A 57,671-nucleotide genomic window follows, 5' to 3' on the forward strand; every position below is an offset into this window, starting at 1 on the left:
GACGAAGCCAGAGCGGCGACCTACCAAGACTGGATCCATCACTACAATCACCACCGACCCCACACAGGCATCGGCGGCAAGTCACCCATCGAGCGACTGACCGTCCACAACGTCCCCGAGAAGAACAGCTAGGCGGTCTCCGGATCGCCTTTGGAGTCGCGATCGTGCTCGGCGGCTCGGCCGAGATCGGAGGTCTCCTGCCGCTCGAGGGCGATGTCGAATTCGAGATCGGCGTGCTGGTGCTTACGGAACAGGACGAGGAACACGATCCACCCGACGATGGCGACCAAGATGAAGCTGACCCCGCGATAGACCAAGGCCGACGCCACTGCCTGAGATGCGGTGATGGACGCGGCGCTGGTCAGGAACGCGATAAGGGTGGCGTCGACGACCACCAGGCCACCGGGTGCGAGCGGAACGGATCCGACGGCCTTACCCGCCGCGAATGCGATGAACAGCCCGGACAGTCGTGGATCTGCGCCGACGGCGAAGCACGCGAACGCCAGGCACGCGACGTCCGCGAGCCGGTGCACGGCCGACCAGGACAGTGTGAGCGCGCCGTCCCGCTTGCCGAGCTGTACGGATTGGATCTGGCCGATGACCTTGTCGATGGCCTCGGCTCCGGCGTCGAGATCGTGGTTGCGGAACGCGTTGTACTTGCGCAGACCCCAGCGGGCGAACTGTTTGATGGACTCCGGGTGGTTCGAGATGTATCGGACAGCGGCCACGATCGCGATGACGCCGATGATCGGGAGCACCACGGTGAAGGTATTGAACGAACTACCGACCACCAGTCCGCCGGCAACGCCGAGCACCGCCAACCCGGCCGCGGCGATGACGCCGGAGATGGCGAGCTGCCACGAGGCGACAACCGGACTCGCACCCCAGCGTCGGGTCTCGCGGTAGGTGAAGGCCGTCGAGAACACCTGGCCGGCGGGCAGAGTGAGCGACATTGCGGTGCTGCCGTAGATGACGGCCACGGACTTGCGTTGCCGCACCTGTACGCCGCCCGCGTCGAGCAGCTGCTTCTGGACTCGGCCGAACGCGCTGAGCGACACGGCTTGGGCAAATACGCACGCAGCCAGCCAGCCCCAATGGATTTCTCGTACTGCTGTCCAGGATTCGTGCAGCCGTGGCCACAGGTAGATTGCCTCGCCCACCAGCAGAGCGACCAGGGCAATTGCGGCGATCCACTTGACCCATCTCAGCCGGTTTCGCGGGCGCCGCGCTGCGGGTCCGCTGGTCGAGCTGGGGTCGGGCATCCTGTCAGACTAACCGTCACTCGAGGAGGAGTCGGGATACTCCACCGGCCAGGCCAGGTGGGTTGCCCGTCGTCGGCCACGCAGTTGCACCTGGTCGCCCAACTCCCACTGTTCCTGCTCCTCGTCGTCGGCGAAGTACAGGGCCGAGGTGGATGCCAGAACGCGTCCGGGCCGCAGTTTCGCCAGTTCGGTGAGCCGCGACGCCTCGTTGACCGGGTCTCCGATGACCGTGTACTCGAAGCGCTCGGACGCGCCGATGTTGCCGGCGACGGCCAGGCCCGCGGACACCCCGATGCCGATGTCGAGTCCGGTGATCTCGTCCAGAGCGAAACGCAGTTCACGCGCCGCGGCCAAGGCCGCGGTGGGAGCGTCGGGACGGTCGAGCGGCGCCCCAAAGATCGCCAGCGCCGCGTCGCCCATGAATTTGTTGACGAAGCCGTGGTGGCGTCCGACGACGTCGACGACCACCCGGAAGAACTCGTTGAGCAACACCACGACCTCACTCGGCGGGCGTTCCGACGCGGTGGCGGTGGATCCGACCATGTCGACGAACAGCACGGCGACGAATCGTGTCTCGCCGCCCAGCTCGGTACCGAACTGCAGTGCTCGACGCGCCACGTCCTCGCCGACGTGCTGGCCGAACAGCTGACGCAGCACGCGTCGCTCGGCGGATTCCTCCATCATGCGGTTGAAGCCGACCTGGAGGCGACCGATCTCGCTGCCGTCGAACACGTCGACCTCGACGTCGGTCTCGCCGCGTTGCACGCGTTCGATGGCGTTGTGCAGTTGGCTGATCGGGTCGGAGATCTGGCTCGCCGTGAGCATCGACAGGACGAAGGCCTGCACGATGGCCAGCACACTGAGCAGGATGATGGCCACGGCCAGTGCGTTCGGCGAGAACACCAGGTCGGTCGTCAGCTGGGTGGCACACAGCAAGATGATGCCGATGACGGGCATCAACGTGCCCAGTCCCCACGTCATGGCCATGCGGGTACCGACGCCGGGCGTCATCGTGCGATCGAAGCGGCCTTCGCTCAGTGCCAATGCGGCGACCGGGCGTAGGATGCGTTCGCCGAGCATGTAGGTGAAACCGAAGGTGACGGTGGCGGCCATACCGACGGTGACGATGACGGCGATGGACAGCGACGGCATCTCCGCGATGGTCAGCAGCACGAAGATGATGCCGCCGATGATCCACAGAATCAGGTGCACGATGGCTTGACGCAGCGGCGCGTGCAGCGTCGTCATCTGTTCCTTGCGGGTGGGCGGGCCGCCGCGAAGCTGCCACCTGATGACCGAGCGCAGCAGTGTGTACGCGTAGATCAGGCTGACCACCAGGGCAACACCCAGATACGCACCGAAGATGTACACGTTGCGGACGCGATCGGCGACGATCGATTGCGACTCCGGAATGGGCAGACCGTAGCGAACGAAGGCGAAGACCAGAACTGCGCCGAAGACGTTGGCGATGAGCATCGAGAGCATATAGAGCGGCCAGCGACTCTTCAGGGTGAGCGAGACCGCTCGGAAAGATGCCAGCACAGGTTAAATTTAGCGGGTGAGCACCGACGAGTTGCGGGCGCAAGGTACGGGGGCGTCCCCGCGCCTCACTTCGGCCGCAGATTCGGTGCACCCGCTGGTACGGGTTGGGGCGGAATGGACGTGGCGACTGCTGGTCCTGTTTGCCGGATTCATCACTTTTGCCTATGTGATTGCGAAATTGAGCACGGTGGTCATCCCGCTGGGTCTGGCGCTGCTGGCGGCCGCTCTCCTGGTGCCGATCGTCGACTGGATGCAGCGCCGGGGAGTGCCGCGTGTCGCTGCGGTGATCATCGTGATCATCGCCAGCATCGGCGTCGTCGCCGGAATCATGACGTTCATCGTCGAGCAGTTCATCGAGGGGCTGCCGCAGGTGGGCGATCAGTTCACTCAATCGATCAACAGCGTCGAGGAGTGGCTCAGCAACGGGCCGCTGCACATCAGCGAAGACCAGATTCGGCAAGCGACCGACAATCTGGTCAAGGTCATCCAGGACAACCAGGAGGCCGTCACCAGTGGGGCATTGACCACGGCGACGGTGATCGGCGAAATTCTGACCGGGGCGCTGCTGACGCTGTTCACGCTGATCTTCTTCCTGTACGGCGGTGATCAGATCTGGCAGTTCGTCACCCGGCTGGCACCGACGAAGGCGCGCAAGAAGATTCGCACAGCCGGCATCCAAGGTTTCGGGTCGCTCGTGGGATACGTCCGCGCGACGGTGGCCGTCGCCGCAGCCGACGCGGTGGGCATCGGAGCCGGGCTCGCCATTCTCGGTGTACCGCTGGCACTTCCGTTGGCCTCGCTGGTGTTCATCGGCGCATTCATACCGATCATCGGTGCCGTGCTGACCGGATTCGTCGCAGTGTTCATCGCGCTGGTGACGAAGGGGCTCATCACCGCCGTCATCACCCTGGGCATCGTGATAGCGGTCATGCAGCTCGAAGGCCATGTGTTGCAGCCACTTCTGCTCGGCCGCGCCGTTCGGCTGCACCCACTGGCCGTCGTGCTGTCCATCACCGTCGGCATTCTGCTCGCGGGCATCGTCGGCGGCTTGCTGGCGGTCCCGATCGTTGCGGTGCTCAACACCGCCGTCCGGTCGCTGCTCGCCGACGACCCCGACGAGGTGTACGAAGAACTCGATGTCAGCGACACGCTGTACTCCGCCGAACCCAGCGACCCGGACACTCCTCCCGGTTCGTCCGAGCCCGATCGACTTGCCAAGGGGGAGCTGAACACTGCAGACCCGAAGACCGATGCGGACGACTGACCGAGTGCGGCCGACGCTGAACTCGGCCGATCCCGACAGCCCGCTGTGGCGGGCCTCGCAGGCCTTCCGCCTGGTCACTCTCGTGTACGCCGTCAGCTATCAGGCCGCGACCGTCGACAACTACACCAACCCGCGGCTGAGTTGGGCGTTGGTCGCCCTGATGGCCGTATGGTCCGGAGCTTCGGCACTCCTGCTCTCGAGGGCCACCCTGCCGCGCTGGCAGGTGGTGCTCGCAGATCAGATCATCGTGATCGCCCTGATGGCGTCGACGCGGTTGGTGGCCGACTACGACTGGTACAGCACCCGCCAGACCCTGCCCACCACCCTGTGGGCCACCAACGCCGTCATCTCCGCCGCAATTCTGTTGGGGCCCAAGGGCGGTATCGCCTCGGGTGTGGTGATGTCGTTGGTCAGTGCCCTGGTACGAGACCGGTTCGACACCGACCTGTGGTCGGACGCCACCGCCCCGGTACTGCTGTCGGCCGGGCTCGCGTTGGGATTGGCGTCGAACACAGCCCGGCGCGCCCACGAGGAATTGCGCAGTGCGGCACGGTTGGCCGCGATCACCGAGGAGCGTGAGCGGCTGGCCCGACAGGTGCACGACGGGGTTCTGCAGGTGCTGGCCCTCGTTCGCCGTCGAGGTCTCGAAATAGGCGGGCCGGCAGCCGAACTCGCCGAGCTCGCCGGTGAGCAGGAAGTCGCTCTGCGCGTGCTGATCTCCGAACAGTCGGCTCCGGTCGACGATCACACCGGATCGATCGTCGACGTGCGCGCCCTGCTGCGTACTCAGGCCGGCACGTCGATCTCGGTGTCGACTCCCGCCGACCCGGTGCTCGTCGAATCCGACGTCGCCGAGGAACTCGCTGCCGTCGTGACCACTGCCCTGTCCAACGTCGAGCTTCACGCAGGTGCCGATGCGAAGGCCTACGTACTGCTCGAAGACGTCGACGGAGAGCTGATCCTGAGCATTCGCGACGACGGCCGCGGAATACCCGCCGGACGGCTCGCCGCCGCCGAGGCCGAGGGCCGGATGGGCGTCTCGAAGTCCATCCTCGGCCGCGTCGAATCTCTCGGTGGTACTGCGATACTCGACACCGGAGAGGGCGAGGGCACCGAATGGGAAATTCGGGTTCCGCGAACGAGAGGAGCGAGATGACCGGCGACGAGAATCCGAACGCCGAGATCGCGGTGATGGTCGTCGACGATCACCCCATGTGGCGAGACGGCGTCGCCCGGGATCTCGAGGCCGCCGGATTTCGGGTGGTCGCCACCGCGGACGGAGTAGCCGCGGCCGGACGCCGCGCCCGAGCGACCACTCCCGACGTCGTCCTCATGGATATGCATCTGCCCGACGGGAACGGTGCCGATGCCACCGTCGCAGTGCTGGACGCGTCCCCGAAATCCACGATTCTGGTGCTCTCGGCGTCGGCGGAACGCAGCGACGTGCTCGACGCGATCAAAGCTGGTGCGACGGGTTACCTGGTCAAGAGCGCATCGGCGGAGGAGCTGTTCGACGCCGTCCGCGCCACCGCAGCTGGACAAGCGGTGTTCACCCCGGGTCTGGCCGGTTTGGTTCTCGGCGAATTCCGGCGGATGTCGTCGTCACCGGAGTCGGAGTCCGATACCCGCCCCACGTTGACCGAGCGCGAGACCGAGGTGCTCAGGCTGGTCGCAAAGGGGCTCAGCGCCAAGCAAATTGCGACCCGTTTGACGCTCAGCCACCGGACGGTCGAGAACCACGTGCAGGCGACACTGCGAAAACTGCAGCTGGCCAACCGCGTCGAATTGACGCGGTACGCCATCGAAAAGGGTCTGTAGGGGTTTGCGACCCGGCCCGACGGGCACTCTTGACCCCATGACCGACAACGAAGCAGTGGACACGACAGTCGATCCGGCCGAGCACACGAAGGGCGTCGACGCCGACCAGGATCAGACCGGTGACGAGCGCGCCGAGGCCATCGACGAATTCGACGGCCATCTGGACGGGTCGGGCGAGGAGTCCGAGCTGCCGACGCCCGAGCCGACCGAGGTGGCCGACAAGAGCGACGAGAAGACCGTCACCCGGTCCGAGTAGCCCCTACTGGGCACACAGCCTGCCGAGCGCGAACTTGGCGATCGGCAGGTAGGGCAGCACCAGCGGCAGCGGGCCGTCGATGGTGATCCACGCCCGGGTTCCGCTGGGTCGTGAGACGACTCCGTGTGTCAGATCCACGCCGATGGCCCTGTTCTGGAACCATGCCGACCACGCCCACGTCCACGAGTGTTCGTCCACCGAGTGCACCTCGAAGTCGATCGGCACCCCCAACGGCCCCAGCACTCGGCCGGAGGTATCGGAGTCGAGGCGTTCACCGCGGTATTCGACGCCCATGATCTGCGGAGCCCAGGTCTTCCAGACCGTCGGGTCCATGTAACGCTCCCAGACCTCGGGTGCCGGGGCGTCTCCGGTGGATTGCAGTGTCACTCGCATAGCCCTCACCTACCCGCTGGTAGCCGTCTCCACACGGATATTCGCCGAACGTTCGGTCACCATCCACCGCCGGGGCATCGGGTGGACGTCGGGCTGGAGAGACTGAGCAGGTGCGCATCGTTCAACTGGCGAACTTCTACGGGCCGCGGTCCGGCGGTCTGCGGACGGCCGTCGATCAGCTGGGATCGGGCTACGTGGCCGCTGGTCACGACGTCACGTTGATCGTGCCGGGTGCCCGGTGGAGTGAGACGACGCTGCCGTCGGGAGTGACGCGCGTCGAGGTGCCGGCACCGAAAGTTCCGTTCACCGGCGGCTACCGTGTGGCCGACCCGCGACGAGTGGCCTCGATCGCGTCGGGTCTACGTCCGGACGTGATCGAAGTGTCGGATCGGTTGACCCTGCGCGGAATGGGCAGGTGGGCGTCGCGTCGCGACATCCGCAGCGTGATGATCTCCCACGAGCGCCTCGACCGGCTGCTGGCTCAGACGATGCCGATGCGGTACGCCCGGCCCCTCGCCGACGCGGCCAACCGACGCACTGCCGAGTCGTACGACGCCGTCGTCTGCACCACCGAGTTCGCCCAGCAGGAATTCGATCGAATCGGGACACCCAACGTCCATCGAGTCCCGCTCGGCGTCGATCTCGAGCTGTTCCATCCCCGACGTCGCCGAGCCGGCGCGCGCTCGGCATGGTTGGGTAGCGCCGACCGGCTGCTGGTCCACTGTGGCCGGCTGTCGGTGGAAAAGCATGTCGAGACCAGTATCGATTCGCTTGCCGCGCTCTGCGATTCGGGTATGCGGGCTCGGTTGGTCATCGCCGGCGACGGCCCCCGACGAGCGGGCCTCGAACGACGCGCCCGCGGGCTGCCCGTCGACTTCCTCGGCTTCGTCGACGGCAGGTCGGCCGTCGCCGAGCTGCTCGCCTCGGCAGACATCGCTCTCGCGCCGGGGCCGCACGAGACATTCGGCCTCGCGGCATTGGAATCGCTCGCCGCGGGCACGCCCGTCGTCGTCTCCGAAACCTCGGCACTGGCCCAGATCGTCACCCCGCAATGCGGTGGATCCTCGATCAACACCGCCGACGGCTTCGCAGCGGAAATTCAACGGCTGCTTCGACTTCCGGCCGACGGCCGCCGGATCGCGGCGAGGGTACGCGCCGAAGAGTTCGGCTGGCCCGCATCGGTACACGGAATGTTGTCGGTTCTCCGCGGGCACGCCGCCTGAGAACTTCGCTACCCTGGGCCCATGGAGGCAAGGGATCTGCGAGTGTCCGATGCCGAACGCGAGCACGTCGGGCAGCTGCTGCAACGAGCAGTCGGCCAAGGCATGTTGTCGCTCGGTGAGTTCACCGAAAGAATGGACACCGCTCTGGCGTCGAAGACCCGGGGCGAGCTGAACTCGGTACTCGCCGATCTACCGGGCATGCAGATCGCCGGCGAGCACCTCCCGTCGCCGAAACCCTTCGCCGATCCCACCCCACAACCGACGCCGCGCCGCGTCGTGCAGGAGCACTGGGGACACGGCGGCGGTACCCCGGACACGGTGCGCGGCAGCATGTCCACCATCACCCGTAAAGGCCCGTGGAACGTACCGCGCCGGTTGAACGTGGTGACGCGGCTGTCGTCTGTGACACTCGACTTCACGCAGGCCGTCATGGTCAGCCAGGTCGTCGACATCCACGTCGACGACTACTGCAGCTCGGTCACGTTGATCCTCCCGACCGAAGCCACCGCCGACGTCAACGGTGCCGAGGCCGTCGCAGGTACCGTCACCAACAAGGTGCGCACCGGCCCGCCGTACGGACCGCTGCACGTGGTGCTCACCGGGAAAGTCCGCTTCGGTTCCCTCACCGTCAAGCACCCCTTCGGCAGCTCGTTCCGTAAAATTTTCGGATAGTCGGGCTGGACTACTCGAGGGATCCGAGTAGCACTACTCAGGCTATCGAGCCGCGCGGCCCGCAGGATCTATCCCATGACTTCTTCCCAGAACTCCGGGCTGGACCCGCAACTCGTCGCGCGCCTGTCCAGCCGCTTCGATTCCCTGGGCGACCACATGCGTCAGGTGGCCGTCGACCTGCATACATTGCAGTCGCAGCTCGGTACTGCACCCACTTCCGTGCCCGTTTCGGCTCCCGCCAGGCCACAGCCGGTGCCGCGGTCGTCTGCGCCGACCGTCCCTCCGCAGACGTTCTCGCCGCCCCAGATGCCTGCACCGCAGCAGCCCTATGCCGCGCACGGCCCGGTGTCGGCACCTCCGGTCACGCCGCCTCCTGCGGTCGGCCGGTCCATGGCAGCCCCGCCGTTGCGAGGGCCGGTGGTCGCGCCGCGGCCACCCGCTCCGCCCCGTGAGCCGTGGTGGCAACGAGACGGCGTCATCAGTCGCCTGCTCGCCGTCGCGGGCGCGGGTGTCACGCTCGTCGGCGTCGTGATGCTGCTGGTTCTGGCCGCACAGGCCGGCTGGTTCGGGCCGCCTCTGCGCGTCGCCGCAGGCGGGGTGTTCTCCCTCGTACTGATCGGTGCCGGGGTGCGAGTGTTCGGTCGCTCCGGAGGACGCGTCGGCGGAATTGCTCTGGCCGCTACGGGTATTGCGGGTCTGTACCTCGACGTTCTGGCGACGTCCGTCCTGTACGGCTGGCTCGATCCGGTGATCGGCCTGATCGCTGCATTCGGAATCGCCGCTGCGGGAACAGCTCTCGCAGTGCAGTGGAAGTCGCAGCCGATGGCGGCATTGATTCTCGCCGGAGTCGCCGCGTGCGGGCCCATCCTGACCGACGGTCCGACCCTGGCCCTGATCGCGTTCTTCATCGCCACCTACGTTGCGAGCTTCCCGGCCCAGATCGGCCGTGATTGGCCGCTGCTGCAGATCGTCCGAACCCTTCCCCTCATCGGCACGGTCCTGATAGCGCTGGTCGGCACCGACCTGTCCGAACCGACCGACTATCGACTGCTTCTCGTCGTCCTGCTGGTGGCCGCGTCCGGTATGGGCATGTCTCTGGAACTGCTGCGCCGCAACGTCTCCGACGTGGTGGCCACCGTCATGACAGCTCTGGCCGCGCTGCCGCTGTTGATCTCGGCGAGCGTGTTCGATCGGTGGACCACCGTGACCGTGCAGTTGGTTCTGGCGGCCGCGGCACTGGCGATCGTGGTGCTGGTGCACTGGCTGCCGGCGCATGCCCGCATCACCGTCTCGATCATCGGTGCCGTGGCCATGCTGCAGGCCGCAGTCGGATCGACGACGGTCGACGTGCGTCCGGTCGTGCTGTTCGCGGTTGCCCTGGCGCTGTTCGCCGCGGCCCACCGCACCCGCTCGTCGTTGGCGTACCTGATCGGAAGCGCGTTCGGTGTGATCGGCGCGTTGACCTTCGTCTCGATCTCCCCGCCGGAGGCTCTCCTGGACTCCGATCACGCCGCCGGGAACGCGGGCATCATCATCGGCGGAATATTGCTCGCTGCAACAGCATTCGCGTTCGCCTATGTCCTGACCGAACTGAAACTCATCGACGACGGAATGCAGACCCTGGCCATCGTCTCCGGAATGCTCGCCCTGTACGGCCTCACCTCGGCCACCGTGAGCTTGGGAACCTCGATCGGCGGCAACACCACCGGATTCACCGCCGGGCACACCGCCGCCACGATCGAGTGGATGATCGCAGCATTCGCCCTGCTGGCCTTCGGGTTACGGAGTGTCGCCCACGCTCACCTGGCACTGCTGGCCGGACTGTCTCTGACCGCCGCCTCCATCGCCAAATTGTTCCTGTTCGACCTCGTCGCCCTGGACGGCCTCTTCCGCGTCATCGCCTTCATCGCAGTCGGCTTGTTGCTGCTGATCGCGGGGACCCGATACGCCAAGGTATTCGCGGACCGAGAGGGCGCGGTCACCTCCTGACCCCCGCTGCCTCCTGACCCCCGCTGCCTCCTGACCCTTTAGCGTGAATGGACCACTGCACACACGTCTCGACGGTGCAGTGGTCCATTCACGCGTTGCGGGGGAGGGTGCCTCCCGGCTGTGACGACTCGCGTCAGCGTGAGCGGTTGCGCTCCCGAGCCAACAGTTCGCTGACACTGAGCACCTGGCCGTTGTCGCCGCCGCGATGGCGGCCACTGTCGCCGCCTTCGGTGGACGGAGCGGCACGACGACCGGACGGCTTCTCCTCGCGATCCGATTCCGAACTCGCCCCGACACCGTTGCCGTTGCTTTCGGTGTCATGTCGTTCCGAGGTGCGGTGGTCGGAACCACTGCTGACGGAGCCACTGCTGTCCGAACCGTTGCGGTCGATGCCGTTTCCGTTCGAGCCGCGGCGTTCGGACCCGTTGTCGGCGTTGCCGTTTCGCCCGGAACCGTTGCGTCCGGCAGCAGTGCCGCCGTGGGTGCCGGTGCTCGAGCCGTTGGTGCCGTGCTCGTCGGCCCCGTTCGAAGCTGCCCCGTTCGTGGCGGCCCCGTTGGTAGCGGCTCCGTCGGTAGCAGCCCCGTTGATGGTCGAGCCGTGGGACGACGACCCGTTGGCACCGGTGCTGTGACCGTTCGAGCCGAGACCATTCGAAGTGTGGCTGTCAGAACCGCGGGAGCCGTTGGTGAGCGACTCGCTTCGCGGAGTGCTCGGCCGTGGTGCCTGCGATGCGCTCGGGGCTCGCAGATCGGCCAGCCAACTTTCGATGGATCGCGAATCCGGCTCCTCGACCCGTCCCGCTCGCGTGCTGCGGGTACGGCTCGGGGGTGCACTCGGCGGTTGAGGCGACTGTTCCGGTGCCGGTGCGGGTGCGTCACTCGGGGGAGCGGGTCGAACGACGTCCGCTGCCTGAGTCGGTTCGGGTTCGACGTGCGGACGCGGCGGAACTTGCGGAGCCCGAGTCGGCCCGGATACGGGTGGGCGCGGTTCGGCAGGACGCGGCGGAGTGGGACGCGCCGCGGGCGCCTGCGGCGAGTAAGCCTGCGACGAGCGAGCCTGGGGCGAGTAGGCCTGCGACGAGTACGGCTGCGCCGAATCAGGCTGGGGCTCGGCCTGCTTCGGGGGAGTGGTCGGTGCCGCGCGGGTCGGCTCGGGTGGCGTCGCCGGCCGGCCGGTCACGCTTCGACGCGACTCTTCCTTCGCGGCGTGCGTGGCACGGATCGGTCCGCCTCCGTGCGGTGCCACCACCGGGATGGGTTCGGTGAGGGGCTCACCGCGGCGCGGTGTCGGACGCATCGGGGGTGCGACGGTCGACGAGGGTGCGCCGCCCGCGAGGGCGAGTTCGGGCACGTCTCCGGTGGGCAGCAGCTCGTCTTCGAGGATGGTCTCGCCGAGGCCGAGCTTGCGCTGAATGCGCTTCATCCACTGCGGAGCCCACCAGCAGTCGTCGCCGAGCAGCTTCATCGTGGCGGGCACGAGGAACATGCGAATCAGCGTCGCGTCGATGATGAGGGCGGCGATCATGCCGTAGGCGATGTACTTCATCATCACCAGATCGGAGAACGCGAACGCGCCGGTGACGACGATGAGGATCAGTGCCGCCGCGGTTATGATGCGTCCGGTATGCGAGGTTCCGATGCGGATGGCTTCGCTTGTGCTGGCACCCTTTTCGCGTGCCTCGACCATTCTGGAGAGTAGGAACACCTCGTAGTCCGTGGACAGGCCGAACACAATCGAGATGATCAGCACCAGCACCGGAGCCATGATCGGCCCCGGGGTGAAGTTCATCAGCCCCGCCCCGTGACCTTCGATGAAGATCCACGTCAGGATGCCCATGGTGGCACCGAGGCCGAGAACGGTCATGAGCACCGCCTTGATCGGCAGCACCAGCGATCCGAACGTCAGGAACATCAGCATCGTCACGATGAACACCACCAGCACGGCCATCAGTGGCAGCTTGTCGATGAGTGCGCTGATCGAGTCCTGCTCGATTGCCGGGGTACCTCCGATCATGACCGTCGCGCCGTCCGGCACGTCGATGCTGCGGAGGAAGTCGATGGCCGGTTTCGAGTCGTTGCGATCGGTCAACCCGGCCTTGAAGACGATGACGCCGTCCTTGCTGGCACCGACGGGGGTGAACTTCTCGATCAATCCGGGAGCGTTGTTCGCCTGCGTGGTGATCGCGCCGAGCGTCGGGCCCTGCGCGCCCTCGATGACCATCTTGATGGGTTCGGTGCGCTGGCCGGGGAACAGGCTGTCGAACTCTCCCTGCGCGACGCGGGTGACGTTGTCCGGCGGTAGGTAGGTCTCGTTGATGCCACCGAATTTGATGTTGCCGACGGGCAGCGTCAGAAGGACCAATCCGAGCACGATGGGCACGGTGACCTTGACGGGGTTGCGCATCACCCAGCGGGTGAGCTTGCCCCACATGCCGTTCTCGATCTCTTCGCTCGACTTGGTCTTGCGCATGAACTTCAGACCGAGGGCGTCGACGCGTGGGCCGAGGATGGCGAGCATCGCGGGCAGGATCGTGATGGCCGTCAGCGCTGCGAGCGCGACGGTGGCGATGGATCCGTATGCGACCGATTTCAGGAAGCCCTGCGGAAACAGCAGCAGGCCACCGAGAGAAGCGACGATCATCGTCGCGGAGAACACCACGGTGCGACCCGCCGTCATGACGGTACGGCGCACGGCCTGTGGCGTCGTATGTCCGTCACCGAGTTCCTCGCGGAATCTCGAGACGATGAAGAGTCCGTAGTCGATGGCCAACCCGAGTCCGACGAGCGAGACCACGGGCGCGACGAACGAGTTGACCTCGGTGAAGTTGGTGAACACCTTGACGATGCCGTTGGCTCCGACGACCGTCAGACCGCCGATGATCAGCGGGAGTGCCGCGGCGACGACGCCGCCGAAGATGAAGAACAGCAGGACCGCGACGGCGGGAATCGCCAGCAGTTCCATGCGGTGAATGTCGCCGGCCATCGTCGACTGCAGTGCGCCGGCCACGGCCTGAAGACCGGTCACCTGCACGTCGACGCCGTCGATGTAGAAGGCGTCCTTGACGGCCTGGAAGTTGTTGGTCAGTTCGGTGTCGTCGGCACCCTTCATCGCGATGCTGGCGATGGCATGTTGCTTGTCGTTGGTACCGAGAGCCGCGAGGTTGGGTGCGCCGGGCACCTTGAAGTAGGTGCCGTTGACCTTCTCGATCTGGTCGGGATGGTCGACGGGGAGCGATTCGAGGCTCGAGACGACCTTCGACTGGAATTCCGGATCGTCGATCGACGACCCTTCGGGCGCGGTGTAGAGGACGATGACGTCACCCTGCTTGTCGCGTCCGAACGTCGTGTCCGCCAGACGGGCAGCCTGGGCCGATTCCGAGGTCGGATCGTCCCAACCGCTCTGACTGAGATGGCTGTTGAGATCGAGACCGTAGGCAGCGAAGCCCAACAGCCCGGCCACCATGACACCGATAACGGTGTACCGCAGGCGGTAGACGATGTCTCCCCATCTGGCGAACACTTAAGAAACTCCTTGGCGCCCGACGAGCAGGGCGGACAGCGGTCGGAAGGGCTGCAGCCACGCGCCCTCGTCGGGGAGCGAATCGAGACTCACCCGAGGCAGTGGCTCACGGAAGACGCCGGGAATGTCCTCGAGGTCGAGGAATTCCAGGATGTCCGACGTGACAGCCCAGCTTGCGTGCTCCCGGAATCCCAGTACCTGAACGGGTACTCCGGTTGCTGCGATGGCCTCCAACGGCCCTTTGAACGCCTGACCGTCGGCGGACGCCACCATGACACCGGCGAGGCCGCCGTCACGGTTGCGGAAGTCGATGTGGTCGAGCATGTCGGCGTCGACATCACTGTCTTCGTCGACCTTGGGCTTGGCGAACACCGCGAAGCCCACGTTACGCAATGCTTCGACCCAGGGGCGGACGACGTCGGCGCTGCCGGGTGCAATGTTGGTGAACACCGTTGCCTCGGGCTCGAGCGTCGCGGTGCCCGAGGTGGACAGTTCGGCGGTGCGGCTGAGCAGCCATCGGCCCAGCGCATCGAATCGTGGGCGGTAGGCAGCGGTGGGCCGGCCACCCAGGATCGCGCCGAGACCCATGTCCAGGTTGGGTGCATCCCACACGAGCAGGACTCGCTTGCTGTGGCGGGACTCACCGATCGCCCCGAGCTCGGCGGGATCGATCACGGTGTCGGGCATGTCCGTACTGACGCTCATGCTGTCTTCCTTCCCCAGATCAATTCCGTCACCGAGCTGCCCACCTGCTGGGCCTTGCCCTCGAACTTGGTCACCGGCCGCTCGTGCGTCATGGGCGACTCCCAATCGAGAACGGTCAGGCCGGGCTCGGCGTTCCCGGCCTCGGCAATCCACTCAGCGTATTCGGCGTGATCGGTGGCCACGTGCAGAACGCCGCCCGGCTTCAGGCGATCCGCGATCATCGCGAACGTGGGGCCCTGCAGGAGACGACGCTTGTGGTGGCGCACCTTGGGCCACGGGTCGGGGAAGAAGACGCGAACGCCGGTCAAGGACTCCGAGGTCAGCATGTTCTCGAGGACGTCCATCGCGTCGCCGCGGAACAACCTGACGTTCTCGATGTTCTCGCGCTCGATCTGCTGCAGAGTCTGCGCGAGCCCGGGTCGGTAGACCTCGACGGCCATGAGGTTGACGTGCGGCTCGGCCATCGCCATCGCCGTGGTGGCCGTGCCCGTGCCCGACCCGATCTCGAGAATCGCCGGACCGCTGCGCCCGAACCAGGCGTCGATGTCGATCTGCTCGTCGGCGACATCGCGGCCGATGCGTGGCCACAGGTTGTCCCAGGTGCTCTGCTGAGCGTCGGTCAGCGCTCCGCGGCGGGAGCGGAAACTGGTCACTCTGGGGTACAGCCGCGAGCCCCGTTCCTGGGTCTGCACCGAGTTGTCTCCGGTGTCGGCAGAGGTGTCCTGTGGCTCGTTCACCGGTCCATTGTCGCGCATCGGCGGAGTGTGTGACAGGTGGGTCTCGAGTTGAAGTTGAGACTTGCTGTTCCATCGCTGATCAGCGGTAGGGCCACGTCCTATAACTACAACGGTGTAATTCTCGACGGCCCGTCCGGAACGGCCGTCGTGTGCCAGAATCGGTGCCGCAGCAGGGGGCTGCGGGCCACGTGGCCGATCGTGCTCGACGAGCCGATCGCACATCTCGATGTGGCCGTTCGGTGGGTCGTTTCCGGGGGGATCGATGATGGACGGTGCCGAGGCAGGTCTGGGTCGATTGCGTGTGCGCTCGGAAGAGGTGGACGCGGCCGGGGCCGGCGCAGGCCGGAAGGCTGTCGAGAATGCTGTCGAGCGGCGTCTGCGGCCGCTGGAGGTGCACGTTTCCGGCCGCGTCGGAGTCGGGAAGTCGGTGATTGTCTCGGTGCTCGATGCCGCGCGACTGCATACCGACGGGTTCGAGGTCCGGTTGCACGAGAGCGGATGGGCCGATATCCCGCGTGCCGCGGAGGTGCAGCAGAGGCGCACCGCATCCGATGTCGACGTGCTCGTCCACGTGCTGGCCGGTGCCGTGTCCCCGGACGACATCACCTTCCTCTCCGCTCGACCCGGCGGACCGCCGGCACACACCGTGATCCTGCTGAACAAGGCCGACACTCTCGACGAACCTGCGGCGACGGCCGCAGCGGCATCCGAGCAACTGGGGCGACGAGTGCTGCCGGTGATGGGATCTGTTGCAGCGGGCCTGGGCGGCGCGGCCCGAGGCTTCGCTGTGGACATGGCCGATGTGCGGGCCGTGGCGGCCGGTGCGCTGCGTACTGGGGATCTGATGACGGTCGATCGGTTTCGGAGTGCTGATATTCCGCTCTCGACGCCGCGCCGAGAGGCACTGCTGGACCGGGTGGAATTACGCGGTCTCGCCCTACTCGTCGATGCGCTCCGGCGGCGTAGCGAAGTGTCCGACGCGGATGTACTGCGTGAGCTGTGGGAGGCCACCGGCGTCGACGCCGTGACGACGGTGGTGTCCGACACTGTCTCGGCTGCTGCGACGGCCCGCGACGACGACCTGCACGAACAACTGCTGCAGATATCCGCCCGTCACCGTGACGTTCGAGGGGCCGTCGAATCCTATCTGGCTTCGGACGAGGCGGTGGCTGCCGATATGCGCTGTGCTGCAGCGCGATTGGCGGTGCCGATCGAGACGGGCTCGGAGCAGGCCCTGCTGGAGCAGGCATTGGTGTGGAAGCGGTGTGCCGCCACCTCGGAGGACGACGACGTCCGGCGCTCCGCCCTGGCCCTGTGCCGCGGCTATGTGCGGATGCTCCGACCGTGACCGATCCGAACCGGTTCCCGCTGCCGGACGATCTGAAAGGTGTTCTGCGTCGACGGAACTCGGAATCCCTCGTACGCATCGACCGTGCACGCAGCAGCCGACCTGCAGGCATTCACGTCACCGGCACCGCAGCATCCGGCAAGACCGAGATATGCCATCTGCTCACCCGGCGCGACGGCGCGGAGATCGGGTTCGCCGACTCGGTCGAGGAGGCCGCGGTGGTCGTGATCGTCGTCGACGCGTCGGCTCCGGTCGGCCGTGCCGACGTCGAGCGCTGGCGTCCTGCCTTCGAGTCGACACCGGTTGTGTTGGTGGTCAACAAGATCGATGTGCATCGCCGGTGGCGCGAGGTGGTCGACGCCGATATCGAGATCGTCGCCGAGCGTGTGCCGCGTGCGGTGGAACACTCCGTTCATCCGGTCTCGGCACGGTTGGCACGAGCCGGTAGGGAGATTGGCGATGCTGCCGTGTTCGCGGAGTCGGGTTTCGGGGCGGTCGCCGACAGAATCGACGCGTTGCTGATGCAGGCCGCGGCGGTAGGGGCACAGCGCAAATACGTTGCTGCAGTGCAGGAATCTGTCGCAGAGGCGAAGGCCGCCATCGTGGCCGAAGCTCGCGCAGTGACCGGAGGTGGTGACACCGCCCCTCTGCGTGCCAGGCGGGCGCGGCTGCTCGATGAACGAGAACGTCTCGGTGGTGACCGACGAGCATTGCTGCACAACCGTATTCAACGGGTTCGGGTCGACTGTATTCACGCTGCGGTCGAGGACGTTCGGATGCTCGGCGCGCAGGTACGGCAGACGATAGAGGGATCGCGGCGGGCCGAACTCGGCCATCTGCCCGGGCACCTCGCCGAATCCGTACAGGCAGTTCGAGCACGCGCCGACGCTGCCTTGTCCACCGGTCTCCGCGCCGTGGAAGTCGAACTCGGGCTCGTCGACACGGTGCCCGAATCCGGTACCGCAGGCGGTGAGATCGACATCGGCGAACCGACCAGGCGACGCGGGATCGAGGACGTCCTGATGGTCGCACTGGGGGCCTCGGCAGGGGTGGGACTGGGTCGGCTCGTCGTTTCGCCCCTGGCTCTGATTCCTACCTTGGCCGTCGCCAACACGATCGTCTCACTGGCCATCGGTGCCGCGATCGCGTGGTGGTCGACCCGCTCACGCGCACTCGTCGCCGACCGTGCGCACCTTCGCGGCTGGACCCAGGAAAGTCTGGCTCGCGTGAAATCGGACGTGGAACAGCGGCTGCTCTCTCGCATTCTCGACGCCGAGTCCGCGCTCGCGTCGGCATTGACCTCGGCGGACCGGGAGGCGGCGGCACGTATCGATCTGTCGCTGGCCGAGATCGACGCCGAACTTCGCACGCTCGCCGATCACAGATCGGCGCTGCTCTCGGCCTGCGATCGGGATCTGGCTGCACTCGAGCGCGGGCTGGAGCGATTTCGCGGGTCCGGGCGCGACTCGGTCGTGCCGTCGAAGCCCGTGGAATTCTCTCCCGGCGATCCGGAACCGATCGGCGCACCGATGCGTCGAAGCGGGTAGGTGCACGTCCGAACATGTTCGCAGGCGGCGAACAGGGACCCGACAGTGAGGAGCGTCGATGATCGCGGTGGATGGCTTCGCAGTGGGCGGTTTCGAGACGAACGAGCCGGCCGAGGACGCGTCGGACGACGGTGGCGGATACGTCTCGACGGACTGGTTCGATCTCGACGGCGACGGTCGTCACGAGACTTCCGTTCGGACGACGGAGGCCGGAACGACGGTGGTAACGGATGTCGATGGAGACGGTGTGACAGACAAGTTCACCGCCTTCGACCGTGACGGGCACTACGAATCCTGGGAGATTTTTCGGGAAGCGAACGGTTTCGGGCAGGGCAGATCGTCCGAATCCGGCCGACTGTAGGCCATTCGGTCTGATTTGCATCGGCGCTGGTGGATGGCTTCTTGCGTCGGTCTTTCCCTATCTGAATCGGTCTTGTGACCAATCGGACAACACCCTGTTTCTGGAATCACGTCGCTCGGCGTTAACCTGATGAACAGGACATCCGGCGCTCGGTCCTCGGCTTGCTGTATCCAGTAACATGGTGTACTGCAGCTCGAACGGCCGAGCAGCGCCCCGCCGAGAGGGGAAAACCGAGATCTACTCGTGCGTGCTTGCCCACAGCGATCGTGCGAATTCTTCCCGGTTCCGGCTAACCCCAGGAGAGTTAGATGACCTCAGCGACCATTCCCGGTTTGAGCGGCACCGACAGCGTGCCGACTCGACACAAAGAACTGCTTGCCTGGGTTGCTCAGGTAGCCGAACTGACCGAACCGGACTCCGTGGTGTTCGCTGACGGATCCGACGCCGAATGGGAGCGCCTGACCGACAAGCTGGTCGAGGCAGGCACCTTCACCCGTCTCAACGACGAGAAGAAGCCCAACTCGTTCCTCGGCAATTCCGATCCGTCGGACGTGGCCCGCGTCGAGTCGCGCACGTACATCTGTTCCAAGGACGAGATCGACGCCGGTCCCACCAACAATTGGATGGACCCGTCGGAGATGCGGTCGTTGATGACCGAGCTGTACCGCGGTTGCATGCGCGGACGGACCATGTACGTCGTTCCGTTCTGCATGGGACCGTTGGACGCTGCCGATCCCAAGTTGGGCGTCGAGCTCACCGATTCGGAGTACGTCGTCATCTCCATGCGTGTGATGACCCGCATGGGTCAGGCCGCTCTGGACAAGATCGGCGACGACGGGTTCTACGTGAAGGCGCTGCACTCGCTCGGTGCTCCGCTGGCCGAGGGCCAGGCCGACGTGCCGTGGCCGTGCAACGACACCAAATACATCACGCACTTCCCCGAGGACCGCGAGATCTGGAGCTACGGATCCGGTTACGGCGGCAACGCTCTGCTGGGCAAGAAGTGCTACTCGCTGCGTATCGCGTCGGCCATGGCCCACGACGAGGGCTGGCTCGCCGAGCACATGCTGATCCTCAAGCTGATCTCCCCCGAGGACAAGGCGTACTACATCGCCGCGGCGTTCCCGTCCGCGTGCGGTAAGACCAACCTCGCGATGATTCAGCCGACCATTCCGGGCTGGCGTGCCGAGACCATCGGTGACGACATCGCGTGGATGCGCTTCGGTGAGGACGGTCGTCTCTACGCCGTCAACCCGGAGTTCGGTTTCTTCGGTGTCGCTCCGGGCACCAACTGGGACTCGAACCCGAACGCGATGAAGACCATCGATCAGGGCAACTCGGTGTTCACCAACGTCGGCCTTACCGACGACGGCGACGTGTGGTGGGAAGGCCTCGAAGGCAAGCCCGATCACCTGATCGACTGGAAGGGCAACGACTGGACGCCCGAGTCCGGAACCGATGCTGCACATCCGAACTCGCGGTACTGCGTGCCGATGGCTCAGTGCCCGTCGATGGCTCCCGAGTGGGATGACCCGCAGGGTGTGCCGATCTCGGCGATCCTGTTCGGTGGACGACGCAAGACCACCGTTCCGTTGGTGACCGAGGCTCGCGACTGGCAGCACGGAGTGTTCATGGGAGCCACCGTCGGCTCCGAGCAGACCGCCGCCGCCGAGGGCACCGTCGGTACCGTCCGACGCGACCCGATGGCCATGCTGCCGTTCCTCGGCTACAACGTGGGCGATTACTTCCAGCACTGGATCGACCTCGGCAAGAACGCCGACGAGTCGAAGCTGCCGAAGGTGTTCTACGTCAACTGGTTCCGTCGCGGCGACGACAAGCGCTTCCTGTGGCCCGGATTCGGTGAGAACTCGCGCGTGCTCAAGTGGATCGTCGAGCGCATCGAGCACAAGGCCGCGGGCGTCGAGACCCCGATCGGTGTCGTCCCCACGGCCGAGGCACTCGACATCGACGGCCTCGACACCACCGTCGACGACGTCGCCGAGGCACTCGCGGTGAACACCGACGAGTGGAAGGCCGAGATTCCGCTGATCCAGGAGTGGTTCGACTTCGTCGGCGAGAAACTGCCCACCGGAATTCAGGACGAATTCGACGCCCTCAAGCAGCGCCTGGGCGCGTAGTATTCACGAGACAGAACGGGGCTCACCGAGGGGTGGGCCCCGTTCTGGCTTTCGAAGTATGCGAGATCAGGCGGTGAGAGCGGCCGCGCCGTGCAGGGTGCCGAGTCCGCCCAACGCAGCCGGCACCACCTGCAGGCCGTCGAGGAACTTCAGGCGCGCGTGCAAGGCAATCGACTCCCGGATCGGATCCCACAGCGGGGGGCCGGCCTGAGCGAAGCCGCCGCCGATCACCACCACCCGGACGTCCACCAGTGCGACCGCCGATGCGATGGCCTGACCGAGAGCCACTCCGGCCCGTTGCAATGCGGTGACGGCAAGCGGTTCGCCCGCGGCGGCATCCGCAGCCAGTTCGACACCGGTGTTCCCCGGCCAGCCCTGCTCCCGAGCCCACCGCACCGCCGAGGGGCCGCTGGAGACGGTCTCGACGCACCCGATTCCGCCGCACGCGCAGGGCGTCGTCGAACCGGGGACGACGACGTGGCCGATGTGCCCGGCATTGCCACTGGCTCCGGCGACGATCTTCCCGCCCAGCACCAGACCTCCGCCGATCCCGGTGGACACCACGAGGCTCAGCACGTCCGGCACCCCGACAGCGGCACCGAATCGATGCTCACCCAACGCCGCCGCGCTACCGTCCATGGCCAGAAGTACCTCGGCGTCGGGCAGTGCGGCGGCGATGTGCTCGCGCAGGCCGAATCCGTTCTTCCACTCGTCGACATTGATCGGCGCGACCGACCCGGTGACGAGGTCGACCGGACCGGAGCACGCGACCCCGACCCGCGTCACGTCGACGCCTCCGACGACCCCGTGCAGCAGTTCGGCACAGGCCTCCCACACGCCGGTGGCCGGTGTCGGAACTGTCTCCGGGTGCTGCGGACGTCCGTCGTCGCCGACGAGTGCCGCTGTCATCTTGGTGCCGCCGATGTCGAGCGCGAGTGCCGTCATCGATCCAGGTTATGCGGGAGTGGAGCCTGCGGAATGACCCATTGGGTATGCGTTCGGTTTCAGGACCAGGACGAGGTTGCTGCCGAGGAACTCGCGGAGTATCGGTACACGCATCATCCACCATGCCCAGCGCGGGTGATAGCGCGGAAACGCGGCCAGTAGCGTTGCGTTGGGAGTGCTTCGCGCCCAACGCAATCCGTCTGCCGCGCTGATGTCGAACAGGGATTCGCCGAATCGGTTCTTGGGTTCGTGTCCGGTGGTGCGGGCGTAGCGTCGGGCCGCGTATTCGCCGCCGAGATAGTGCCACGGCCGGGTCTCGTGGCCGCCGAACGGGCCGAACCAGATGGTGTACGAGAGCACCGTGAGGCCGCCGGGTTTGGTGACGCGCAACATCTCCTCGGCCATGGTCCACGGCTCGCGGACGTGCTCGGCGACGTTCGACGAGAAGCAGATGTCGACGCTGTCGTCGCGGAAGGGCAACGCCATGCCGGAGCCGAGCACCGAACCGGGGATCTGCAGTCCGGCGGCGTGCATTTCCGAGGCGTCGGGTTCGACGGGCAGATAGCGGGCGCAACTCGCGCCGAAGACGTCGGCGAAGTATCCCGGTCCGCCGCCGACGTCGAGCACGGTCGCCGCCGACATGTCGGTGCCGGTCAGGCCGCGGTAGAGGTCTCCGATCAGTTCGACCGAATCACGGGCCAGGGCACCGTAGAAGATGTCCGGAGAACTCTGCTCGTGCCCGAAGTCCTTCAGGAGTTTCACCGAGCGACGCAGTGTCGCGCGAGAGGCGAACAGTCGTGTCACGGCGGAAGTCACGAAAACGAACCCTAGCGGTTAGTGTGGCAGCGGTATTCGACGACGGTCGAGAAGCGAGCACGGTGGATGGGGTGAAGCGAGCGGTGCGCGAGGTTCTGTTGCTGTGCTGGCGCGATACCGGGCATCCGCAGGGCGGCGGCAGCGAGCGCTACCTCGAGCAAGTAGGCGCGGGCCTGGCTCGACGCGGTGTCCGCGTCACGCTGCGGACGGCCTCCTATCCCGGTGCTCCGGCCGAGGAGATCGTCGACGGCATCCGGATCAGTCGCGGTGGTGGTCGCCTGTCGGTGTATCCCCGCGCTCTGGCCGCCATCGCCGCCGGTCGGCTCGGTTTCGGGCCGCTCAAAGGGATCTCCCCGGATGCCGTGATCGACACCCAGAACGGCATTCCGTTCTTCTCCCGCGCAGTACTCGGTGTGCCGGTGACGCTGCTGGTGCATCACTGTCACCGCGAGCAGTGGCCGGTGGCGGGCCCGATGATGGCAAAGCTCGGCTGGTGGCTCGAGTCGACGATCTCACCGAAGGTGCACCGCCGCAATCAGTACCTGACGGTGTCGTTGCCTTCTGCGGACGAGCTGATCGCTCTCGGTGTCGACCGGGAGCGCATCGCCGTGGTCCGCAACGGTGCCGACGACATCCCACTGTCGGTGCCGGAAGGCGGCGAGGACACCCGCACGCCACACCCGTCCTTGTCCGTGCTGTCGAGGCTGGTTCCACACAAGCAGATCGAGGACGCGATCGACGTCGTGGCTGCACTGCGCGGCAGCATTCCCGACATCCATCTCGACGTCATCGGCGGCGGATGGTGGGAACGGAATCTTCGCGAGTACGTCACGAGCCTGGGCGTCGATCGATACGTCACCTTCCACGGTCATGTCGACGAGGAGCGCAAGCATGCACTGCTCGGTCGGTCGTGGGTGCATGTGATGCCCTCCCGAAAAGAGGGCTGGGGCCTCGCCGTCGTCGAAGCTGCCCAGCACGGTGTTCCCACGGTGGGCTATCGCAGCTCCAAGGGGCTCACCGATTCGATCATCGACGGCGTCACCGGTGTTCTCGTGGGTGGTTCGACGTCCGGAGCCGAGGACCGCGATGTGTCCGCGCTGACCGGTGCCGTTGCCGAACTGCTGCAGGACGCAGAGGCCCGCACCCGCCTCGGTGAGAAGGCACGAGTCCGCGCGGGTGAGTTCTCCTGGGGCCAGTGCGCAGACGGCGTGTTCTCGGTGCTCGACGGGACGACGCGCGGCACCTGGTCGTCAGGCCTGGTGGGGGCGGCCGACGCGCACACGCCTGCCGAATCGGCTCAGGAGTCCTACCGCTAGTCCGCCGAGCAACAGCAGTGCCCACGCCAGATGTGCGAGCACAACGGTTGTCGCCGAACGACTTTCGAGCATCGCCGGATCCGGCACCCGATAGAGGCTCAGTTCCTCGTCGGAGTACACGGCGTCGAGTCGGTCCAACGTCTGCTGCGCATTGCCGAGCTCGCCCGGAGTAGTGTTCTCCACCAGTACCCAGCCGACACCCAGGGCCGCGAGAGTGTCCGCGGAGTCGCCTGCGAGCAGAGCGTTCTGCACGTCCGTCGCCCGTTTCCCTTCCCCGCGGACCGTGCCGCCTGCGACGAGGAGCTCACCGGTCTGCAGTACGTCGAGCGGCAGCATGCGGGGTGCGGGATCGAGAACGGGTGCTGAGCCGCTGTAGGGAAAGCGGCGGAACATTCCGGCGGGAAGGACGGCCACGTCGCCGTCCTGGTCGGCGAGTTCCGCCGAGACGGCCCGCCACGACTGTGGGTATGTCACCGGTTTCAGTGCGCTGCCGACGCCCCAGCCGAGGTCGGGGAGCGCAACGAGCAACGCCAGCACGGCAACGCCCCCCGGCAGCCATGCATTGCCGAATCGGGTGCGCCGGGACGCCAACCAGCTGATACCGGCCGCAGCGGCGAGAGCGTACATCGGCATGGCCAGCGCAACCCACTTCTGCGAATCGCGGAGCAGACCGGCCCCGGGGACGGTGTCGCCCAGTACACGAGCCGCCGCCAACCCCGGTCCGGTTGCTGCCAGCGCAGGAAGCGCGATGGCAGCGAGCGCAACGACACTCAGGCCCACGATCACCGGATTGCGTCGACGCAGATACAGCGGCCGTATCCCGAGAGCGACGACGGTCAGTAACAGGACCGTCCCCACGACAGCGAATAGTCCTGTCCGAGAACCGGGTACGGCATCGGAGTTCCAGATTCCGCCGAGACCGGCCAGGCTACCCACCGTGCCCAGACCCGGTTCGGCGCGTGCTGCGAACGCAGCCCAACCCGCCGGATCCGCCGGTTCGACGCCACCGCCCGACACCATCGTCGCCGTCAACCACGGCGCCGACGCGACGGCGGCGATCGCGAGGGTGGCGACCACGCGCAGGCCGCGTCGGGCACCCCCGGGGAGGGCGACGACGAGTAGCGCGACGGTTGCCGCCAGCAACGCACCGGTGGGAGTGAGCCCGGCCGCGGCCAGGCAGACGGCGAGGGCCCACCAGGAGCGACCGGACCTGACCGCGAGTGCGGCGACCACCGTCCACGGGAGGGCGGCGTAGCCGACGAGCAGACTCCAATGTCCTTGCAGCAGGCGTTCGGCGACGTAGGGGTTCCACACGGCCACCGTCGACGCGACGAGCAGCGCAGGCAGTGGTGCGGTGGGCAGCATCCTCTGCGCCATCACCGCCGCGCCCCAGCCGGCCGTCCACAACGCCACCAGCAGAACGGCCTTGACCACAAGGCCACCGTCGAACACCGTGGTCAGGGCCGCGATCGTGGCATCCTGCGGCACTGCCCGCGCGGCCGCGTCGGCGATTCCCCAGGCGGAGTCGGTGAAGTAGGAACGGGGGGTGCTGACGGCGTCGCGAAGCAGGAGATACCCAGGGCCGAGCAGTGGCCCGAGAACGACGAGCGAGAGCAGCAGGCTGTAGAGCGGCGGCGTCCACCTCGACCTCGACCACGCCATGATCGGCACCCTATACCGTGGACGCATGTCGTTTCGCGCCTCGTCCGAGGCAGACCACCCGGCGGGTGCGTCCGTCGCCGGGATGGGGATGGTGACGGCCGGCTCGATGTTCGCCAATGTCGTGGCGTATCTGCTACAGGTGCTCGCGAGTCGCATGCTCGGCGTCGAGGGTTACGGCGAGTTCGCGAGTCTTCTTGCGGTGCAATTGGTTCTGGCGGTCCCGGCGTTGGCGTTGCAGTCCGTCGTCGCGCGCGAGGTGGTGCGCGGCCGCAGTTCGCGCGAGCTGCGTGGCGTCGGCTACCGCTGTGCGGCGGTCGTGGGTGTGCTGGCTCTCGCTGTGTCCCCGGCGTTGTCGGCGGCCATGGACGTCTCGGCAGCGGCGACGGTGTCGGCCGTGATCGCTGCGCCGGTGCTGGTGTTGTTGGCCGCGGAGCAGGGGCTGCTGCAAGGACGCGGCCGGTTCGGTGCACTGAGCGTGGTGTTGGCGGCGGCCGGTTTCGGCAAGGTGGCGCCGGCGGTGGTCGTGTTGCTGCTCGGCGGCGGCCCGGGTTCGGTGCTGCTGGCCACGGCGGCCGGTATCGGCGTGGTGGCCGTCGGCGCGCGGTCGGCCGCCGGAGTGCCGGTGAACGCGGTGTCGGAAACCAGGGTGACCGTTCTGACGGTGTTGCAGGCCTCGCAGGTGCAGTTGGTGCTGATCGCGATGTCCGCGTTGGATCTGGTGCTGGCTCGTTCGTTGCTCAGCAGTACCGAGGCCGGGCTGTACGCGGTCGGTGCTGTCGCGTCCAAAGCAGCGTTCTGGCTGCCGCAGGCGGTCGGGGTGGTGTTGTATCCGCGCATGGCGAACCCGTTGCACTCGGCTGCCGCAGTGCGCTCGGCGCTGACCGTCGTCGCCGGACTCGGCACGGTACTGGTATTGGGGGGCGCGCTGGCGTCGCCGCTACTTCCTTTGGTTGTCGGTGACACGTATTCCGGTGTGCAGCAATACGTGTGGCTCTTCGTGCTGCAGGGGGCGTGCCTGGCGGTACTGCAGAGCGCGCTGCTGTGGGCAATCGCGGGGGAGCGCACCCGCCTGGCCCTCGTCGCCTGGTTCGCCCTCGCGGTCGAGGTGCTGCTGTTGCTGTTCGTGGCGTCCACCCTGGCCCAGTTCGTCACCGTCGCAGCCGTTACCGCCGCAGTCACGATGGTCGTCGTGTGCGCAGTCGTTCTGTTCGGAGACAGGATCAGTCGCCGGCAGGTCTGATCTCGCCGATGATCTCGAAGTCGACAGCACCCGCCAACGCCAGATAGATCGGTTGCGAAACGTGGCCGTCGGACAGAAACAGGTGCCCACGGGCACCGGTGAACGACACCGAATCGGATACGGATTCGATGATGCGAACATCTGCTGTGCCTGCCCTGTTCACCAGCGCGCCCAGCAGTTTGATGCCCTCGTAGCACGACTGTCCCAGTGCGCCGACGATCGGCGCATCGACCCCGAATGAACGAGCGAAACGAGCGGAGAATCCCAAACTTGCTTCGGTGGCGAGGGTTTCGAAATAGCCGGACGCGACGTACAGCCCGTGGGTGTTCTCGCCGCCGGCCGCCAGCAACATGTTCTCGTCCATCAGTGGACTGAGGCGGATGCAGTGCGCGTCCAGCCCGGCACCGGCGAATTGCTGATGGAAATGGACTGCGTCGTCGCCGATGAGGAGGACCACGGTCGCGTCGGCACCCGACCGCTCGATCGCGGTGACGGTCCTTGCGAAGTCGCTCGTGCCGACCGGTGCGAACTCCGCGTGCACCACCGATGCGCCCAGCGCACGGAGCCGAGTTGCGGTGATGGAAGCGCTCTTTCGGGGCCAGACGTAGTCGTTTCCGACGATTGCCCAGCGGCGTCGTCCGAATTCGCGAACGAGGAACTCCAGCGCCGGCACCAGCTGGTTGGCAGGGGTCTCACCGGTGATGAACAGTCCCGGGTAGCGGTCGCCGCCCTCGTACATGGAGGTGTACACGTACGGAATCCGTCCGAGCGTCACCGGAATGACGGCTCGCCGTACCGCCGAGGTGTGCATCCCCGCCACCGCATCGAGGGCACCGGCATCGAGCAGCGTCGCGACCTCGTGGGCCACCGTCACCGGATCGCGGCCGCCGTCGATGGACATCAACTCGACGCGGCGGCCCAACACACCGGCCGAGGCGTTGAGTTCGTCCCTGGCCAGCTGGGCCGACAGCTCGCTCGACGGTCCGATGATGCCGAACGGTCCGGACATCGGAAAGATCAGGCCGACGCGAAACGTGTCGAACCGATCGCTGTTCATCGTGCCGTCCGTCCGCTCGGTGTCTCTTCGCGGTTCGCTTCACCATAGAATCGCTGAGAGAGACTGTAGCGCCGACGCAGGAACCGAGCAGGGGGACGATCACGTGGATCACCAGGATGCTGCGTCGGCAGCGCGTTTGCTCACCGTGGTCGAGCGGGCCGTGTCGGATCGATTGCGCGCCACCCTCGTGCCGTGGGAATTGGACCTCGAAGAATGGCGAGTGCTGTCGTTGTTGTCCGACGGTGAGGGACACACGATGGCCGAGACAGCGGAGTTCGCATTGCTCTCCCCGCCGACGTTGACCAAGGCGGTCAACCGGCTGGTCTCCAACAATCTGGTGCACCGCCGTACCGGCACCGTCGATCGTCGCCAGGTGCTGATCCGCTTGACGGCCCGTGGGAAGGCGAAGCACGACGCGGCCGCCCCGATGATGAACGACGCCGCGGCGATGGTCTTCCCGTCGGAGTCGGATCGTGAGCTGTTGCAGTCTCTGCTCCGGGCCCTCGAGACCAACGCGAAGACGGCCTCGATCACCCACTGACCTTTCTCGGCGTCCGGTCTCGGACGCGGTCTCCGCCGTAACCTGCCAGGTCGGCCGCTTTCGTGATCTCTTTTTAACATGTTTCACATTGCAATAGTGTCCACGGAAAGTATTGTTCCGATGCAGCGCAGCCAGCGCTCTCGCCGCGAACCGAAGTGGACACCCGTTCATGAACATGAAGAAATACTTCGAGGGGCCAGCGACCAGCCTCGACGATCAGATCGAAAGCTACGCAACCTCCCGAGTGCCCGACGACCAACGCTGGCGGCGGCCGGCGATCCTGCTGGTCCTCACCGGCAACGTGACCGCGATGTTCTGGTTCGCCCTCGGCGGCCAGATCGGGTTTCTGGTGGGATGGCCGATGTTCCTGATCCCCGTGGCGTACATGGTGATCGGTGCGACGCTCGTCGGCAGCCTCATCATGCGTATCGCCAGCCAGGAGGGTCTGTCGCTGCCACTGCTCACCCGCGGGCTCGGATTCGGAACCAAGGGTTCTGCCGTCGCCTCGCTCGTCTACGCGGTCAACTACGTGTTCTACTTCATTTTCGAGGGCAGCATCGTCTCGCACGGGCTCAGTGAGCTCGCGGGGATCGATATCGACTCCGCGTGGGCCACAGTGGTATTCGCGCTGGTCGCACTCGTGGCGCTGTTCTTCTCCTGGCGCGGTATGCACTCGATGAACATTCTGCAGCGATTCGGGATGCCGATCTTCCTGATCCTGTTCGCCGTCGGTATGTACATGCTCGCCAGCGGTTACGTACTCGTCGGGCCCGGCGAATGGGAAGCGACCGGAGGATTCACCGCCACCGCACTGTGGCAGGCGTTCAGCCTCGCGAACGGGCAGGTCGTGTTCCAAGCACTCATCGCCACCGACTACGGACGGTTCGTCAAGAAGAGCGTCAGCTATGTCGGAACGGCCGGACTGATGCTGGCAGAACTGCTGATGATCGTCGTCGTGATGATTCTCGGTGTGTTCCTCGGTTTCACGATGCTGCGTCATTTCACCGGAACCACTGCAACACCGGAACTCTCGGCCACCGACCCGGGATTGTACTTCGCCATCGTCATGGGTCTGCTCGGCGTGATCTTCGCGGTGGTCACCCAGGTTCGCATCAACGTCATGAACCTGTATTCAGGATCCCTCGCCCTGTCCAACGCGTGGGATGTGCTCTCGCCCAGGAAGGTCGGGCGTCAATGGTGGATGGTGGCGCTACTGGTGGTGGGCGTGCTGTGCTACCCCGTCAACATTCTGCAGTACACCGACAAGTTCCTGGCCGTCACCGGCATCATGACCAACACCTGGATCTTCATTCTGCTCGCGGACTACTTCGTGTGCAGAAGACTGCTCGGCCTGGCTCCACGCGACAACATCGAGTTCCGCGAAGGGCGAGTGCGCAATTGGAACCCCTGCGGCATCATCGCCATGGCAGCGGGCGTCGCGGTGGGCGGACTCGGCGTGTTCGGCCTCTACCCGTCGTATTACGCGTCGTTCATCGCCATGCTTCTCGGTCCTCTTCTCTACGTTCCGCTCACGATGGCAACCCGCGGACAGTTCTACGAACCACCGAAATCGAACGATCCCCTCATCGCCGAAAGGATTGTGGCGTCATGACATTCACTGCAGCGGCCGTCCAATTCGAGCCCACTCTGTTCGCCAAGGAATCGAACGTCGCCGCTCTGAGCGACCTCGTGGAGAAGGCGGCGTCGGACGGAGCGCGCCTGATCACGACACCCGAAATGGCAACCACCGGCTACTGCTTCCACGACACCGAGGAAGCGGCAACCGTCGTCGAACAGATCCCCGGCCCCACCACCGAGACGTTCGCCGAGATCGCCTCGCGTCGTAACTGCTACATCGTCGTGGGCATGCCCGAAGTCGATGCGACGAGCGGATTGTTCTACAACAGTGCAGTTCTCATCGGTCCCGAGGGAATCGTCGGCACACATCGCAAGACGCATCCGTACATCGCCGAACCCAAATGGGCGGCCCCGGGCGATCTCGGGCACCAGGTGTTCGAGACCCCGCTCGGTCGCATCGCACTGCTCATCTGCATGGATCTGCACTTCCTGGAGACGGCGCGAGTGGCTGCGCTTCAGGGTGCCGACGTGATCTGCCACATCAGCAACTGGCTCGCCGAACGCACTCCTGCCCCCTACTGGATCAGTCGGGCCTTCGAGAACAACTGCTACGTCATCGAGAGCAATCGCTGGGGTCTCGAACGAACCGTTCAGTTCAGCGGCGGCACCTGCATCATCGAACCCGACGGAAACGTGGCCGGCCGCCTCGACGTCGGTGACGGTATCGTTCTCGGCGACATCGACATTCGTCGCACACGTGAGGCCGGTCCCGTGCGCAGGCCGAATCTGTACCGTGAACTGCAGACCAACACGTATGCGTGGAACCCGCTCGATTTCTTCACCCTCTACGGCCACTCGCCCTTACCGGCCGGGCGGACTTCGTCGGTGAGCGTCGTGCAATGCACTCCGGGGACGTCGATCGACGGCAATCTCGACGACATCGAACAGTGGGCCGCCGGCCTTGCAGGCGCGAGCGATCTCATCGTGTTTCCCGAACTGTCCGTCACCGGGCCGGTCTCCGCGGATCGCCCGCCGCGCGAGGTCGGGGAGTCGATCGACGGGACGTCGCTTTCACGCGTCGTCGATATCGCTGCCCGACAGGGTGTTTCGATGGTCGTCGGTGTCGCCGAGCGTGAGAACGGGACCGATCGGGTGTACAACTCCGCAGTGCTGGTTCAGCCGAACGGAACCTGCACGGCGTACCGCCAGATCCATCTGTCCGTCGAACACGCCTCGCTGTTCGATGCGGGCGACCGCTGGACCGTCGTCGACCTTCCCGTCGGGAGAGTGGGAATGCTCGTCGGTCACGATGCACTGTTGCCGGAGGCCGGCCGAATTCTGGCGCTACGTGGCTGTGATCTGATCGTTTGCCCGGCCGCACTCGCCGGCACCTTCGTCGGCTCCCACCCGGGGACCGACATCCCTCATGCAGCAGAGATTCCCACCGGAGCCGATCCCACGCACTGGCATCACATGCGCGTCCGGGCAGGCGAGAACAACGTGTACTTCGCCTTCGCCAACACGATCGACGCCGACCGCGGAATTGCCGGACACAGCGGAGTATTCGGGCCCGACACCTTTGCCTTCCCCCGAACCGAAGCCCTCGTGGAGAGCGACGCACCGGGCCACGCGACCTGCGTCGTGGACACCACGAGCCTGGGCGGGGCGTACCCCACCAACGTCGTGCGCCGCAAAGACCTCGTGCTGATGCGGCAACCACACCAGTACGGAATCCTCTCGACTGCCTGAGTGGCCGAAAACGCCAGTGGCGTGGTCATGTGCCCGCTGGGGCACACAACCACGCCACTGGCTATCTGGTCGTTCCGCAGGCTCCACTCCTGCATAGGCACTTACTCCTTGGAGAGGTTCGTCCTCGGAATCTCTTCCGTGCGATCGGTCGTCCAGTCGCGGTTCGGTGCGGTGCCGCCACTGGGGGTCGGGCGGGGACCGGTGTCGGTGCGGGCCGGCTGACGGTGTCCACCGTTGCCGCCGCCGCGCAGCAGCAGAACGACTCCGGCGATCAGCGAGATGACACCGAGGATGCCGGCGACGATCGGAACGGTGCGGCCGAAGAGCGACAGCTTGTCCTGTCCGTCCTTGGCCTGCTGGATCTGGTACTCGACGGTGTTCTCGTCGAACGTGATCGGGGCCTTCAGCACGTCGACCTCGGGACGGCCTGCCTCACGGCCGTAGTACTGGTGGATCTGCTCTTCGCCCTTGACGACGACGCCGGTCTCGGGCTCGACCCACAGGGTGCGGGTGTTCTCGTACCAGCGGGTCATCGTCACCGGTGCGGTCCCACCTTCGACGCCCCAGGTGTCGGCGGGCAGCGTGACCTTGTTGGTCGGCAGGTTCACCACGGTCGACAGGTCGACCGGTCCGACGGTCTGCTGGTACTGGTACACCGGCGTGCCGTTGATCTCGGTTTCCTCGACGAAGTCGATGTCCTTCGAGGCGCGCGCGTTGACGTCGAAGTACGGGTAGCTCTTCTGCTCGGCATTGAACGGGAACTTGTACTGCAGACCGGTGTGGGCCACTTCCTCGGCCGGCTTGTCGCCTGCCACCTGAATGGTGCCGATCGGGCTCTCGACGGGCATCGAGGTCTTGCGGTCGATGCTCACGCGGTCGACCGTGGCGGTCAGCAGTCCGGTGTCGGCCTGCTTGTCGGTGCGGCGCAACGTCTGTCCGGCCTGAAGAGTCATGATGTCGGCGTCGGAGGGATCCTCGACGGTGACGAATCGCTGTGAGGTCAGCGGAACGTTCTGATCGACCACGGCGCGACCGGCTGCCAGCGACCGCGCGTCGAGGACGCTTCCGGTGCCGGTGGAGACTGTGGTGACCTCCAGGTCGAGTGGAGTCTTCTCGAGCGCCGAGACGGTGTAGGTGGGGATGAGGATGGCGGCAACCACCAGAAATGCGCCCAAGCCGATGAGGAAAAGGGCCAATATCCGGCTCGGCCCTGAGCGCTCCGCCATGCTGAATCTCCTTAGTCGACCGCTTCACTGGAAGACACCGCAGGCGGGATCGTACGAATTCCCCGATGCGCTGCCCGATTTCTTACGACACGTCGCAGGTGACAGTAACAGTCGACAGTGGCACCGGTCTCGTCCATGCCGGTTCGACACGGCACACTTGAGCCACCATGAGCACTCGAGTCCACTCGGCGTCCGTCGTACCGTTGCGTGCCTTCGTGCCCGCTCTGGAGGGGATGCGGGCAGTTGCAGCGCTCGGCATCGTCGTCACCCACGTCGCATTCCAGACCGGGGCCGCCAATTCCCCGCTGATGGGCCGAGTCTGGGGCCGGTTCGATCTCACGGTGGCGATCTTCTTCGCGCTGTCGGGATTTCTGCTGTGGCGCCCGCATGCCGCGCAGGCCCGCGGACTCACGCAGGCGCAGCCCACTCGCCGCTACTTCTGGTCACGCGCAGTGCGCATCCTGCCCGCCTACTGGGTGGTCACGGTGCTCGTCCTGCTGTTTCTGCCGCACGCAGGCGGGGACTATCGGGTGTGGCTGGCCAACCTGTCGCTGACCCAGGTGTTCGTACCGTTGACACTGACCGAGGGCATGACGCAGATGTGGTCGTTGTCGGTCGAAGTGGCGTTCTATCTGTTGCTGCCGCTGTTCGCCTGGCTGATGATCCGGCTTCGGGGATCGTCGGCGAGGTACCGGGTGTGGGTTCTGCTCGCTGCGTCCGCGGTGACGCTCTCCTGGGCGTTCATTCCGATCGCGACACCGGAAGCCATCCATCACGACAACTGGTTGCCCGGCTACTTCCCGTGGTTCGCCGCCGGCATGGTGCTTGCCGAAGTATCGGTCGGTCCGCAGATGTGGGTGCATCGTTGGGCGCGTCGCACATGGGTGATGCCCGCGATCGCGGTGACGGCATTCGTTCTGTCGGCGACGCCGCTGGCGGGCCCACAGGGATTGGTGCGGCCCGAGCCGTGGCAGTTCGAGCTCAAGATCGTCTTCGGTGCCGTGCTGGCGTTCGCGATGCTCTCGCCGTTGGTGCTGGCCGATTCCGGCCGCAGGCATCGGGTGTTCGAGAATCCGGTGATGCTGACCCTCGGCCGCTGGTCGTACGGGATCTTCATCTGGCACCTGGCCGTGCTCGCCGTCGTGTTCCCGGTGTTCGGCATCGTCCCCTTCTCCGGCGGCATGTGGTTCGTGCTGACGGTGACCCTGGCGCTCTCGATTCCGGTCGCTGCCGCGAGCTATGCGCTGGTGGAAGAGCCGGCCCGGCGCAGGTTCGCGCCGAAGAAGGCGGTCACGGCTTCCGCATCGCGCTGACGGCCAACGCGACGATGCCGATCAACGATGCCAGCTGCACCGCGTAGGACCCGCCCACATATCCGTCGGCCGACCGCCACGGTCCGAGTGAGAGCAGCGCTGCCCCCAGCAGGGCGAATCCTCCTGCTGCGCACACCGATACGCGAGACGTGAGCTCCGACCCGTAACGGCGGTTCAACAGCGCCGAGCCGGCACCGAGAACCAGCACCGAGATCGCTCCGACGACGCCTGCCAGCACGATCGCCGCGCCGAGCAGCGCCGCGAACGCCACCGGGGTGCTACGCCAGGGTCTGGGCGCGGGGCCTGGATCGACGACGCCGCGAGGCCGCCGCAGCGCGAAGATCAGCAGCGGAATCAACAGCAGTAGTCCGCCGAAGATCCCGAGTCGGTACCAGCGGTCGGTGGTGAAATCCAACGACACCGTGCCCGACGCCCCGGCCGGGACGATCCAGGCCTGCTGCCAGCCGTCGACGACCACCGGGATCAGTTCGGCCCCTCCGGGTGTCGTTGCCCGCCAGCCACTGTTGTTGCTTTCGGGGATGACGAGCAGGCGATCCGAGGTGCTCGAGGTGAGGGTCACTTCGCGGTGATCGGGACTCCATGCTGTGGTGCGCGCCGCCTGCGGTGCAGACGTGTCCGGCCACAACGCCGGAATGGGCATGGTGCGCAGCCGAAGCCCGTCGACGAAGAACGACGCTCCGGGTTCGACGACGATGTCCTGGCGTCCCTCGGGGAGCGACACGGGATTGACGAAATTCTCGTTCACCGGGATGTCCGCGTCGCAGACCGATGCGGGTAGAGCTGCGCCGGAACGGAATTGGTCTGCGGTGGCCGTCACCGAGGTGCGCACCGTCTGCCCCGCGATGGACACCAGGGGCCCGTCGAAGCAGTCGACCGTGATCTGCCGGTCACCGTCGTACGGCGGCCCGATCGGCTCACCGGCGGACAACGGTGTGACCTCGGCAAATCCGGGCGGTTGAGATTGGATGAAGCCCAACGAGTTTCGGTCGAGTACGCCGTCCCAGTCCACGATGGACAGCACGATCCTGTCGGTCACGTACGGTGCCAACGCGAGTGTCGTCGAACCGTCGGTATCCACATCGCGCACCATCGGACCGTTGCCCAGGTTCACTGCCACCCGCGTGGGGTGGGCAGGCAATGCGCCGAGGCTGGGGCTGAGCTCGAGGCCGTCCACCAGTGTCGGAGCGGGCAATTGGATGGTGAGAGTGGGGTCGGTGCCGGCTCGATCGGTGATCGACTTCTCCGGTGCCGTCCACGACGTACGCGGGTCGCCGTCGGTGGCGGCGAAGGCCGAACCGTCGAGGTCCGCGACGTCGGACGCCCCGCTCGCCAACGGCCGGCCGGGCTGGGCCAGCAGGGCCTCGAGCTCGGGGGACTGCCGCGTGCGCACCGTCAGCTCGGGGATCACCGCGGTACCCATCGGGACGTCGATCGTGCGCGAGAAGCGGCCCAGTTCCTCCGGCGACTTGGACAGTCCACTGCTGCACCGGATTCGATCGTCGGTGTCCAGGCAACCGGAGCGGCCCGGAAATTCTTGGCCCAGCTCCCACGCGTCGATGCTCGCGCCCGCGGGAGTGGGTGGCAGTACCGCGCGATGCACGATGGAGACCGGCTTGGGGTTGTCTCGATCGGAGTAGTCGTCCACCGACACCTCGCTGATGCCGAACTGACTGCCCCGGGTGCCGTCGACCGTCGACTTCGCGGTGATGCGCAGCCACGGAGTTTCCCCACCGGGCAGCGACACCGTCATCGGGTCTCCCGGCTTGTCCACCCGGGCCGCCGTCGAGCCGTTCGGAGTGGTGACCTCGACCCACTTGACCGGGTCTCCGATCGTTCCCGGGCTGGTTCGCATGTGCAGCAACCCGCCGCGCACCGGAGTATCGAAATCGAGTTGAAGCCATTGCCCCACAGCGCGTTCGATGCCGTTGCTGATCCAACCGGTGGCCAGGTCACCGTCCACTGCGGCCGCGACCCCGCTGCCGGGCACACTGCCCCCGACCTGAGTCGCGTCCGACGCCGAACTCGATGCGGTCAACGTCGCGCCCTCCCACTCCGCGTCCACGGTCTGCGCCCCGTACACCGGATAATCGGGCACCTCGTTGAGCGAACGACGGGGCTCGTCGGCGGCCCGCAACGCGGAGTTGTGATTGTCCACCTGACCGAAGTCGGTCTCGCGATTCATCGGTGTATCGGTCACCGTCACCGAATCGACGGGCAGACCCGCAGCAGCTGCATCCGACGCCAGCAGCGTCGGCCCGGCCGGAACGGGTAGCCGAACACCGTTGTTGTGCAACTCGTTCGATCGCAGAATCGACTCGGGACCGCCCTGCACCACCGGCACCCGATCCACGTCGACCGTGTACGGACCGGAGGCAGGTACGTCCGCTGCGGCATCGACCGCGTAGATCTCGACGGCCGGATACGGAGGCCGTAGATCGCCGTCCAGAACCACCCCGTCCACCTGACCGGGTGCCACGTCCTCGCCGAACTCTGCCACCTTCTCGAGCCCCGGCGAACCGTCGAGCACGCGGTGGACGGACGCCGGTCGGGTGGACCGCGAGTCCTCCGGATCCAGGTCGTTGCGCACGACGACGTAGCTGATGCCCTGTCCCACAAGGGTGTCGGCCAAGCCGGTCGACGGCCTGCCGTCGGCGAAGAGTCGTTGCACCGAGTCGAGGGCGCGAATGGCACCGGGCGGCGTGAGCGGCACCGCATCTCGGACGGCCCAGGGCGTGGTCGCGAGAGCCTGCAACGGCTCGTCGCGCGTCAGGCCCCAGGTCTGCAGAGCGAACGGTGCGCCGGGCACGATCAGTGCACGCTGCGCGTCGGAACCGTCGGGACTCGAGCCGGAGGCGTGGTCGGTGAGCCAGTCGGCGGCGTCGTGCCAGTACTGCGGCACGGCCTCGTACGCACCGCGCGGCGCGAGCTTGCCCGTCCATGCCAGCGCCGTCGAGAGCGTCAGCGCCACCAGGATCAGCGCGGTCACCGCCATCATCGGGTGCTTCTCGGGATGCGCGACGGCCGCTCGCCACGTCGGCCGTGGAACCGAACCCGGCAGTGGAACCCGGGCCAGCAGATGAGCGAGGCCGAGTACCAACGGGATTCGGATGACCGGCTCTAGTTTGTGAATGTTGCGCAGAGGTGCGCCCGCGGAATCGAGGAACACTCGCACGGTTGCCGCGAACGGACCGTCGAGATCGCCGACGAACCCCGCGCCCAGGCCGACGAGGCCGACGAACAACATGACCGTCAATCGGCCGCGGGCCGGCATCGAGCGCATCGCCAGACCCGCAATGCCTGCGGCCGCGATGAAGCCGGTCGCGATCACGGCAGCAGGCTGAGTCACCAGCACGGCGCCCGCCACCCGCTCGGGAGAGACGAACGGGGTCCAGCTGCCGGTACCGCGCAGCACCTCGGTCAGCGACGTCCACTGGGTCGTCGTGCCGGACGATTCGATGTAGTCGAGAAACGGCGGAGAGACCTTGCCCAGCAACAGCAGTGGGACGATCCACCACAGTGTCGCCAGCACCAGAAAGCCGGTCCACCAGGCCGCGAACACCAGCCAGCGGCGGTTCGGTCGATGGCACAGCAGCCAGATGACGGCAACCAGAACGGCGGCGGCCGTCGCGACGGCATTGACCGCGCCCATCAACGCCACGGCCAGCGCCGATTGTGCCGCCGCGCGCCGAACCGTGTTCGTTGCGGACCGGCTGTTCAGGCAACGAACGATGGGAACGAGCACCCACGGCGCGAGCATCATCGGCATCGTCTCCGAGGAGATCGACGCCAGAGTGGTGATCACTCTGGGGGACAGCACGAATGCTGTCGCTGCGATCAGACGGGAAGTGCGACTGCCGACACCGAGTGCCTCGGCGAGCCGGACGATTCCCCAGAAGCCGGCGACGAGCAGCAGTGCCCACCAGATGCGCTGGGTGATCCACGGTGGAATCGACAGCAGATCACCGCCGGCGAAGAACGCTCCGTGCGGGAAGAAGTAGCCGTAGGCCTGATTCTGCACCTGGCCCAGCGGTGCGGCGCTGTTCCACTGATGCGAGGCGCGTTCGAGAAATCCGAGAGGGTTCTGCGCCAGGTCGTACTTGGTATCGGCGACGGTGAAGCCCGGGACCTGCAGAAACGTGAGCAGGAATGCGAGAGCGGAGACTCCGAAGAGCCAAATCCGACCGAGCGGCTCGGCCGAGATCAACGATCCACGTGAGCGACCAGCGTCAGCGGCTGCCGTACTCAACCTGGTTCAGCAAGGACGAGTCGGCGTTTCCGGTGCGATCGATGTCCGGCCGAGAGTTGTCTGCTGCACCGGCGGTGACTCCGAATACGACGCCGGCACCCAGTACGGCTCCGACGACGGCGGCAATGACACCCGGGACAGCGAACTTCATCTCGGTTCTCCAGTCAGTCGGCTCAGTGAAGCAGTGGGCGAGGTTGTCCCCCACGCGGGCATCACGGTATCACCTGCACCCCGTGAACCGGCCGGTGGACGCGTTACTTTCCGGGAGGAACGATCAGCACGGGTCGATGGCTGTGCCGCAGCACGTGCTCGGCCACCGAGCTCTGCAGTAGGGCCCGCAGCCCCGTGGTGCCCCTGGTGCCGGTGACGATGATGTCGACGTTCATCTCGTCGGCCTTCTCCACGATCGCGCTCCAGATGGCGGTGGTGCATTCGGTGCACTGGCCTTCCACCTTCAGGCCCGCGGCCTCGGCCAGGGCGACGCCCTCGCTGTTGGTCACCTTCGCATCGGTGAGAGCAACGTCCTCGGCCTCGTCGTCCGGCACCCACTCGGGCTGCATGACACCCGACAGACCGGACATCCGCGCTGCTTGACGCACCATCGGTTCCCAGGCCGTGACGACGATCGCGCGAGAGGTGGTGAGAAACCGTCCCGCATAGTCGATGGCTCGTTTGGCGTTGTCGGAACCGTCGTAGGCAATGAGTATGAGGTCAGCAGTCATGGTGGTGATTCTCCTCATGTCGCTTTCGTCCAGATTACCCCGCCCCCACCCCGGATCGATGTGGGTTTCGGTCGCTCGGAGTGCAACAAAGTCGCATTGATCCCAACCGGAGGGCGGTCAGCAACACGCAACTTCTCGGCTACCGTCGTATTCCATGCGACTTCGGTTTTCTGTTCGGTCCGCTGCAGCACTGACGGTCGGGGTGGGGTTGCTCGTCTCGTGTTCCAGTGAATCGTCGCAGGTGGCCTCGACGCAATCGGCCCCGTCCTCGACGACGACCGCACCGCAGACGACGGTCCCGCAGTCGACGCCTCCGCCGGCCGACGCGTGTGTCACTTTCGTCGACGGTCTGACCGAGCGGCAACGTCTTGCGCAGTTGCTCACCGTGGGCGTCACCGGAACGCAGGACGCGATTCGGATCATGTCCACCGAGCAGGTGGGCGGGATCTTCGTCGGCAGCTGGACCGACGAGTCGATGCTCGGTAACCGTGAGGTTCCGCAGGTGCTCGACGCGTCCGCGGTGGCACCGATGGTGACGATCGACGAAGAAGGCGGACGCGTGTCGCGGGTTGCCGATCTCTTGGGTGCGGCACCGTCGGCGCGGGAACTGGCGCAGACGATGTCGGTGGACGAGGCGTATCAGGAGGCCTTGACGCGAGGCCGGGGACTGAAGGATCTCGGCGTCACCGTCGACTTCGCGCCGGTTGTCGACGTCAGTGCTCAGCCCGATGATTCGGTCATCGGCGACCGCTCGTTCTCCGACGATCCGCAGGTCGTCATCGAGTATGCGGGTGCGTACGCGAAGGGGTTGAAGGATGCGGGTGTCGAGCCGGTCATCAAGCACTTTCCCGGGCACGGCTCGGGTTCGGGCGATTCGCACACCGGGGCCGTCACCACGCCGCCGCTCGACGAGCTGAAAGGCAAGGATCTGCTGCCGTTCGCCGCGCTCGACACCACCGGAGTTGGCGTCATGGTCGGCCACCTCGACGTGCCAGGACTGACCGACCCCGGTGTTCCCGCCAGCATCAGCCCTGCGGCCATGGCGTTGCTGCGCGACGGCGTCGGATACGGAGCGAAGCCCTTCGACGGTCCGATCTTCACCGACGACCTCAGTGGCATGGCGGCGATCACGGCCCGGCTCGGGATCGTCGACGCGGTCGAGTCGGCGTTGGTTGCCGGAGCCGACGTGGCGTTGTGGCTGACCACCGATCAGGTGCCGGCGGTGTTGGACAATCTGGAGGACGCAGTGGCGACGGGACGCCTTCCCGCAGCCCAGGTGGACGAGGCGGCGGCGACGGTTGCTCGGTTCAAAGGGGCGTGCGGAGCCTGATCGGTCGTCGCTCGACCTTACTGTGGAGTAACGTCTAGTGCTTCGTACGTATTGGAGGATCCATGGCTGGCGGCACCAAGAGACTGCCCCGCGCCGTCCGTGAGCAGCAGATGCTCGACGCGGCAGTGGATGTGTTCTCCGACAACGGGTTTCACGAGACTTCGATGGATTCGATCGCCAAGAAGGCGGCCATCTCCAAGCCGATGCTCTATCTGTACTACGGCTCGAAGGACGAGCTGTTCGCTGCGTGCATCCATCGTGAGGGCCTCAAGTTCGTCGAGGCCCTGACGCCCGCTGCAGACCCGACCCTGACGCCGCGCGAACAACTGCGCCGCGCGCTGGTCGGTTTCCTCGGCTTCGTCGGCGAGAACCGGAAGTCGTGGATGGTGCTCTACCGCCAGGCGATCGGTCAGCAGGCTTTCGCCTCGCAGGTGCAGAGCAGCCGAGACCGGTTGATCGAGCTGACCGCAGGTCTTCTGGCGATGAGTACCCGAGACCCGGAACAGTCACAGAACTTCGGGCTGATGGCCGTGGCGCTGGTCGGGGCCGGTGAGGCCGTGGCCGACCGAGTGGCAGGCGGCGAAATCGAGGTCGACGCCGCAGCGGACCTCCTGGAAAATCTGGCGTGGCGCGGACTCGCCGGCAAGAAAACTGCCACTACCTAGCTGGCCGCCACCTACACAGCCGAACTCGAAGTTATGGACGGAAATCCGAGGAAATCCGTCCATAACTTCGAGTTCGAGCTAACTCAGCGCAGGGTGCCCGTCAGATGCGGGTAGCCCTTCTTCGGGTTCTTCAGTGACAGGTCCCAGCCGGTACCGACGGCATCGGCGTAGGCGTTGATCGTCGCGGGCAGGATGATCGGCTTGCCGAATCGGATGCTGTACTTCACGGCCTCCGGGATGCGGCCTTCGACCGTTTGCAGTACCGCTGCAGCACTCCACATTCCGTGTGCGATGGTCTTCGGGAAGCCGAAAGCCTTTGCGCCGAGCGAGGATACGTGGATCGGGTTGCGGTCTCCGGAGATGGCCGCGTACCGGCTGATGATCCGCTGATCGACGCGCAGGGTGCGGGTCGGGGGCGGCGGTACCTCGTCTGCAGGCGGTGTTTCACGGGGTCCACCCGAGAGCGAGGTCTTCTGCAGGCTCAGGAAGCTCGAGGTCTGCTTCCAGACCAGTTCGCGTCCCACCTTGACCTCGCTGATCAGGTCGACCAGCAAGCCCTTGCGGTGCTCGCGCAGATTCTCCGCGTGCACTCGGATATCCAGCGGCTCCGATGCCGAGATGCCGCGGAACTGCTCGATGACGTTCTCGGCGTGCACCGAACCGATGGCGGCGAACGGAAAGCCCTTGGACACCATCAGTTTCATGACGGTCGGGAACACGAGCGTGAACGGGTAGGTGATCGGGAGCTGATCGCCGAATCGTAGCCCCGTCGCGCGGCAGTAGCCGGCCAGGTTGTCCTGGTCCACTCGCAGGCCCTTGAGCTCGAACACGGTGCTGGGCACCGTCTTCGACTTGGATCCGAGGAAGGGCAAGGCACCCAGTGCAGCCGAGGTGTAGATCTGCGATGTTTTCGGCTGCTCGGTGAGCGTGACGGTGCTCATGCGCCGAGGAGGCTCTGGCCGCACACGCGCACGACCTGCCCGGTGACGGCGTTGGATGCGGGAGAAGCGAAGTAGGAGACCAACTCCGCGACGTCGACGGTCTCGCCGCCCTGCAGCAGCGAGCTCATGCGCCGTCCGGCCTCGCGGGTGGCGAACGGGATGGCCGCCGTCATCGCGGTCTCGATGAAGCCGGGAGCAACGGCGTTGATGGTGATGTTCTTCTTCGCGAGCACCGGTGCGGATGCGTGCACCAGGCCGATGACGCCGGCCTTGGAGGTGCCGTAGTTGGTCTGGCCGCGGTTGCCCGCGATACCGGCGATGGAGGAGACGTCGACGACGCGTCCGCCGTCCTTGAGCGCACCCGAGGCCACCAGTTCGTCGGTGATGCGTTGCGGCGCAGCAAGATTGACGCCGATGACGGAGTTCCAGCGGGCGTCGTCCATGTTCGCGAGGGTCTTGTCGCGGGTGATGCCTGCGTTGTGCACGATGATGTCGGCACCGCCGTGGCGCTCGAGCAGGTGCTTCGAGAGGACCTGGCCGGCGTCGGGCGAGGTGACGTCGAGGGCCAGCGAGGTACCGCCGACCTTGTTGGCCGTCTGCGAGAGTGCTTCTCCCGCTGCGGGAATGTCTGCGGCGATGACGGTGGCTCCGTCACGGGCAAGAACCTCGGCGATGGTGGCACCGATGCCGCGGGCAGCGCCGGTGACGACGGCGACCTTGCCGGCGAGCGGCTTGTCCCACGAGGCCGGTGCCTGCGAGTCGGCGTCGCCGACGACGATGACCTGGCCGTCGACGAAGGCGGACTTGGCCGACAGCAGGAAGCGCAGGGTGGATTCGAGGCCGGAGAGTCCGGTCGACGCGTTGGGGGAGATGTAGACGAGCTGAGCCGTCGCGCCGCGCTTGACCTCTTTGCCTACGCTGCGGGTGAACCCTTCGAGGGCGCGCTGCGCGATGTGCTCGTCGACGCTCGACGTTTCTTCGGGGGTGGTGCCGATGACGACGACGCGAGCCGAGGGTGCCAGGTTGCGGATGACCGGCTGGAAGAACTTGAAGAGCTGCTCGAGCTCGGCGACGTTACCGATGCCGGTGGCGTCGAACACCAGTCCGCCGTGCTTGTCGTCGTGCGGCTGCGACTGCGGGTAGTCCGAGAGCAGCTCACGCAGCGGCTCGACGAGGCGGCCGTTGCCGCCGATCAGGACCGGTCCGGCCAGTGGCGGCTCGCCTGCCTTGTAGCGGCGCAGCTTCTCGGGCTGCGGCAGGCCGGCCTGCTTGGCGATGAAGGCTCCCGGCGCGGACGCGAGGAACGTTGAGTAGAGATCTGGGGCTCCCTTGGAGGCTGCCACTGTCGTACCTTTCATTCAGCGCTGCTCGCTCTGAGGGCGAGGCGCACGACCGGGTGTCGACAACCAACTTACTCGCCAGTAAGATGAAACTCCACCAGGGCCATTCCCCACATGCTGGGGACGATGTTTGGAGACGTCAGTGACAAGCAAGCAGCTACGACCGGTCGCAATCGTCGGTGGCAACCGCATTCCGTTCGCGCGTTCGGACAAGAAGTACGCGCTGGCGTCCAACCAGGACATGCTCACCGCCACCATCGACGGTCTCGTCTCGCGATTCGGTCTGCAGGGCGAGCGGCTGGGCCTCGTCGCCGCCGGTGCCGTGCTCAAGCACTCACGCGATTTCAACCTCACTCGCGAGGTCGTACTGGGCAGCGCACTGAGCCCGTGTACCCCGGCCTTCGACATTCAGCAGGCCTGCGGTACCGGTCTGCAGTCGATCATCGCCGTCGGCGACGCCATCGCCTCGGGCCGTATCGACGCCGGTATCGGCGGCGGCGTGGACACGACGTCCGACGCTCCGATCGGCGTCAACGACGAACTGCGCGAGTTCCTGCTCTCGCTCAACCGGGCGAAGAGCACCACCGCTCGCCTCAAGCTTCTCGGCAACGTCCGTCCCGGCATGCTCGGCATCGAGATCCCCCGCAACGGTGAGCCGCGTACCGGCCTGTCGATGGGTGATCACGCCGCCATCACCGCGAAGGAATTCGGTATCCGCCGCGAGGACCAGGACGAACTGGCCGCAGCGAGCCACCACAACATGGCAGCCGCGTACGACCGCGGATTCTTCGACGACCTGGTGACGCCATTCCTCGGCCTGACCCGCGACGACAACCTGCGTCCGGGATCGACCGTCGAGAAGCTGGCCACCCTCAAGCCGGTCTTCGGAACCAAGCTGGGCGACGCCACCATGACGGCCGGCAACTCGACTCCGCTGACCGACGGTGCGTCGGCGGCGCTGCTGTCGAGCGACGAATGGGCTGCCGAGCGCAACCTGCCGGTGCTGGCGCACCTCGTCGATTCCGAGACCGCCGCGGTCGATTACATCCACGGCAACGGATCGTTCAAGGACGGCCTGCTGATGGCCCCGACGTACGCGATTCCGCGTCTACTCGCCCGCAACGGTCTGACGCTGCAGGACTTCGACTACTACGAGATTCACGAAGCATTCGCCTCGGTGGTGCTCGCGACGCTGCAGGCGTTCGAGAGCGATGCGTACTGCAAGGAGCGTCTGGGACTCGACGGTGCGCTCGGTTCCATCGACCGCAGCAAGCTCAACGTCAACGGATCCTCGCTCGCCGCGGGCCACCCGTTTGCCGCGACCGGTGGACGCATCGTCGCATCGCTGGCGAAGATGCTGGCCGAAAAGGGTTCGGGCCGCGGCCTGATCTCGATCTGCGCGGCCGGTGGCCAGGGCGTCACCGCCATCATCGAGCGCTGATCACCGCAGCTTCGGCTGCTCCCCGATACAGGGACACGATCTGGGGGTCACAGGGTCGGCGGATCCGGCAAACGAGGGGTTTTCGGATCTGCTGATCACAACGTCGAAAAGGCACGCAGAGCTCGCTCTGCGTGCCTTTTCGTGTCCGATCAGCCGGGTATGCCGCTCTCCGGCGGAGTCGATTCGTCCCCGGTGTATTCCTCCACTGCGGAGTCTCCGATGTCGGTCTGCAACACCGGAGTCAGGTACTCGGGTACACCTCCACGGATCTGGAAGACACTGGCTCCGGAGATTCCGAGGTGGCTTTCGTCGGAGTATCGGAACGGGGCCAGCTGCGGGCCCTGGAAGTCCATTCCGCCGTCCTGGATCGCGGAGACGATGCCCTCACGGGTGGGATTTTCGCCGGCCGCCTGAAGTGCCTGCACGAACGCGTACGCCTGGCTGAGCCCGTAGATGCGGTAGTTGGTCAGTGGGTCACCTGTTCCGTTCTGAGCCCAGACCTTCTGCCACAGTTGCGTCCACGGATTCTCGGGGGAGTCGACGCCGGGGATGTATTCGAGCGAAATCATGCCTTCGAGGGATTGCGCACCGTTGGTAACTGCGCCCTGGGAGAAGCGTCCGAGCAGAGAACCGACCAGGTCGACGTCGGAGCCGATCGAACTGTAGAACCACTCGGGATCGTAGTTGAGCCGCATCGCGGTCAGTTGGCTCAGTGCGGTGTACGACGGGACGTTGAAGCCGAGCACGAGGTCGGCTCCGGCACCCTGCAGAGCGGCGATCTGTGGTGCGACATCGGTGTTGCCGGAGGTGTAGCGCACGACCTCGACGATCTGGTCGTCGAGATATTGGCGTACCGCGGCTTCGCTGTCCCTGCCGAGATCGTCGTCCTGAAGGAACAGCCCGACTTTGGCGTCGGGCCGGTTCTTCGTCACCCAGTCGCCGATGATCTTGCCCTCGACCTGGTAATCGGGCTGCCAGCCGAAGGTATTCGGGTACTTCTCGGGGTCGTTGCCCCACATGATGGCGCCGGAGGAGACGAAGAGATCCGGCACACCCTCCTCGTTCAGGAAGTCGATGACTGCGCTGTGCGTCGCTGTGCCGAGTCCACCGACGACGGCGAACACTTCGTCCTGGAGGACGAGTTCGTTGACGACCTGGGTGGTGGTCGTCGGGTCATAGGAGTCGTCACGAACGACGTACTCGATCTGCCTGCCGTTGACGCCGCCCGCGGCATTGACGTAGTCGAAGTAAGCCTTTGCACCCGTGGGTATTTCGCTGTATCCGGGTGCTGCGACCCCGGTCAGGGGGAAGTGGGCTCCGATCTTCACCGAGGTGTCGGTGATGCCGATCGTCGAGCCTTCCGAGGATTCTGTTGCCTCGTCTCTACCTCCTGCACCGCACGCTGCGGCCAACGAGACGACGGCGACGAGTGCGGTCGTTCTGACCGCCACCGATCCGAACTTCTTCATTTCATCTCTTTTCTGGTTGAACGCAACCTTCGATACGTGCCCACCAGACCCAGTGGGGCGAACAGGATGACCAGGACGGTGAAGATGCCGGTCACCAGTGGTGCGAGTTCGGCGGATTGCAGACTGCTCAGCCCCAGATCGAGTCCGAGGTTGGTGACCACCGGTGGGATGTAGGTGAGCAGCAGCGCCCCGATCAATGCCCCGGACAGAGTGCCGAGCCCGCCGATGACGACGGCGGAGAGCAATGTCAGGGAGAGCGTCAGAGTGAACCCGCTCGGGGCCGCGATCCGCGCCGACATCGCGAGGACGGCACCTCCGGCACCCGCGCATGCGGCGCTGACGACGAACGCCAGGATGCGTGCCCGCCCGAGATCGATCCCGGACAGCTCGGCGGCTACTTCGTCGTCCCGAACGGCCCGCCAGCGACGGCCGATCCGGCTCGACGAGACGTTCGCCAACAGGAAGAACACGACGACGAGCAGCACCCAGCTGACGTAGGCGACGAATTTGGTTCCGCTGAGCTCGTTTCCGGTGACGAAGAACATCATGTCGTCGATCAGGTCCGGCACTTTCGGAGCCGGGACGACGAGACCCTGTTCACCGCCGAGGTAGTCCGAGAAGTACAGAGCCAGTCCCGGTACGGCGACGGCGAGCGCCAGCGTCGCACCGGCCAGGTACGGGCCGTGCAGTCGGGCGGCGGCCACTCCCACGACCACGCCCACCAGGGCAGAGATCACGGTGGCGGCCAGCAGTACGAGGGGCACCGACCATCCGGAATCGTTGGCCCGCAGCATCAATGCCGCGGTGTACGCACCGACGGCCATGAACGCACCGTGCCCGAGTGAGAGCTGCCCGCTCAGACCGGTCAGCACGGTCAATCCGCCGGCTGCGATCGCCAGGTACGCGACCGACGTCAGCTGACTCTGACGGAAGGTGCTCAGTGATTCGAGCGCCAGCACGATGACGACGAGTCCGATGACAGCGCAGAGGAAGTGGCGTCGTACCGGGGTGGCCGTGAGACGAGTGAGAGTTGCGTTCACGTCATACCCTCCTGGCTGCTGCGCTGGCGAACAACCCGCTCGGGCGGACGAGGAGAACGACGATCAGAATGATCAACGCCGCGCTCGACACGAGGTCCTGGCCGAGGTAGCCGCTGACGAAACTGAGCCCGACGCCCATCAGCAGGCCTCCGACCACTGCGCCTGCCGGGCTGTCGAGACCGCCGAGAACGGCTGCGACGAAACCGAAGACGACGATCGAGTCCATGTACCCGGGGTGCACCAGCGAGCCACCCGCAATGAGCAGCCCGGCCAGCGATCCGACGACTGCGGCCAAAGCCCAACCGAGCGTGAGCATTCGACTCACCCGGACTCCGAGCAGCTTGGCCACCTCCTGCTCGAATGCGCTGGCGCGCATCTTCAGTCCCAGATCGGTGAACCGGAACAGCAGAATCAGCAAGCCCAGGACCACGAGAACGGCGACGATCTTGAACACGTCGTATCCGGTCAGGGCCACGTTGATCTCCCCGACCTTCTGGCCGGTGAGACCGAACGGTGCTGGGAACGAACGAAATTGGTTCCCGAAGATGATGGCCGCAACCGCGTGGATGATGATGAACAACCCGAGCGTCAGAATCACCGGGTTGATGTGCGAGGAGCTGTCGACGAACCGAATGACGAGTCGTTCGATCAACGCTCCCAACAACAGTCCGCTGAGCAGCGCGACTCCGAAGCCCAACCAGTACGAGTAACCGGCGTCGATGACGACCAGTGCGACGTACGTGGTGATCATGGCCATCGGTGCCTGGGCGAAATTGACGATGCGGGTCGATCGCCAGATGAGGACGAGAGCGAGGGCGAACGCGGCATAGACCATGCCTGTCGTCACGCCGTTGATGAGGATGGTGAGCAGTTGTTGCACTGTGGCTGGCGTCCTTTCGGCTTGCTCTAGAACCCGAGATAGGCGTGTCGGAGGGCGTCGTCCCCGGCCAAGGTGTCGGCCGGGCCTTCCACCGCGACCTTGCCCAGATCGAGGACGACGGCATGTTCGGCGATGGACAGTGCACTTCGTGCGTTCTGTTCGACGAGCACGACCGTCATCGATTCGGAATCGACGAGTGCGCGCAGCGTTTCGAAGATCTGTGCGGCGACTTTCGGTGCCAACCCGAGCGACGGTTCGTCGAGGAGGAGAACCGACGGTGTTGCCATCAGTGCTCGACCGATCACCAGCATCTGCCGTTCTCCGCCCGACAGCGTGTGCGCCGACGAGGTTCGGCGTCCGGTCAGCGGCGGGAACATGTCGTAGATTCGATCGAGGGTCACGGCGTCGTGACTTCTGTTGCGTCCCAACGCGCCGAGGCGAAGATTCTCGTCGACGGTCAATTCGGCGATCACGCCCCGGCCTTCGGGCACGTGTGCAAGCCCTTTACGGGACATGCGATCCGGAGGTATGCCGACGATGTCGACGCCGGCGAGCTCGATACGTCCCGACGTCGGCTTCAGGAGGCCGGAGACAGTGCGCAGCAGCGTGGTCTTTCCGGCACCGTTCGCTCCGAGTACGGCGGTGATCGTGCCCGCGGTGACGGTCATCGACACCGAATCGAGGGCGGTGACCGGCCCGTAGTGCACGGTGAGGTCGGTGATCTTCAGGTGTGTCGCGTCAGTTGTCATGTGCCACCTCGTTTCCGAGATATGCGGCCAGTACGGCCGGATCCTCGCGAATCCGATCCGGTGTGCCCTGGGCGATGACCTTGCCGAAGTCCAGGACGTAGATCCGGTCGCACACGGTCATGACGAGGTCCATGTGGTGTTCGACGAGCATGACCGATGTTGCCGGTCGGTCCGGCCGAGAATCCTTGTTTACTGCTGTGAGAGAGCGGATCTCGTCACCGAGTTCGCTCATTTCGTCGTTGGACAGGCCCGAGGCGGGTTCGTCGAGCAGGATCAACGACGGTTCGCTCACCAGTGCGCGCGCGAGGGCCACGCGTTTGCGCACCGCGTAGGGCAGGCTCGGTGGCAGCCGGTGCGCGTAGCCGTCGATGCGCAATCGTTCCAGGGTGTTCATCGCGGTCGACCGGACCACCGCGTCGTCGGCCGCGCTCGAGGGAAGGCCCAGGAGGCCGCTGAGGATTCCGGTGCGTGCCGTTCGGTCGGCCCCGACCATGACGTTGTCCAGCACGGTCATTCGATCGAACAGTCCCAGTCCCTGCAGCGTTCGGCTCATACCGAGCCGGGGCAGGTCGTGTGGGCGCAGGCGGCTCAAGGTTTCGCCGTGTCGGCCCAGGGTTCCCGATCGAGGTCGAACGAGACCGCACGCAACGTTGAACAGTGTGGTTTTGCCTGCCCCGTTGGGTCCGATGACGCCGAGGACTTCGCCGGGTCGTACCTCGATGGTCACTCCGGAGAGCGCGACGATGCCGCCGAAGGACACGTCGACGTCCGTCATGGTGAGGACCGGATCCATCGTGTCGAGAGAGTTCAAGTGATGCACCTCACAATCTGTTGGGTCCACTATGGGGCGTCCAGCACAACGCGCGGTATGGGCGCTCCGCACAGAATGTTTGGGTGTCTGGGCACCAGTAACGGTCAAATCACCCTGTGATGTGGGCTCTGTGCGCAAAAATGAGCGGATGGCTTCTCCCGGAGTGCGGCGCGCTACGTCGCGATCCGCTGCGCGCGGCGCGGTGAAGCCCTCCGACCAGGAGAAGATTCGCGGTGCGTGGGCCGCGCTGTTGCCGCGGGCGGATGCGATTGCCGACTCGATCACGCTGGCGCTGATAGAGCAGGAACCCGCGTACCTGGCAAGCTCCACTCCTGACATTGCCGGCGAAATTCGTCGCAGTACTCGCGCGCATATCAGCCAGGGCCTACGCACGCTGTCCGGTCTTGCGGCCGCGGGCGACAACGCCCGAGAGGTATGGCGTCGCACCGGGAGAGAGCGTGCACGCCAAGGCATTCCGATGGAGTTGGTGCTGAAGGCGTACACGCTCGGAAGTCGGACGCTGTGGGAAGAGTTGATGCTCGAGCGTGAACAATGCAGATCCGTGATCGACGAGCATCTCCTGCTCGTCGCCGGCCAGCAGTTGTGGAGAGCGCTGGACAGTCAGTACGAAACTCTCGTCGAGGCGTACCGCCAGGAGAGCGCGCGTATGCAGCAGCGTGATCTCGCCAATGTGCTGGTGATCTTGGACGGTCTCCGGTCGGGCCGAGGCGGTGATCCGGCTTTCGTGATCGAGGCCCGCGCGACCCTCGGTCTTTCGGCTTCACAGCAGATCGCCTGCGTGGTCGGCCCGCTCGACGATCAGGGGTCGCCTCCGCTCCCCGCGCCCGAGGACGCGATGGACCAGATCGGCGCAGTGTCCCACTGGAATACCCGGGACGGGCACCAATTCGCGCTCGTGGCACTCGGGACCGGATCGTGGAGATCGGTCATCGACGCCCTTGCCGCGCGGGCGGTCGGCCCCGTCGGTGTCGCGCATTCGCCCGAGGGCGTGGCGTCGTTCGCGGCAGCGTATCGCCTGGCGGCACTGACGGCCGAGACCATCACCGAAGACAGTGGCGTCGCGTTGGCGACGGACCGACTGCCGAGGGTGATCATGGCCGCCGACGATCAGTCGTCGGAACTGTTGGTTCGCCATGCGCTCGGCGCTCTGTTCACGCATCCGGAGCCGCACCGAGAAACGTTGCTCGACACGTTGGCGCACATGCTCGCTTCGGACGGTTCGCCCACCAACGCTGCGAAGGCGCTCTACTGCCATCGCAACACCGTCATCTACAGGGTGCGTCGGATCGAGGAATTGACCGAGCGTGACTTGACGGATGCACGCGACCGGCTCCTGCTCACTCTTGCGCTGGTCAGGACGGGACATTGGGCGCGGGCCGTGGAGCAGGACGACGGTTCGACGACCCACGGTTCATTCAATCGAATGAAATGACGATGGCAATTCCGAACTCGCTGTAACGAGTGGTTGAAGTCTGCATATATTCCGTGTGGCTCCGTACTGCTGCCTGACCCCCGACCCGGCAGCAGTACGGGGCCTTTTGCGTACGGCGCACGCGAGGGTCTCGGAACGAGCGGTGCTGTGCGGTTTGCGTAAGCTCGTCCGCGGGGTACGCCGCGCAGCAGGCCGGAATATGAATCGACGGTCCTGGAAGGGTCGAATGTGAGCGAGGGCAACAGTAGGTCGGGTGACGCGCCGAAGGGTGCCGAGCCACGCCCCGACGTACCGCCGTACGACACGCCGACCGAGGTGTTCGGGGCCATCCGCGACGACGCCGAGGCGCCGAAGCACGCAGAGCAGCCGGTACCCGAGGGCCAGGAAACCACGGAATCCGACGCGAACGAATCCGACGCGAACGAATCCGATGCGAACGATGCCGAGCCGACGCTGGCCGAGGGAACCGAACCCGATGGCACCGCCGAGGGCGACCGATCCGAGCCGGTTGCCGACCTCGATACCGCCGGTGATCCGGACGTCGACCAGATCGGCGAGGCCGAGTCTGCTGCACCCGGCGCGAACGCGCAGCCCGCACCGGTGGCAGACGAATCGCCGACGGTGGCGCAGCCCGTTGTTCTACCGTCCTCTTCTGACGCCGGGCAACCTCAGCCACCGGCCGAACCTCCCTCTACTCCCCCTGAGAACGGTTCGGCGGAGCACGACGGATCCGGGTCCACGCCGCCGTGGAAGAAGATTGCCATCGGTACCGGCGCGGTGGTTGCCGTCCTCGGGTTGCTGTACGCGGCGGACTGGATTGCCTCCAGCGATCGGGTTCCGCGCGGTGTGACCGTCGCCGGTATCGAGGTGGGCGGCAAGAGTCATTCCGACGCCGAGGCCGTACTGCGTGCCGAATTGGGACCTCGGGCGGAGGAGCCGATTCAGGTGGGCATCGACGACCGGCAGGTCGAGGTGTTGCCTGCCGCGGCCGGGCTGGGAGTCGATTGGAACGCGACGCTCGATCGCGCAGGTACTCAGCCCATCAACCCGATCACGCGTCTGACGTCGCTGTTCGGAAGCCGGGAGATCGGCGTTGTCTCGACCACCGACGAGCAGGCACTCTCGGTCGCCGTGGACGGCCTGCGAGCGGAGACGGACCGTGCGCCCGTCGAAGGCGACGTCGTCTTCGAAGGTGCCTCCCCGGTAGCCGTCGAACCGTTGGCCGGGCGAGTTCTGGACGCCGATGGGACGCGTCGAAATCTGCAGACCGAGTGGTCGACGGGTGCGACCGAGGTCGTCTACGAATCCACCCCTGTCACCGTGACGCAGGATGCGGTCGATCAGGCTCTGTCGAACGTCGCGGTCCCCGCGGTCTCTGAGCCGGTGGTCATCGAAGGCCGACAGAACGTCGATGCAACGTTGCCGGTGGACCGTGTGGGTGAGGTGCTGCGCTTCGACCCGGACGGGCAGGGTGGCCTCACGCCGATCTACGACACCGGTATCGCCACCGGCATTCTTGCTCCGCAACTGGTCCGCACCGAAGTTCCGCCCAAGGACGCGTCGTTCACGTTCTCCGGCGGAGCTCCCACCGTCGTTCCCGGAGTGATGGGTGAGCTGGTCGAGTGGAACAAGACCCTCGAGCAGCTTCCCGCCCTGCTGGCTGCGGACGGTCCGCGCTCGACCGAGGCCGTCTACGAACCGGCGCCGCCTGCCCTCACCACCGAGGCGGCAGAGAATCTCGGCGTGCGAGAGGTGGTCGCGGAGTACACGACCGGAGGTTTCGAGTACGCGTCGGGCGTGAACATCGGGCTCACCGCGCAGATCGTCAACGGCGCGCTGGTCAAGCCGAAGGAGACGTTCTCGCTCAACGGGTACACCGGTCCGCGCGGGACCGCTCAGGGCTTCGTCGAATCGGGAATCATCGACAACGGTCGACCCGATCGTGCCGTCGGCGGCGGCATCAGCCAATTCGCGACGACGCTGTACAACGCGTCGTACTTCGCGGGTATGGAAGACACCGACCACACCGAGCACAGCTACTACATCAGTCGATACCCCGAGGCCCGGGAAGCGACGGTCTTCGAAGGTGCCATTGACCTGAAGTTCACCAACCCCAACGACACCGGCGTGGTGATCGAGTCGTTCGCGGATTCGTCCAGCGTCACCGTCCGGCTGTGGGGCACCAAAACCGTCGACGTCGAATCGATCACCGGGCCCCGGACGCGGCCCACCTCGCCGAACACCGTGACATTGCCGGCCGGTGCCGGCTGCGTCGCATCCGGCGGGGGACCGGGATTCACCGCCAGTGACACCCGGGTGATCAGCGACGCCGCGTCGGGCAGGGAGATCTCGCGCAACACCAGAACCGTGAAATACGACCCCATCCCGATCGTCAAGTGCGTCCAGCCCGATCGTCCGGCTCCGGCCCCCGAACCCGACGACCCCCCGCGCCCGAACGACGACGAGTGACGTCCTGTGCTCGACGTGTCACTTCGAATCACGCGGATTCGGACTGTGGCGTCGACGCTCGATCGGGTGTTTGCTGGATGTAGACGTATGCCCGGAACGAATGCCGCCGCGACGAGGTTGCAACAGTAGAGGTGCGCTCGGCACCGCACGATCGAAAGGGAGCATCCTCCATGACGCTCACACGCACCGTCCTCGATCAACAGACACTTCGTGAGGCGTACGCGCAGTTCCCCAGCGGCGTCGTGGCGATCGCTGCGAAAATCGACGGTGTCCTGGTGGGCTTGGCGGCCAGTAGCTTCGTGTCGGTGTCGATCGATCCGCCGTTGGTAGCGGTGTGCATCCAGAACACGTCGACCACGTGGCCGAAGCTGGAAGTTGCGCCGAACATCGGCGTCAGCGTGCTCGGGGAAGCGCACAACGATGCCGTCCGCACTCTGGCTGCGAAAACCGGTGACCGCTTCGCCGGTCTCGACCTCACCGTCACCGACGGAGGCGCGGCCTTCATCGTCGGTGCCACCGCCTGGCTCGACACCACCGTCGAGCAACAAATTCCAGCGGGCGATCACGCAATAGTGTTGCTACGCATCCATTCCCTCGAAGTACAGAGTGAAGTCAATCCAATCGTCTTCCACGGCAGCAAGTTCCGCAAACTTCAGCAGTAACCGCTGTTCGACTTGGTTCGGCCCCCTTCAGCCTGTTCGGCCCGCCCACCGGTTCGGCCCTGTCCGCCCACCTTCGGCCTGTTCGGTTCGCCCGCCGATTTTCGCAAACGCGCGCGCACTTGCTGAACGCGCGCGAAATAGTGGCCCAATCGTGGGCAATTCTGCGCGCATCTGACAAGTGCGCGCGCGTTTGTCGGATCGGTCTCGTGAAGTCTGCCAGCGACGCTTTGCCGAGCCGGTTCTCCTGGTGGTGCAGCTGCGCTTCGCTCGGTGCGGCCTCGTTTGCTCGTCCACCTGTTTCGGCTCCGTCTGCCTCGCAAACGCGCGCGCACGTGCTGAACGCGCGTGAAATAGTGGCCGAATAGTCGACGATTCTGCGCGCATCTGACAAGTGCGCGCGCGTTTGCGGGACTGACAGCTAGGCGAACTGGTACGCCGGTACCTGTATTCATCCACAAGCCGGGAGTTGTGCACAGTCGTCAGCTTTCGAGCTCGACTCCGTCGACGCATGGCCGAGACTCGGAGCATGAAGGACGACCGAATGATTCGACGCTCCGAGGCGCTGGCAGACGGGAGCGCCGATCACGAGTTGCGCGCAATGTATGAGCGGGGTGGCTGGGAGCGTTTTGTGAATGGCGTCTACGTTCCGTCGTCGAGATTGGCCGGGCTGACAGAACAGGAGCGGCACAGACTGTTGATCGATGCGATTTTGCCGATCTTGTCCGGTGGTTACGTCGTCAGTCACCGTTCGGCTGCACTACTGCACGGATTACCCTTACCCACTGGCGGATTGGACAAGGTTCACATCACCCGACACCGCCGCGGCGGCGGTCGTACGAATACGACTGTGACCCTGCACTGTGCACCGTCCTTATCGAGCGTGACGGTCGACGGAGTCTCGGTGACCTCGCTGGCTCGGACAGTGGTCGACCTTGCTCGAACCGAGACGCTGCTGTCTGCGGTAATCGCAGGTGACGTGGCGTTGAAGTGCTGTGACGAGAGGGAGCTCGACGCGGAGTTGCAGCGGGCTCGGGGCTGGAAAGGTGTGGCGCAGGCGCGACGAGCGGTGAACCTCATGGACGGGCGCAGTGGAAACCCCGGGGAATCGCAGAGTCGAATCATATTGCGCGAGGCTGGATTCGACGTCGAGTCTCAGGTGGAGATCCTGGATCCAAGTGGGCGATCGGTGGCACGGATCGATTGGATGGTCAATGGCCTCGTCGTATGCGAGTTCGACGGTAAAGCCAAGTACACCAAATACTTGCGACAGGATGAGAACCCCGGCGACGTGGTGTTCAGGGAGAAGGTACGGGAGGACGCGGTGCGCGATCTCGGCTATCCGGTGGTGCGCTGGACCTGGGCGGACCTGGCGAATCCAGCAGAGTTGGTGGCGCGCGTTGCCCGAGCTGTAGAACGGGCCGCTGCCCTGCCGGCACCGCGAGGGAGCGTGCGAATTACATCGAGTCGGGAGCAAACGCGCACGCATTTGCCGAACGCGCGCGAAATCGCCTAACTATTCCGCAAAAGCCGCGCGCATCTGACAAACGCGCGCGCGTTTGCGCCAGGGCCGGGGGAAGCGTCGCCAGGGCTGGGGGAGCGTCGCCAGGGGCTCCCCATAACCCCACCCCGCTGAAACTGCCAGTCTCCCGGCACTGTGTAGCGGATGCCGTATTTGGTGTCGATGGGGATCGGGTCGCCGTCCGGAACGTCGTTCTCCGGGGGAGCAAATTCCATGGATGGAAATCCTGGCGGAGGCTTCGAGGCAGTCGTGGTTCCCGTCGGCGGCAGCGTTGTGGCTGCCTCCGACGTCGGCGCGGTGACGCCCTGGTACGAATTCGGTGCTTGTGGGCCGAGCTTGGGCAGCAGGTAGCCGACCGCCAAGAACAGTCCCAGTAACGCCGCGACGCGCAGTAGACGCATTTTCAGACTCACAACGCTCCCCCCGAAGTCGCCACACGCTAGCACCTCGGTATCGGTCCGACGTTCGACCGACAACCCTTGACTTCGATCTGACGATTCGGAGCTAATGAATGGGCGGGAACCTCCCGAGGGGGAGTGCCGAGAGCCGTTTGCAACGTAGCGGACACGTCGAGGCAATCCCGCAAAAACATGTAACGACCTGCGTCTACCTGCCGATCTTCATCAGGACAAAGCAAGTAGGACCAGCTAGTCTGCTCCGTGGGGTGGCACGCAGTCGTGTCGATCGCGCAGGGCGCGATACAGCGGATGCATAGGGGAATCAGTTGGCGATCAGCGGCTCGGGCGCGCTGGGATCAGTCGTGTCTCGACGCGACGCTCGGCGGTTGCGCAAGGTGACCTCGCGTCGTGAGTGGGAGTCGCACTACATCGATGGACTGCGCATCACCGACACGCTGGTGGTCCTCCTCGCCGTGACGGTTGCGCAGATCATTCGTTTCGGTGAGATCGACTTTCGCAATCCATGGTCGATTGCCGGCTACATCGGCGTATCGGGTGCCCTCGCCGTGCTGTGGCCGACGTTCCTCGCCATCTTCCGCACCCGTTCCCCTCGGGTCATCGGCAACGGCTCGGAAGAGTATCGACGCATCGTCTCAGCCACGTTCCGCCTCTTCGGCACCGTGGCAATTCTGTCTCTGCTGTTGCGCTTCGACATCGCGCGTCTGTATCTCGCCATCGCATTTCCCGTCGGTCTGATCGGGTTGCTACTGAGTCGATGGGGATGGCGCAAGGTGGTCGCTCGCAAGCGTGCGCGCGGTGAGTATCAGACGGCGGTGCTCATCGTCGGAAGCAAGAGTTCGGCGTTGTCGATGGCGAGGTCGTTCGAGCGTTCTCCCGGAGCCGGGTACAGCGTGGTCGGAATCTGCCTGCCCAACTACGAGCCCAGCAGCGCCGCGTCCTTCACGATCGACGGCATCGACATTCCGGTGCTGGGGGACGAGCACAGTGTCGTCGAGGCCATCGAAGTCTCCGGCGCAGACACCGTCGCAGTGACGGCAACCGAGCACATCGGCCATCACGGGCTCCGAAAGATGGTGTGGGACCTCGAGAAGAAGAAGGTCGATCTCGTCGTCTCTCCCGGCGTCATGGACGTCGCCGGCCCGCGCCTGGTGATGCGGCCGGTCTCGGACTTCCCGCTCATCCACGTCGAGAAGCCGCAGTACAACGGGGCCAAGAAATTCGGGAAGACGGCCTTCGACCTCGTCTTCGCCGCGTCGGTGTTGCTGTTGATCTCGCC

The 57,671-nt window shown here is 65.7% G+C and carries 48 protein-coding genes (1 of these 48 only partly in view); 27 read left to right on the forward strand and 21 right to left on the reverse strand.

All coding sequences use genetic code 11. From position 1 onward, the window contains the following. A partial coding sequence (locus J1M81_RS19840; RefSeq protein WP_206498713.1) for an integrase core domain-containing protein occupies window positions 1-132 on the forward strand: 132 nt, incomplete at its 5' end. Here the strand turns inward: J1M81_RS19840 and J1M81_RS19845 are convergent. Together J1M81_RS19845 and J1M81_RS19850 are read right to left on the reverse strand one after the other, a co-directional pair. Next, entirely contained in the window at window positions 129-1,262 is a 1,134-nt protein-coding gene (locus J1M81_RS19845) for a YbhN family protein (protein ID WP_032367107.1), read from the reverse strand. The genes J1M81_RS19840 and J1M81_RS19845 overlap by 4 nt on opposite strands. 9 nt (window positions 1,263-1,271) lie before the next feature. Beyond that, window positions 1,272-2,747 (reverse strand): adenylate/guanylate cyclase domain-containing protein, encoded by a 1,476-nt coding sequence (locus tag J1M81_RS19850; protein WP_032367437.1) that lies wholly within the window; start codon window positions 2,745-2,747, stop codon window positions 1,272-1,274. Window positions 2,748-2,820: 73 nt separating this feature from the next. Between J1M81_RS19850 and J1M81_RS19855 the strand changes: the two genes are divergently transcribed. Genes J1M81_RS19855 through J1M81_RS19870 form a run of 4 tightly spaced genes read left to right on the forward strand, consistent with a single transcriptional unit; the run spans window position 2,821 to window position 6,142 of the window. Continuing rightward, a complete protein-coding gene (locus J1M81_RS19855) occupies window positions 2,821-4,068 on the forward strand; it encodes an AI-2E family transporter (protein WP_371128955.1) in 1,248 nt (415 codons plus the stop codon). After that, window positions 4,055-5,224 carry a MacS family sensor histidine kinase gene (macS, locus tag J1M81_RS19860; RefSeq protein WP_032374803.1) on the forward strand — a complete coding sequence of 390 codons (1,170 nt, stop codon included), beginning with the start codon at window positions 4,055-4,057 and terminating at the stop codon, window positions 5,222-5,224. The genes J1M81_RS19855 and macS overlap by 14 nt, the downstream gene beginning before the upstream one ends. A 35-nt stretch (window positions 5,225-5,259) precedes the next feature. After that, window positions 5,260-5,886: a response regulator transcription factor gene (locus J1M81_RS19865; protein WP_206498714.1), complete on the forward strand. Its 627-nt coding sequence runs from the start codon at window positions 5,260-5,262 to the stop codon at window positions 5,884-5,886. Window positions 5,887-5,923: 37 nt separating this feature from the next. Further along, window positions 5,924-6,142 carry a hypothetical protein gene (locus J1M81_RS19870; RefSeq protein WP_032367104.1) on the forward strand — a complete coding sequence of 73 codons (219 nt, stop codon included), beginning with the start codon at window positions 5,924-5,926 and terminating at the stop codon, window positions 6,140-6,142. A 3-nt stretch (window positions 6,143-6,145) separates the two neighbouring features. On the opposite strand, the gene J1M81_RS19875 is transcribed toward J1M81_RS19870, so the two are convergent. Continuing rightward, window positions 6,146-6,535 carry a hypothetical protein gene (locus J1M81_RS19875; protein WP_027495362.1) on the reverse strand — a complete coding sequence of 130 codons (390 nt, stop codon included), beginning with the start codon at window positions 6,533-6,535 and terminating at the stop codon, window positions 6,146-6,148. 110 nt (window positions 6,536-6,645) lie between these two features. On the opposite strand from J1M81_RS19875, the gene J1M81_RS19880 reads away from it, so the two are divergent. The 3 genes from J1M81_RS19880 to J1M81_RS19890 all read left to right on the forward strand — a co-directional run bounded on the left by J1M81_RS19880 (window position 6,646) and on the right by J1M81_RS19890 (window position 10,419). Beyond that, window positions 6,646-7,758: a glycosyltransferase gene (locus J1M81_RS19880; protein WP_206498668.1), complete on the forward strand. Its 1,113-nt coding sequence runs from the start codon at window positions 6,646-6,648 to the stop codon at window positions 7,756-7,758. A 21-nt stretch (window positions 7,759-7,779) separates the two neighbouring features. Next, window positions 7,780-8,430, forward strand: coding sequence for a DUF1707 domain-containing protein (locus tag J1M81_RS19885; protein WP_032369502.1), 651 nt, complete (start codon window positions 7,780-7,782; stop codon window positions 8,428-8,430). Window positions 8,431-8,505: 75 nt separating this feature from the next. Next, window positions 8,506-10,419, forward strand: a complete 1,914-nt coding sequence (locus J1M81_RS19890) for a DUF2339 domain-containing protein (protein WP_206498669.1) — start codon at window positions 8,506-8,508, stop codon at window positions 10,417-10,419. A 133-nt stretch (window positions 10,420-10,552) separates the two neighbouring features. Here the strand turns inward: J1M81_RS19890 and J1M81_RS19895 are convergent, their stop codons facing one another. Genes J1M81_RS19895 through trmB form a run of 3 tightly spaced genes read right to left on the reverse strand, consistent with a single transcriptional unit; the run spans window position 10,553 to window position 15,417 of the window. After that, a complete protein-coding gene (locus J1M81_RS19895; protein ID WP_206498670.1) occupies window positions 10,553-13,939 on the reverse strand; it encodes an MMPL family transporter in 3,387 nt (1,128 codons plus the stop codon). Then, on the reverse strand, window positions 13,940-14,626 hold the full coding sequence (locus J1M81_RS19900; protein WP_228139387.1) for an NYN domain-containing protein: 687 nt from the start codon (window positions 14,624-14,626) through the stop codon (window positions 13,940-13,942). It lies immediately after the preceding gene. 14 nt (window positions 14,627-14,640) lie between these two features. Then, window positions 14,641-15,417 (reverse strand): tRNA (guanosine(46)-N7)-methyltransferase TrmB, encoded by a 777-nt coding sequence (gene trmB, locus J1M81_RS19905; RefSeq protein WP_374223904.1) that lies wholly within the window; start codon window positions 15,415-15,417, stop codon window positions 14,641-14,643. A 226-nt stretch (window positions 15,418-15,643) separates the two neighbouring features. Between trmB and J1M81_RS19910 the strand changes: the two genes are divergently transcribed. The 4 genes from J1M81_RS19910 (at window position 15,644) to J1M81_RS19925 (ending at window position 20,775) form a co-directional block, all read left to right on the forward strand. Further along, window positions 15,644-16,729, forward strand: a complete 1,086-nt coding sequence (locus J1M81_RS19910; protein WP_196251019.1) for a hypothetical protein — start codon at window positions 15,644-15,646, stop codon at window positions 16,727-16,729. After that, the gene (locus tag J1M81_RS19915) at window positions 16,726-18,276 is read left to right on the forward strand and encodes a hypothetical protein (RefSeq protein ID WP_206498672.1); all 1,551 of its coding nucleotides are present in this window, start codon (window positions 16,726-16,728) and stop codon (window positions 18,274-18,276) included. The genes J1M81_RS19910 and J1M81_RS19915 overlap by 4 nt, the downstream gene beginning before the upstream one ends. Before the next feature lie 58 nt (window positions 18,277-18,334). Next, window positions 18,335-18,637 (forward strand): DUF6802 family protein, encoded by a 303-nt coding sequence (locus J1M81_RS19920; protein WP_206498673.1) that lies wholly within the window; start codon window positions 18,335-18,337, stop codon window positions 18,635-18,637. A 308-nt stretch (window positions 18,638-18,945) separates the two neighbouring features. Next, the gene (locus J1M81_RS19925) at window positions 18,946-20,775 is read left to right on the forward strand and encodes a phosphoenolpyruvate carboxykinase (GTP) (RefSeq protein ID WP_027495371.1); all 1,830 of its coding nucleotides are present in this window, start codon (window positions 18,946-18,948) and stop codon (window positions 20,773-20,775) included. Between the two features lie 66 nt (window positions 20,776-20,841). Here the strand turns inward: J1M81_RS19925 and J1M81_RS19930 are convergent, their stop codons facing one another. Both J1M81_RS19930 and J1M81_RS19935 read right to left on the reverse strand, forming a co-directional pair. Beyond that, a complete protein-coding gene (locus tag J1M81_RS19930) occupies window positions 20,842-21,720 on the reverse strand; it encodes an ROK family protein (protein WP_206498674.1) in 879 nt (292 codons plus the stop codon). Between the two features lie 9 nt (window positions 21,721-21,729). Next, window positions 21,730-22,536 (reverse strand): class I SAM-dependent methyltransferase, encoded by an 807-nt coding sequence (locus J1M81_RS19935; protein ID WP_308051292.1) that lies wholly within the window; start codon window positions 22,534-22,536, stop codon window positions 21,730-21,732. 83 nt (window positions 22,537-22,619) lie between these two features. Here J1M81_RS19935 and J1M81_RS19940 point away from each other — a divergent pair, with 83 nt between their 5' ends. Next, window positions 22,620-23,852, forward strand: a complete 1,233-nt coding sequence (locus J1M81_RS19940) for a glycosyltransferase family 4 protein (protein ID WP_032400525.1) — start codon at window positions 22,620-22,622, stop codon at window positions 23,850-23,852. Here the strand turns inward: J1M81_RS19940 and J1M81_RS19945 are convergent. Continuing rightward, window positions 23,787-25,514 (reverse strand): hypothetical protein, encoded by a 1,728-nt coding sequence (locus J1M81_RS19945; RefSeq protein WP_206498675.1) that lies wholly within the window; start codon window positions 25,512-25,514, stop codon window positions 23,787-23,789. The two genes, J1M81_RS19940 and J1M81_RS19945, sit on opposite strands and share 66 nt — an antisense overlap. A gap of 25 nt (window positions 25,515-25,539) precedes the next feature. Here J1M81_RS19945 and J1M81_RS19950 point away from each other — a divergent pair, with 25 nt between their 5' ends. Next, window positions 25,540-26,754 (forward strand): polysaccharide biosynthesis protein, encoded by a 1,215-nt coding sequence (locus tag J1M81_RS19950; protein WP_206498676.1) that lies wholly within the window; start codon window positions 25,540-25,542, stop codon window positions 26,752-26,754. On the opposite strand, the gene J1M81_RS19955 is transcribed toward J1M81_RS19950, so the two are convergent. Continuing rightward, a complete protein-coding gene (locus tag J1M81_RS19955) occupies window positions 26,735-27,811 on the reverse strand; it encodes a substrate-binding domain-containing protein (protein WP_032400466.1) in 1,077 nt (358 codons plus the stop codon). The two genes, J1M81_RS19950 and J1M81_RS19955, sit on opposite strands and share 20 nt — an antisense overlap. Window positions 27,812-27,914: 103 nt before the next feature. On the opposite strand from J1M81_RS19955, the gene J1M81_RS26705 reads away from it, so the two are divergent. The 3 genes from J1M81_RS26705 to J1M81_RS19970 all read left to right on the forward strand — a co-directional run bounded on the left by J1M81_RS26705 (window position 27,915) and on the right by J1M81_RS19970 (window position 31,679). After that, a complete protein-coding gene (locus J1M81_RS26705) occupies window positions 27,915-28,352 on the forward strand; it encodes a MarR family winged helix-turn-helix transcriptional regulator (RefSeq protein WP_032367431.1) in 438 nt (145 codons plus the stop codon). Window positions 28,353-28,521: 169 nt separating this feature from the next. Continuing rightward, window positions 28,522-29,964, forward strand: coding sequence for a cytosine permease (locus tag J1M81_RS19965; protein WP_052073940.1), 1,443 nt, complete (start codon window positions 28,522-28,524; stop codon window positions 29,962-29,964). Further along, the gene (locus tag J1M81_RS19970; protein ID WP_032400465.1) at window positions 29,961-31,679 is read left to right on the forward strand and encodes a nitrilase-related carbon-nitrogen hydrolase; all 1,719 of its coding nucleotides are present in this window, start codon (window positions 29,961-29,963) and stop codon (window positions 31,677-31,679) included. The genes J1M81_RS19965 and J1M81_RS19970 overlap by 4 nt, the downstream gene beginning before the upstream one ends. 101 nt (window positions 31,680-31,780) lie before the next feature. Here J1M81_RS19970 and J1M81_RS19975 read toward each other — a convergent pair whose 3' ends face one another. Then, window positions 31,781-32,905 carry a DUF3068 domain-containing protein gene (locus tag J1M81_RS19975; protein WP_027495378.1) on the reverse strand — a complete coding sequence of 375 codons (1,125 nt, stop codon included), beginning with the start codon at window positions 32,903-32,905 and terminating at the stop codon, window positions 31,781-31,783. Between the two features lie 167 nt (window positions 32,906-33,072). Between J1M81_RS19975 and J1M81_RS19980 the strand changes: the two genes are divergently transcribed. Continuing rightward, the gene (locus J1M81_RS19980; protein WP_206498677.1) at window positions 33,073-34,218 is read left to right on the forward strand and encodes an acyltransferase; all 1,146 of its coding nucleotides are present in this window, start codon (window positions 33,073-33,075) and stop codon (window positions 34,216-34,218) included. Here the strand turns inward: J1M81_RS19980 and J1M81_RS19985 are convergent. From J1M81_RS19985 to J1M81_RS19995, 3 genes are all read right to left on the reverse strand, one after another. Continuing rightward, a complete protein-coding gene (locus J1M81_RS19985) occupies window positions 34,196-38,443 on the reverse strand; it encodes an alpha-(1->3)-arabinofuranosyltransferase (RefSeq protein WP_206498678.1) in 4,248 nt (1,415 codons plus the stop codon). The genes J1M81_RS19980 and J1M81_RS19985 overlap by 23 nt on opposite strands. Before the next feature lie 22 nt (window positions 38,444-38,465). Then, complete coding sequence (locus tag J1M81_RS19990) at window positions 38,466-38,636, reverse strand: DUF2613 domain-containing protein (RefSeq protein WP_072692026.1); 171 nt, start codon at window positions 38,634-38,636, stop codon at window positions 38,466-38,468. Window positions 38,637-38,739: 103 nt separating this feature from the next. Further along, window positions 38,740-39,207, reverse strand: coding sequence for a universal stress protein (locus J1M81_RS19995; RefSeq protein WP_027495380.1), 468 nt, complete (start codon window positions 39,205-39,207; stop codon window positions 38,740-38,742). Window positions 39,208-39,361: 154 nt separating this feature from the next. On the opposite strand from J1M81_RS19995, the gene J1M81_RS20000 reads away from it, so the two are divergent. After that, window positions 39,362-40,537, forward strand: a complete 1,176-nt coding sequence (locus J1M81_RS20000) for a glycoside hydrolase family 3 N-terminal domain-containing protein (protein ID WP_206498679.1) — start codon at window positions 39,362-39,364, stop codon at window positions 40,535-40,537. Window positions 40,538-40,599: 62 nt separating this feature from the next. Further along, window positions 40,600-41,202, forward strand: coding sequence for a TetR/AcrR family transcriptional regulator (locus tag J1M81_RS20005; RefSeq protein ID WP_027495382.1), 603 nt, complete (start codon window positions 40,600-40,602; stop codon window positions 41,200-41,202). Between the two features lie 83 nt (window positions 41,203-41,285). Here the strand turns inward: J1M81_RS20005 and J1M81_RS20010 are convergent, their stop codons facing one another. Continuing rightward, on the reverse strand, window positions 41,286-42,143 hold the full coding sequence (locus J1M81_RS20010; RefSeq protein WP_032369490.1) for a MaoC/PaaZ C-terminal domain-containing protein: 858 nt from the start codon (window positions 42,141-42,143) through the stop codon (window positions 41,286-41,288). Further along, window positions 42,140-43,486, reverse strand: coding sequence for a 3-oxoacyl-ACP reductase (locus tag J1M81_RS20015; RefSeq protein ID WP_032367092.1), 1,347 nt, complete (start codon window positions 43,484-43,486; stop codon window positions 42,140-42,142). The genes J1M81_RS20010 and J1M81_RS20015 overlap by 4 nt, the downstream gene beginning before the upstream one ends. A gap of 139 nt (window positions 43,487-43,625) precedes the next feature. On the opposite strand from J1M81_RS20015, the gene J1M81_RS20020 reads away from it, so the two are divergent. Further along, on the forward strand, window positions 43,626-44,924 hold the full coding sequence (locus tag J1M81_RS20020) for an acetyl-CoA C-acetyltransferase (protein ID WP_206498680.1): 1,299 nt from the start codon (window positions 43,626-43,628) through the stop codon (window positions 44,922-44,924). 149 nt (window positions 44,925-45,073) lie between these two features. On the opposite strand, the gene J1M81_RS20025 is transcribed toward J1M81_RS20020, so the two are convergent. From J1M81_RS20025 to J1M81_RS20045, 5 genes are read right to left on the reverse strand one after another with little or no spacing between them, the layout of a single operon-like run. Next, complete coding sequence (locus tag J1M81_RS20025; RefSeq protein WP_027495386.1) at window positions 45,074-46,393, reverse strand: ABC transporter substrate-binding protein; 1,320 nt, start codon at window positions 46,391-46,393, stop codon at window positions 45,074-45,076. After that, window positions 46,390-47,433, reverse strand: a complete 1,044-nt coding sequence (locus J1M81_RS20030) for a branched-chain amino acid ABC transporter permease (protein WP_206498681.1) — start codon at window positions 47,431-47,433, stop codon at window positions 46,390-46,392. Before J1M81_RS20030 ends, J1M81_RS20025 begins: the two co-directional genes overlap by 4 nt. Before the next feature lies 1 nt (window position 47,434). Next, a complete protein-coding gene (locus J1M81_RS20035) occupies window positions 47,435-48,313 on the reverse strand; it encodes a branched-chain amino acid ABC transporter permease (protein ID WP_032374817.1) in 879 nt (292 codons plus the stop codon). A gap of 26 nt (window positions 48,314-48,339) precedes the next feature. Continuing rightward, complete coding sequence (locus tag J1M81_RS20040) at window positions 48,340-49,062, reverse strand: ABC transporter ATP-binding protein (RefSeq protein WP_027495389.1); 723 nt, start codon at window positions 49,060-49,062, stop codon at window positions 48,340-48,342. Continuing rightward, window positions 49,052-49,873, reverse strand: a complete 822-nt coding sequence (locus J1M81_RS20045) for an ABC transporter ATP-binding protein (protein ID WP_241258305.1) — start codon at window positions 49,871-49,873, stop codon at window positions 49,052-49,054. The genes J1M81_RS20040 and J1M81_RS20045 overlap by 11 nt, the downstream gene beginning before the upstream one ends. A gap of 148 nt (window positions 49,874-50,021) precedes the next feature. On the opposite strand from J1M81_RS20045, the gene J1M81_RS20050 reads away from it, so the two are divergent. The 6 genes from J1M81_RS20050 to J1M81_RS20075 all read left to right on the forward strand — a co-directional run. Next, window positions 50,022-51,326: a helix-turn-helix domain-containing protein gene (locus tag J1M81_RS20050; RefSeq protein ID WP_052068732.1), complete on the forward strand. Its 1,305-nt coding sequence runs from the start codon at window positions 50,022-50,024 to the stop codon at window positions 51,324-51,326. 228 nt (window positions 51,327-51,554) lie between these two features. Further along, window positions 51,555-53,795: a VanW family protein gene (locus J1M81_RS20055; RefSeq protein ID WP_206498682.1), complete on the forward strand. Its 2,241-nt coding sequence runs from the start codon at window positions 51,555-51,557 to the stop codon at window positions 53,793-53,795. 170 nt (window positions 53,796-53,965) lie between these two features. Next, window positions 53,966-54,457 (forward strand): flavin reductase family protein, encoded by a 492-nt coding sequence (locus tag J1M81_RS20060; RefSeq protein ID WP_027495391.1) that lies wholly within the window; start codon window positions 53,966-53,968, stop codon window positions 54,455-54,457. A gap of 541 nt (window positions 54,458-54,998) precedes the next feature. Then, complete coding sequence (locus J1M81_RS20065) at window positions 54,999-55,970, forward strand: hypothetical protein (RefSeq protein WP_206498683.1); 972 nt, start codon at window positions 54,999-55,001, stop codon at window positions 55,968-55,970. Window positions 55,971-56,189: 219 nt separating this feature from the next. Continuing rightward, window positions 56,190-56,327, forward strand: coding sequence for a hypothetical protein (locus J1M81_RS20070; RefSeq protein ID WP_206498684.1), 138 nt, complete (start codon window positions 56,190-56,192; stop codon window positions 56,325-56,327). 409 nt (window positions 56,328-56,736) lie between these two features. Beyond that, window positions 56,737-57,671, forward strand: the 5' portion of a protein-coding gene (locus J1M81_RS20075; RefSeq protein ID WP_308051293.1) for a sugar transferase. The gene runs 532 nt beyond the window's last position; 935 of the gene's 1,467 nt are visible here — the first part of the coding sequence; its start codon is at window positions 56,737-56,739; its stop codon lies off the right edge, out of view.

This window comes from Rhodococcus sp. KRD175 (assembly GCF_017168275.1).
Lineage (GTDB): Bacteria > Actinomycetota > Actinomycetes > Mycobacteriales > Mycobacteriaceae > Rhodococcoides > Rhodococcoides fascians.

Excerpts from the sequence above, each read along its gene's own strand:
- J1M81_RS19845 (WP_032367107.1), bottom strand. The coding sequence starts at position 1,262 with ATGCCCGACCCCAGCTCGACCAGCGGACCCGCAGCGCGGCGCCCGCGA.
- J1M81_RS19850 (WP_032367437.1), bottom strand. The coding sequence starts at position 2,747 with ATGCTCTCGATGCTCATCGCCAACGTCTTCGGCGCAGTTCTGGTCTTC.
- macS (WP_032374803.1), top strand. The coding sequence starts at position 4,055 with ATGCGGACGACTGACCGAGTGCGGCCGACGCTGAACTCGGCCGATCCC.
- J1M81_RS19865 (WP_206498714.1), top strand. The coding sequence starts at position 5,260 with ATGGTCGTCGACGATCACCCCATGTGGCGAGACGGCGTCGCCCGGGAT.
- J1M81_RS19870 (WP_032367104.1), top strand. The coding sequence starts at position 5,924 with ATGACCGACAACGAAGCAGTGGACACGACAGTCGATCCGGCCGAGCAC.
- J1M81_RS19875 (WP_027495362.1), bottom strand. The coding sequence starts at position 6,535 with ATGCGAGTGACACTGCAATCCACCGGAGACGCCCCGGCACCCGAGGTC.
- J1M81_RS19885 (WP_032369502.1), top strand. The coding sequence starts at position 7,780 with ATGGAGGCAAGGGATCTGCGAGTGTCCGATGCCGAACGCGAGCACGTC.
- J1M81_RS19890 (WP_206498669.1), top strand. The coding sequence starts at position 8,506 with ATGACTTCTTCCCAGAACTCCGGGCTGGACCCGCAACTCGTCGCGCGC.
- J1M81_RS19900 (WP_228139387.1), bottom strand. The coding sequence starts at position 14,626 with ATGCCCGACACCGTGATCGATCCCGCCGAGCTCGGGGCGATCGGTGAG.
- J1M81_RS19910 (WP_196251019.1), top strand. The coding sequence starts at position 15,644 with ATGATGGACGGTGCCGAGGCAGGTCTGGGTCGATTGCGTGTGCGCTCG.
- J1M81_RS19920 (WP_206498673.1), top strand. The coding sequence starts at position 18,335 with ATGATCGCGGTGGATGGCTTCGCAGTGGGCGGTTTCGAGACGAACGAG.
- J1M81_RS19925 (WP_027495371.1), top strand. The coding sequence starts at position 18,946 with ATGACCTCAGCGACCATTCCCGGTTTGAGCGGCACCGACAGCGTGCCG.
- J1M81_RS19930 (WP_206498674.1), bottom strand. The coding sequence starts at position 21,720 with ATGACGGCACTCGCGCTCGACATCGGCGGCACCAAGATGACAGCGGCA.
- J1M81_RS19945 (WP_206498675.1), bottom strand. The coding sequence starts at position 25,514 with ATGGCGTGGTCGAGGTCGAGGTGGACGCCGCCGCTCTACAGCCTGCTG.
- J1M81_RS19950 (WP_206498676.1), top strand. The coding sequence starts at position 25,540 with ATGTCGTTTCGCGCCTCGTCCGAGGCAGACCACCCGGCGGGTGCGTCC.
- J1M81_RS19955 (WP_032400466.1), bottom strand. The coding sequence starts at position 27,811 with ATGAACAGCGATCGGTTCGACACGTTTCGCGTCGGCCTGATCTTTCCG.
- J1M81_RS19965 (WP_052073940.1), top strand. The coding sequence starts at position 28,522 with ATGAACATGAAGAAATACTTCGAGGGGCCAGCGACCAGCCTCGACGAT.
- J1M81_RS19970 (WP_032400465.1), top strand. The coding sequence starts at position 29,961 with ATGACATTCACTGCAGCGGCCGTCCAATTCGAGCCCACTCTGTTCGCC.
- J1M81_RS19975 (WP_027495378.1), bottom strand. The coding sequence starts at position 32,905 with ATGGCGGAGCGCTCAGGGCCGAGCCGGATATTGGCCCTTTTCCTCATC.
- J1M81_RS19980 (WP_206498677.1), top strand. The coding sequence starts at position 33,073 with ATGAGCACTCGAGTCCACTCGGCGTCCGTCGTACCGTTGCGTGCCTTC.
- J1M81_RS19990 (WP_072692026.1), bottom strand. The coding sequence starts at position 38,636 with ATGAAGTTCGCTGTCCCGGGTGTCATTGCCGCCGTCGTCGGAGCCGTA.
- J1M81_RS19995 (WP_027495380.1), bottom strand. The coding sequence starts at position 39,207 with ATGACTGCTGACCTCATACTCATTGCCTACGACGGTTCCGACAACGCC.
- J1M81_RS20000 (WP_206498679.1), top strand. The coding sequence starts at position 39,362 with ATGCGACTTCGGTTTTCTGTTCGGTCCGCTGCAGCACTGACGGTCGGG.
- J1M81_RS20005 (WP_027495382.1), top strand. The coding sequence starts at position 40,600 with ATGGCTGGCGGCACCAAGAGACTGCCCCGCGCCGTCCGTGAGCAGCAG.
- J1M81_RS20010 (WP_032369490.1), bottom strand. The coding sequence starts at position 42,143 with ATGAGCACCGTCACGCTCACCGAGCAGCCGAAAACATCGCAGATCTAC.
- J1M81_RS20025 (WP_027495386.1), bottom strand. The coding sequence starts at position 46,393 with ATGAAGAAGTTCGGATCGGTGGCGGTCAGAACGACCGCACTCGTCGCC.
- J1M81_RS20040 (WP_027495389.1), bottom strand. The coding sequence starts at position 49,062 with ATGACAACTGACGCGACACACCTGAAGATCACCGACCTCACCGTGCAC.
- J1M81_RS20050 (WP_052068732.1), top strand. The coding sequence starts at position 50,022 with ATGGCTTCTCCCGGAGTGCGGCGCGCTACGTCGCGATCCGCTGCGCGC.
- J1M81_RS20060 (WP_027495391.1), top strand. The coding sequence starts at position 53,966 with ATGACGCTCACACGCACCGTCCTCGATCAACAGACACTTCGTGAGGCG.
- J1M81_RS20065 (WP_206498683.1), top strand. The coding sequence starts at position 54,999 with ATGATTCGACGCTCCGAGGCGCTGGCAGACGGGAGCGCCGATCACGAG.
- J1M81_RS20070 (WP_206498684.1), top strand. The coding sequence starts at position 56,190 with ATGGATGGAAATCCTGGCGGAGGCTTCGAGGCAGTCGTGGTTCCCGTC.